This is a genomic window from Desulfovibrio sp. (assembly GCF_018379785.1).
Lineage (GTDB): Bacteria > Desulfobacterota > Desulfovibrionia > Desulfovibrionales > Desulfovibrionaceae > Desulfovibrio.
Genome location: NZ_JAGZUV010000010.1, coordinates 1 through 55,862, shown reverse-complemented (window position 1 = coordinate 55,862; position 55,862 = coordinate 1). Strand labels below are relative to the sequence as shown.

Sequence of the window (55,862 nt, the reverse complement as noted above, 5' to 3'; positions counted from 1 at the left end):
CAAGGACGGCGGCGACAGCGGCGCCGGGACGGAAAGCTGAACGGAAGGCCTATGCAAAACGTTGCGGAAGTGTTTGACGACAAAAGCGCCGCGCAGGAGGCTCTGGAGAATTTCGCGGCCCTGTTGGAGGACGCGGACTTCACGGCCGAGCTGGAGCTCATGGGCATCGGCCGCATGCAGTTCATGCGCCGCCGCCAGATGCTGGTGGAATGGCGCGGCCTGTACATGGCCCTCTGGCGTCTGGCCCTGTCCAGCTCCTTCCCGCAGGATGCGGAGCATATTTTCGCCACGTTTTTGCATGCCTACCGCGTTGCCCATCCGGACAAGCTCAGCGCCCGGATCGTGGAGCGCGCCCAACAGTACTGGGGCATGCTCCAGCCCAAGGGCGACACTGATTTCAGCGATGTGGCCCGGCATCTGGGTTCTTTTTCCGTACAGGACGAAAAGCAGGCCCGCAGTCTGACCCTCAGGCTGGTGCTGCATATTCGCAGGGCGTATAGAATTGTTTTTGACAGATTGATTTAGAGCCCGTTTTCAACAGCGGCTTTTGCCCCCTGGACTGCGTCAACGGCCGATTACGGGCCAGGGCTGTACCGTAAGAGTACTATCCCCGGCCCGTAATCGGCCGTTTTCTTGCCGGGGAACAAAATCCATCTGTTGGGAAAACGGGCTCTGCTCCCGGGAGATTCGTTCCCTTCCTCCAACGCTCGGAACTGACGCGACCTATGCAACTTGTACATTCCGTGGACGGCTTGGGTTCCCTGCCGGGCGCCGGCGTCACCATCGGCAACTTCGACGGCGTGCATAAAGGCCATCAGGCCCTGATCCGCCGCACTCTGGATGTCTGTCGCCAGGATGACCTGGCCTGCGTGCTGGTGACCTTCTGGCCGCACCCGCGTCTGGTCGTCTCCCCGCACAAGCCCCACGCCCCGCTGACCAGCCGTGAACGGCGGCTGGAACTGCTGGCGGGCCTGGGTGTGGAGCACGTGCTGGAGCTGCCTTTCACCCAGGAACTGGCCGCCCTGACGCCCGGGGAATTCGTGCGTCGTTATCTGCTGCCCATGCATTTGCGCCGTCTGGTGGTGGGCTATGATTTTTCCCTGGGCCGGGGCCGCAGCGGCCACGCCGAAGTGCTGCGAAGCCTGGGCGCGGACTGGGGCTTTGAGGTGGAACAGCTGCCGCCGGTCATTGTGGACGACGCGGTGGTCAGTTCCACCCGTCTGCGCGACCTGATCAGCCGGGGCGACGTCTGGCAGGCCGCGCGCCTGCTGGGGCGCTGCTACGGCTTTTCCGGCGAAGTGGTGCACGGCGAAGGGCGCGGCGGCGGTCTGGGTTTCCCCACAGCCAATCTGCTGCCGCCGGAAACCCTGTTGCCCGCCGAAGGCGTCTACGCCGCACGGGTGCGTCTGGATGAAACCTGGCATCAGGCCGTGACCAATGTGGGGCGTAAGCCCACTTTCGGGGGCCGGGACGTGACCGTGGAAAGTTTTCTGCTGGATACTTCGGCCAATCTGTACGGACGGCGCGTGCGCCTGGAGTTCGTGGCCCGGCTGCGCGGCGAGCGCCGTTTCGCCTCGGTGGAGGATCTTACCCGCCGGATCGGCGAGGACGTCGCCGAAGCCCGCCGGATTCTGGCTCGCGAAAGCGCCTGATGCGGGCGGCGGCAAGGAAGTGCGCATGATTCTCGCTGACGTGCATAATCACACCCTCATTTCCCACGGCGAGGCCTCGGCGGCGCAAATGCACGAGGCCGCGCGGCGTCTGGGGCTGGCTTGGTACGGCTTTTCCGAGCATTCGCCCCTGCCGCCCGGCTATGCCTGCCCGCTGTATCATGGCGACCTGGCCGGGGATTTTCCGGGCTATGTCGAAGAGGTGCTGGCCTTGCGGGCGCATTCCCCTCTTCCCGGAGCCCCGCGCGTGCTGCTGGGCATGGAGCTGGACTGGATTCCCTCGCGCATGCCCTATATGCGGGAGCTGGCCGCGCGCTGGCCCTTTGACTACGTGATCGGCGGCCTGCACTTTTTGGACATGCTGGCCGTGGGCTCACCCAAAAACTGGGGCCAGGGCGAGAGCGAGGAGGAACGGTGCAGGCGTTTCGCGGCCTATTACCGGGAGATGACGGCCATGGTCCGCAGCGGCCTGATGAATATCGTGGCCCACCCGGATTTCATCAAGGTGCGCTGCTGGGAGAGCTTCCAGGCCTGGCTGGCCGCGCCCGGCAGCCTGGACCTGATCCGCGAAACCCTGACCGCCATGCGCGAAACCGGCGTGGCCCTGGAAGTGTCCTCGGCGGGCCTGCGCAAGGATTTCGCCGAACCCTATCCGGCCCCGCCCGTCATGCGCCTTGCCGCCGAACTGGGCGTGAACATCAGCTTCGGCTCGGATGCCCATGCCACGGCGGACGTGGCCTTCGGCTTCGACCAACTGGCGGCGTATGCCCGTTCTTTCGGCTATGCCCAAAGCGTGATTTTTGTGGGCCGCAAGCCGCGTTTTCTGCCTTTTTGAGTCTGACGGGCGGCGCGCATGCCGTTCAGAAAGGATGAGCGTTGAAATGCTCTGACGTCAGGCATCCTTTCTCAGAGCCAGCGGCGCAGCGTGTCCCGCAGCAGGGCCAGGTCGATGGGCTTGGGCAGGTGTCCGTTCATTCCCGCGTTTCCGGCGGCCTGGATGTCTTCGGCAAAGACATTGGCGCTCATGGCGACAATGGGCACCCGGCGGGCGTCTTCCCGCTCCAGGGCGCGGATGGCCCTGGTGGCGTCGTGTCCGTTCATGACCGGCATCTGGATATCCATGAAAATCAGATCATAATAGCCTTCCGGTGAAGCTTTGAAGCGTTCCACGGCCTGCTGCCCGGTTTCGGCGCAGTCGATGGTCACGCCCATGGAGCCGATCAGTTCCAGGGCGATTTCCATATTCAGCGCATTGTCCTCCACCAGCAGAATGCGCCTGCCGTTGAAGTCGTCCGGCATGGCGAGCAAGGTCTGGTCCGCCTCCAGGCGTTCCGGCGGCTCGGGCTTTTCGGCCGGGGCTTCGTCGGTCCAGGCGCTCCCGTCCCGGCTGCGGCAGAGGGCCAGATCCACGGTAAAACGGCTGCCCTGGTTCAGTTCGCTTTCAATGGCAATGCTGCCGTGCATCATCCGCACCAGATTGCGCACAATGGGCATGCCAAGGCCCGTGCCCTGAATGCGGTGCACCCGCTCGTCGTCGGAGCGCGCGAAAGAGTCGAAAATCCGTTTCCGGAATTCCGGGCTTATGCCGAAACCATTGTCCTCGACCACAATGACAATGCGGCTCATGGACGGGTTGAGGGCCGGTTTTTCGCTGATGGAAAGGCTGATGCGGCCCTTGTCCGGCGTGTATTTGACGGCGTTGGTGAGCAGGTTGAGCAGGATCTGCTGGATGCGTTGCGCGTCGCCCGTCAGTTCCGGATGGACGACGTCCATGCGCAACTCGAATTCATGTTGCTTGCTGTCCAGCATGGGGCGGATCAGGTCCAGACTGTCGCGGATCAGGTCATTGAGATTAAAGGGCGCGTTGTTCAGCAGCAGCTTGCCGCTCTCAATTTTGGACATGTCCAGCACTTCGTTGATGATGCCCAGCAGCAGCCGCGAGGCCACGGAAATTTTGTCCAGGCAGTCCCGCACGCGCGCCGGGTCGCCGGCGTGCCGTTCGGCAATGGCCGCCATGCCGATGATGGCGTTCATGGGCGTGCGGATGTCGTGGGACATGGCCGAAAGAAAACTGCTTTTGGCCCGGCTGGCCTGTTCCGCGGCGGCCAGCGAGTCTCTGAGCAGGCGGCGCACGGCCTTTTCTTCCGTGATGTCGCTGAGGGAAATGACGTAATAGGCCCGGCCGCCCGCGTCACTGGTGGGCGTCACGGAAAATTTGACCCAGCGCTTTTCGCCGGTGGCGGGGTTGATGATGCGGCACTCCTCGTCGCGGGCTTCGCGGATGGCCCCGGCTTTGAAAGCCTCCCGCAGGCGCGAGCCGGGCTTGAAGATGCAATGTTTGAAAAGGGCGGCGGGATTTTCAAGACAGGCCCGCATGGGAATGCCGAGCACCCGCTCCAGATTTTCGAAAACGTATTCCATGCTCCGGCGGGAGGCGTTGTAGATCAGGAATACGCTGTCCGTGCTGTTGGAAAGCGTGTGGAACAGAAAGTCGCGGTAATGGCGCGCCTTGATTTTCAGGGCCATGGCGCGGTGGCGGCGGGTCAGGGAAAACATGACGAGCAGACCGGCCAGAATGAGCAGGCAGACGATGGCCACCAGCGCGTTGACGTAGTCGGCGGCCTGGTGCATGGCGTCCACCGGGACCATGGAAACCATGTCCCAGTTGTTCGTGGGAAAGATGGGCGTGTAATACAGATAGGTCTGGCGGCCCTGAACGTTCATAACCACACTGCCGCTCTTGCCCTCGTTCATGGCCTGCCGCAGCGCGGCGATCCGTTCCGGCTTGTTTTCCGGCGACGCGGCCAGGGCGGCGTAAAAATCGGTTTTGTTCCCCTGTTTCAGCGCGTCCGGCGAGGCGATCAGATATTCGCCGGTCCAGGCCGAAACCATAAAGGATAAGCCCTGGCCGTCAAAAAAGTCCATGGCGCTGGGCTGGGCGTATGTTTCGAGGGACAGGCTGCCGTAGACGGCGCCCCTGTGCCGTCCGTTGACGATAAGCGGTCGCCGCATGGTGACTTGGCGCTGTCCCCGGGCGTTCAGATAGGTGCGCGAGACAGAAATGTCCTTGACGAAATTATGCCATTCTTCGCCATTGTTGACGTCCACCGGACCGCCGTCGGCAAAATATCCCCTGCCCTGTTCATTCACCACCGCGACCTGACTGAAGGGACTGGTGGCCACGTAGCGCTGCATCAGGCCGATGGCCGCGACAGGCGTCACGGCGTCCGCCCCCAGCAGGCTCTCCTTGAAGGACTCAAGACTCTGGACGTCGCGGCGGACGGCGTTGGCGATGGCTTCCCCGCTGGCCTGGGTCAGGCTGCGGATGGTGCTTTCCGTGGCCCGCCACATGGCCTGATTGATGGCGTTCAGCAGAGCTATGACAATCACAAACAGCAGCAGGCCGATGCATGCGTTGCAGAGGGCGACCCCGTGGAGCGGATATTTTTTCAGAAACATCGGCTGTCCTTTCGGGCGTGGCGGCGCGCGCATTGACACGCCGCAGACTTGCTCCGGTGCGCGGACCGGAAACAGGCCGCGGTTAAACGACCCCCCCGGCCCGCATGGCGGGAAACGGACAGCGGCTTCTCTGGAAGAGATATCACCCGTGGACAGGATAAACGACATATATCCCAAAGCGCCGTGACGGACAATGTTCTTTTGCGTAAATAAAATAATATCGTTTTATTTACGTTGGTTATTAAAAAAGAGCCGCCGTGGCTCCACGGCGGCGCGGAAAAAAGCGATATACGAGGGGCGCCGTCGGCGGAAACCGGCGGAGGTGACGGAGAAGGGAAGCGCGGACGCTGCGACGGCAGGCCGGGGGTCAGATTTCGCTTTCGGGCGCGCGCGCAAGCATGTTGTCCAGGGCGCTGACGGCCTCGTCGGCATCCAGGCCCTGGCGCCGGGCCAGATGGGCCAGGTTCTCCACGGCGTCGCAGGGGCGCACGTAGAGCGGCTCCAGATCCCGGGGAAAGTAATCCCCGTGCCGGGCCAGCAGGCAGAGGGCAGCGATGTCCGGGCTGGTCAGGTCCGGCATCAGGATCGCATCCGGGGCTCCGGCCGGGCCTGAACCGGTCCGGAGCGGGGAGAAGAGCGCCGTGTTGCGGACCAGACCGCTGCCGCAGACATGTCCCGGCCGCGCGGCCAGGCGTTGCAGGGCTTCGGCGGGGGCGAGCAGTTCCACGGACTCCAGGGGCTGGGCCGGAATCTGCGGGCCGTAGGCCACAAAGGGCTGACAGTGCACCAGGTTGCGGCGGGCATGGGTCAGCACCCAGAGCGGCGTTCCGTAAAGCAGGCCGCGCCGGAGCACCGCGCTGGTGGCCAGGGCCTGCATATAGTCCAGCCCGGCCAGTTGGGCGTGCCCCGTGCGGCGCAGGGCCGCCGCCGTGGTCAGCACCAGGCGGATGCCGGTGAAGGAGCCGGGGCCGCGTACGCAGGCGATGCGCCGGAAGTCCGCCAAGCGCACTTCCAAGGCCGCGCAGATATCCCGCAGGGCCGGAGCCAGGATTTCCGTGGCCCGCTCTGAACGGTGCCACTGCTGGGCGCAGAGCAGAACTTCATTGTCCGTAACTGCGATCTGCAATACGCCCTCGGCGGCGTTGAGAATCAGCTCCAGGCCCGTGGAATGCGCGTTCATGGCGGCCTCCTGTTTAGCCGGCGCCCCCGGCGGACTTGATCAGACGCCAGACGTCGTTGAAGGTGGCCAGCAGCATCAGGGCGATGAGCAGGGCCAGGCCCGCGCGCATGGCGTATTCCTGCACCCTGCGGTTCACGGGCCGCCGGAAGATGATCTCCAGCAGGCAGAAGACCACCTGGCCGCCGTCCAGGATGGGAATGGGCAGCAGGTTCAGGATGCCCAGGTTGATGCTGATCAGAGCCGTGAGCGCCAGCAGGCCCGGCAGGCCCTCGTGCACCTGTTTGCCCACCATCTGGGCGATCATGATGGGCCCGCCCACCTGGTCCAGGGGCACCACCCGCTCGGCCAGCTTGACAAAGCTCAACCAGGTCAGGGAAACCATACGCCCGGTTTCGGTCGCGCCCGCCGAAGCCGCCTCCCAGAAGCTCTTCGGCTGCATATCCACGCTGTTGGCGGCGCGCACGCCGATGAGCCAGGCGGTTTCATTTTCGCCGAAAATGGTCTTGCGCGCGGCGCGTTCCGCCGTCATTTCCAGATGCAGGGTCTCGCCCTCGGCCGTGGTGACCTGACCCCGCGTGCCGTCGGCGGCGGGCGCGGTTTCCATGGCGGCGCCCGGAGCGGGCCGGAGCACTTCCAGTTGCATGGGTTTGCCGCCGCTGTGGGCGATGGCCTCGGACATGGCGTCCCAGCTCCCCACGGCCCGGCCGTCAATGCTCAGGATGCGGTCGCCGGCTTTGAGACCGGCCTTGGCCGCCGGGCTGTTTTCAAGCACCGCGCCCACATCGGGCAGCAGCACGGGCGTGCCCCAGCCGAAGGCCAGAATCCAGCAGAGCAGCCAGGCCAGCAGGATGTTGGCCGCCGGTCCGGCTGCCACCACCAGCAGACGCTGCCAGGCCGGGCGCAGGGCGAAACTTTCCTTCGGGCTGAAACCTTCCGGGATCTCGGACTCGTTGCTTTCGCCCACCAGGGCCACATAACCGCCCAGAGGCACCAGGGACAGGGCGTATTCGGTCTTGCCCATTTTGTGCTTGAGGATTTTGGGGCCGAAGCCCAGGGAAAATGTGGACACACCCATACCCAGACAACGGGCCACGGCAAAATGCCCCAGCTCGTGGAAAAAGATCAGGCCGCCCAGAACAATGATTACGGCAATAATGGTCATCAGCACGCAGATTCTCCGTGTCTAGAGCAGATTTGCTTTGAGAATTGACATTCTCAACGTTGAGGCGCGGGCACCTGCTTTCGCAGCCGCCGGAGCAAAGCAATTTTTCAAAGTTACTTTGCTCTATTGTCTGAGTGCAAAAATTTCGAGCATGGTCATGCTCTCGATTTTCGCGGGATCGTCAGCGAAAACCCTGGTTTTCCGCTGGCTCACGGCGGCCGCGCCGCCGCAACCCCCCAGGAGGGCGGGTCTGGTCTGAAAAATCAGACCCCATGTTGTCGCTGTCCGTAATGCCCGCTATGCGGGCTGACGGCCGGCGCCATGCGCCAGTTCACGGACCAGCGCGCGGCTGTGATGGTCGAGGCGTTCTATGCGCTCTACCAAGGTATGTACTTCACGTTCAAGCGCAAGGGAATCGGCCTCCGCCGGAGTGGCCACGGGCGGGCAGAACGGCCCCTGTCCCGGCGCGGTGGCCGCATGTGCCTCCAGAGCCGCGCCGATGAGCCGGGGAATGTCCGCGAAGCCGCAGTTCCCTTGCAGAAAAAGTTCCACGGCGGCCTCGTTGGCCGCGTTCATGACCACGCACAGCCCGCCCCGCCGGGCCAGGGCCTTGCGGGCCAGACCGAGACAGGGAAAGGCTTCCAGATCAGGCTCATGGAAGGAGAGCGGCCCGGCGGCCACTAGGTCCAGCGGCGGCACGCCCACGGGCGCGCAATGGGGCCAGAGCAGGCAGTGGGCGATAGCCATGCGCATGTCCGCCGGGCCCATCTGGGCCAGCATGGAACCGTCGGCCAGCTCCACCAGGGAATGGACCACGGACCGGGGATGCACCAGCACACGGATGCGTTCACTGGGCACGCCGTAGAGGTGGAAGGCTTCGGCCACTTCCAGGCCTTTGTTCATCAATGTGGCGGAATCAATGCTGATTTTCGCGCCCATCCGCCAGTTGGGATGTTTCAGGGCTTGCTCCACCGTAACCTGGCGCAGTTCCGCCGCGCTTTTGCCGCGAAAGGGACCGCCCGAGGCGGTGAGCACCAGGTTGGCGACCTCCTGGCCGCGTCCGGCCAGACATTGAAAAATGGCGTTGTGTTCCGAATCCACGGGCAGGATGACCGCGCCGGTGCGGGCGCAGATGTCGCGCACCAGACCACCGGCCAGGACCAGGGATTCCTTGTTGGCCAGACAGACGACCTTGCCCGCCAGAGCCGCCGCCAGGGTCCCGGCCAGCCCGGCCGCGCCCACCTGGGCAGAAAGCACGGTGGAAGCTTCGGACAGGGCCGCCAGTTGCGCATAGCCTTCGCGCCCTACCAGAATACGCGGTCTGTATCCGGCGGGCAGCAGTGTGGCGAGTTCCTCGGCAGCCGCTTCGTCCAGCACGGCGAGGAAGGGCGGGCGGTGACGTTGGGCCTGGGCCGCCAGGCGCTCCACATTGCGGGCGCAGGCCAGACCCCACACGCGAAAGAAGTCCGGTTTGGCCTCCACCACGGCCAGGGCGTTGCGCCCGATGGAGCCGGTGGCGCCCAGAATCACCAGGCCGCGCGGTTGTTCCCGCTGCCAGAGTTCAGGGGGCGGTCCCGAAATGTAGTCGATCGCCGGGCCGCCTTGGCCCGGCCAGAGTTCTGCCATCAGAGTGTCCGCATCAATACCGTCGTATCCGTTGTTTTGCCGCGTCCGGAAAAAAACAAAAAAATGGAAGCGCCCGGAAAACGATGAATTTTGTTTCCTGGCAAGGAGCAAGTCCAGCGCGGGCCAGGGATAGTATCCTTAGTATACAGACCTGGGTCGCGCTGGACTTGCGACGCGGCCAGGGGGCAAAAGACGCGTTTTCCGAGCGCTTCCGTCAGAAGAAAAAGAACCACTGATCCACCACCGCCACCATCGGCATCGCGAACAGGAAGCTGTCCGCGCGGTCCAGAATGCCGCCGTGGCCGGGCAGGATGGAGCCGGAATCCTTGACATGAACGGAACGTTTCAGCGCGGATTCGAACAGATCGCCCACCTGGGCAAAGGCATTGACCGCCACGCCCAGCAAGGCGAAGGAGAACCAGCCCACTTTGCCGTAAATTTCACCGTACACGGCGCAGAAGATCACGCAGGCCACCAGGCTGCCCACCGCGCCCTCGGAGCTTTTGTTGGGGCTCACGCGCGGCCAGAGCTTGTGGTGGCCGAAGCGCGTGCCCACGAAATAGGCGGCGGTGTCGGACACGGCCACGGCGGCCAGCACGAAGATCAGCTTGACCGTGGAAAGATAGGTGGCCGGAAGCAGCAGCAGGGGCACATAGGCCAGACCGGCCATGAAAATGCCGCTGGCGGAGAACGCGTTTTCCTCCTCCACCACGTCCCAGCGGAACAGAAAGGTCATGGCCGCCAGCACAAAGCCCGCTCCCAGGCAGACCAGGGCGTCCTGCGGGCGGTTCAGCCAGGTCAGACAGAGCATGCCCCAGCCCAGGGCGATGGCGCAGATCCGGCTGGGAATGCGGCCCGTGGGGCCCCAGAACAGCGAATAGAATTCCCAGAGGCCCAGAGCCGCGACCAGCAGGATCACAAAGAGCAGGGGCCAGCCCCGCAGCCAGAGCACCAGCAGCAGCGCGGCGGCCAGAACCAGGCCGGTGATGATGCGGCGGATATCGACGGCATGGTCAACGGACATCAATTTGCTCCTGTGTTTTGCCGAAACGGCGCGAACGCCCGGCATAGACGGCCAGCGCCTCGCGCAACTGGCCGGCGCCGAAGTCGGGCCAGGGCACGGGCGTGAAATACAGTTCGCTGTAGGCGCACTGGTACAGCAGATAATTGCTCAAGCGCTGCTCGCCGCTGGTGCGGATGAGCAGGTCCGGATCGGGCTGACCGGCGGTGTAGAGGCGCTGCGCCAGGCTCTCCTCGGTAACGTCCTCGGGCCGCGCGTTGTCGCGCAGAAAGGCCCGCACGGCACGCACCAGTTCGGCCCGGCCGCCGTAATTGAGCGCCAGGTTAAGCGTCATTTCCCGTCCGGCTTCAGTGCGGCCCATGGCGTGGCGCAGGGCCGTGCGCTGCGGCAGGGGCAGGCCGTCCAGATCGCCCAGCACATTGAGGGCGATGCCCTTTTCCTCCATCAGCGGCACCTCACGGCGCAGAAATTCCAGCAACAGGCTGAACAGGGCGCTGATTTCGGACCTGGGCCGGTTCCAGTTTTCGCTGGAAAAGGCGTAGAGAGTCAGATGACGGATGCCCAAACCACGGCATTCGGCGACCACGGTGCGCACGGCTTCGGCCCCGGCGCGATGCCCGGCCGAGCGCGGGAGCCCGCGCGCCTGGGCCCAGCGGCCGTTGCCGTCCATGATGATGGCGATATGCGCGGGCAGTTTTTCAAGTTCTTCTGTCATGAATGGCCTGTTTCACCGTAAGATTTGAGATTTTTTCGTCGCGGGCAAAAAAGACGAGCGGCGCGCCGACGTGGAGTGTAGCTGCCTACACGGCCGAGGCGCGCCGCGAAGTCTGACGCCGCCAGCGGCAAAAAAATCCAAATCTTACTAGATGTCCATGATTTCCTTTTCCTTGCCCGCGCACTTCTTGTCCACGTCGCCCACGAACTTGTCCGTGAGCTTCTGGACGTCGTCCACGGCCTTTTTCAACTCGTCCTCAGTAATTTCCTTGTCCTTTTCCAGCTTTTTCAGGCCGTCGTTGGCGTCGCGGCGCACGTTGCGCACGGCCACCTTGGCCTCTTCGCTGTACTTGCGGGCCACTTTGACGAGATCCTTGCGACGCTCCTCGGTGAGCGGCGGAATGACGATGCGGATGATCTTGCCGTCGTTGACCGGGGTAAGGCCCAGGTCGGACTTGAGGATGGCTTTTTCCACCGCCGCGATGCCGCCCTTGTCCCAGGGCTGGATGGTCAGGGTGCGGCTGTCGGGCACGGCCACGGAGGCCATCTGGCTGATGGGCGTGGGCGTGCCGTAGTAGTCGGCCTTGATGCCGTCCACCAGAGCGGTGGAGGCGCGGCCCGTGCGCAGTTTGGCGAAGTCGCGGTCCAGCGCGGCCAGAGCCTTTTCCATGCGGTCCTCAGCGTCCAGAAGGGTGCTGTCGATATCCATCAATTCCTACTCCTTGCGTGGATGAAAAGCTTGGGAAACCCCGCTTGGGTCTTTTTGTCCCTTGACCGGCATGGGCAAAAGACAACAAGCCGCATCACGCGGGCTTCCTCAATTCTCGCGTACGATAGTGCCCACGGCCTCGCCCAGCACGGCCCGGCGGATGTCCCCGCCGAACATGCGGCAGACGATGATGGGCACGTTATTGTCGCGCACCAGGGCAAAGGCCGTGGCGTCCATGACGCCCAGACGCCGCGAGAGCGTCTCGTCGTAACTGATGCTGTCGAACTTGACGGCGTCGGGGTGCGTGGCCGGATCCTTGTCATAGATGCCGTCCACTTTGGTGGCCTTGATGATGGCGTCGCACTTCAGTTCCATGCCGCGCAGGGCCGCCGTGGTGTCGGTGGTGAAATAGGGGTTGCCCGTGCCCGCGGCGCAGATCACCACCCGGCCTTTTTCCAGATGGCGCAGGGCGCGGCGGCGGATAAAGGACTCACAGACTTCCTGCATGGTGATGGCCGAAAGCACACGGGTGGGATAGCCTTGTTTTTCCAGCATGTCCTGCACGGCCAGGGCGTTGAGCACCGTGGCCAGCATGCCCATGTAGTCCGCCGAGGAACGCTCCATGCCTTTGGCCGAGCCGGAGAGCCCGCGAAAAATATTGCCGCCGCCGATGACCAGGGCCATCTCCACGCCCATCTCGAGCACGGTGCCGATTTCGCCGCAGATGGCGGCCACGGTTTCAGGGTCGATGCCGGTTTTGTGCTCGCCCGCCAGGGCTTCGCCGCTCAGTTTGAGCAGCACGCGCTTGTACTTGAGTGTGGGCATGGCTCCGCCTTGGTAAAAGCTGCTGAAAGGATACGCCTGCCGTCGGAAGGGGGACAAAGGGCGCGCCGGGCCGCCGCCGTGTAACGGAGATGTCATAGCAGAAAACGCGTCCGGCTCAAAGCCTTTTTGCGCGGGTTCCGCGCCCGGCGGCGATCAGGCCCGACCCGATTCGGGATGCCGGATCCGGCCCTGTGTGTCCGGGCTCGTTCAGGCGCGGTCGGCGGGCCTTGGGGGAAGGGAGAGATCGGGCAAGGGCCAGTCCTCCACCGTAAAGGGCAGACTTCGGGCCATTTCCGACAGGGCACGGCGGATGGCGCGTTCCCGCTGGGGCGAAAAGACCAGTTTGAGCAGGGCGGTACGCCGCTCCAGCACGGTGAAATAGGCGAGATTGTCGTAGGCTTCCAGCAGAAAGCGGAAGAGCGCGATATGTTCCGGCGTCAGGCGCAGCAGCAGGCGTGCGCTGCGGCGGGGCGGCGGCAGGGGAGGCCCGGCGCGCCGCCCCGCGCGGCCCATGCGGTACAGGGCCGGGGGCGGCATGTCCGGGCCGGGATCGTTGGGGCGGCCCGCGCCCATCAGTACCAGCCCAGCCAGCGGGCCAGAATCACCAGGCCGATGCCGAAGGCGATGGTCACAAAATAGTTCTTGCCCCACCAGGCCACCAGCAGGGAGGGCAGGGAAACCATCAGAAAGAGATTGGACGTGCCCGCGTTGAAACGCCCTTCGTAGAAGAAAACGTCCGGCCCAACCAGGGCGGCCATGACCGCCACGGGCACAAAGGACAGCCAGTGCCGGAGCAGGGCGGGCAGACAGTCGCCCTTGAGAAAGGTCACGGGCAGCACCTTGGGCAGCTGGGTTACCAGCACGCTGCCCAGAATGCAGAGCAGCAGCGCGCCGTGGGCGTCAATCCATGCGTTCATGGCCGGACCTCCGAAGGTTGGGCCGAAGGTTTGTCCGAATGTTCGGCTTGCGTTCCGGCGTTCTGTTCCGCTCCCGGATTCTCCAGGCCGGGGCCGCGCCGGGCGTAGAGCAGCAGCACGCCCAGGCTCGCGCCGAGAATGGTGGCCACGGCCACATTCCACTGGCTCATGCCCGCGGCCTTGAGGGCGATGGACAGGGCCGCGGTGAACAGGGCCACCAGCACGTGCAGGCGGCTCACGCACTGGGGCACCAGCAGGGCCAGAAACATGGCGGTGAGGGCGTAATCCAGGCCCAGGGGGCGCACGTCGTTGACCAGTTCGCCGCAGAAGGCGCCCACGGCGCAGCCGACCACCCAGGCCAGATGGGTGGTGCTGTTACAGAGATAAAGCGTGGTGAGAGAGAGCTTCCAGCCGCGTTGCAGGGCCGTGATATGCACGGCGAAAGTTTCGTCCGTAAGGCCCAGGCCCAGCAGAAAACGCTGCCAGCGGGGCAGGCGGGCCAGCCAGGGGGATTCGGCGGCGGACATCAGCAGATAACGCAGATTGACGATGAACACCGCCGCGATGACCGACAGGATGCCCGCGCCCGCGCCCCAGAGGCTGGCGAAGACGAACTGACCGGAGCCGGAAAACATCAGCACGGCCATGGCCACGGCCAGGGACGGGGGGATATTGTTTTTGACCGCCAGCACGCCGAAGGCGAAGCCCACGGGCACATAACCCAGCACAATGGGCAGGGCGCGCCGCAGGCCCTCCGCCACAGGGGAGACGGTGGAAGGACTCGACATAGGCGTAACCTCATCATAACATGGAAGTTACAAGGGCTACTCTTTTTGCCCCGGTCTGGCAAGCCAAGGAGGCCTCGCATGGACAGAACTCCCTTTGCCGTATTGCAGCGCGACGCCACGGGCTACCAGCGCTCCTGCGCATTGACGGCGGCGGCTGAGCTGGATTTTTTCACAGTTATTCTCCGCAACGGCAACCGGATGAACGCCGGAGATCTGGCGCGGGAATGCGATGTGGACGAGCGCGGCGCCACGGCGCTGCTGAACGCCCTGGCGGGCATGGGGTATCTGTGCAAAAGCGCCGGCGGCGCGTCGGCGGGTCCGGATCGGGGCGGCCCGGCGGCTTATGCCGTGGCCGAAGCCTACCGCGACGCGTTGGACAGCCGCCACCCTCTTTCCTATGTGCCCATGCTGCGGCATATGGCCAACGCCCAGCGAGGCTGGGCGGAACTGGCGCGTTCGGTGCGGGACGGCAAACCCCGGACCCGGCGGCCCAGCATTCTCGGCGAAGAGGAGGACGACCGTTCCTTTATCATGGGCATGAACTCTTTGGCCGTGCGTACGGCGGGCCCCATGATCAAGGCCCTGCACGAGGCCGGGGTGCTGAATTTCGGCGAAGGCCCGGCGCGGATCTTGGATGTGGGCGGCGCGTCCGGCACCTACACCCAGGCTTTTCTGGAACTTCTGCCCACGGCGACAGCCGTGATATTCGACCGCCCCGTGGGCATTGAGGCGGCGCGACAGCGTTTCGCGGGCACGCCTTTGGAGCGCCGGGTGGGCTTTCAGGCCGGAGACTTCTACAGCGACGCCCTGCCGTCGGGCTTTGATCTGGCCTGGATCAGCGCCATCATCCACCAGCACGGGCGGAAGCAAAGCCGCGCCCTGTACTGTAACGCCTTGCAGGCCCTGAAGCCCGGCGGCAGGGTGGCCGTGCGCGATTTCATCATGAACGCGGACGGAACCAGCCCGGCGGCCGGAACTTTGTTCGGCCTGAACATGCTGGTGCATTGCGCGGACGGCAGGGTGTATACCTTTGAGGAAGTGCGGGAGGATCTGCAGGCCGCCGGTTTCATTGCGGCGGAACTGGCCGTGCCCGCTGAAACCATGTCCGCCGTGGTCACCGCCGTGCGGCCCCGGATATAGTTTGAGAAATGAGGGCTGAGCCTAAACTCCGGGCTGGATCCGCCGATAAGAAAAGCGTAATGTCGTTTCTCGGGTTCCATGCGCGGGCTTGGGGCCGTTCCCGTCGTTAAGGATCAAGGCATGTCCGAAGCTCTGGAAAGCATCAGTCCCCGCCCTGTGGGGCCGTTGACGCCGTCGGCTCCCGCCGCCGGCCCTGACGGCGTGGGCGGGGATGGACGCGGCCGGGAGCGGAGTCCCTTTGTCCCGGCAAGCCGGGCGGGTTGGAACGACGGACAAGAGGGCGGCCCGGCGGGCCTGGCGGACAGCCTGAACCTGAGCCCCGAAGCCCAACAACAGTTGCGCGAGCTTAAACTGCGTGACGCCGAGGTACGCGCCCATGAGAGCGCGCACTTGGCGGCGGGCGGCGCGCATGTGAACGGCGGGGCCGGCTATACCTACCAGAAAGGGCCGGACGGGCGGCAGTACGCCATCGGCGGCCATGTTTCCATTGACGCCTCCTCCGTGCCGGGAGATCCGGAAGCCACCAGGGAAAAGGCGCAAGAGGTGCGCCGCGCGGCCCTGGCCCCGGGCGAGCCCTCCGGCCAGGACCGCCAGGTGGCGGCCCGCGCCGCTGCTCAGGAAGTCCGTGCCGCACGGGATGCCCGGAAAGAAGAGGATGACGGCGAAGGCCCGGCCGCATCCGGCCTGGTTGCCGCCGTGGATGAGCCCGCTTCCGCCGGAAGGACTGTTGCCGCTGACGCCGCCGTTTCCGCCGATGCCACGGATGCCGCCCGTGGCAGCACGTTGACCGGCACGGCGGCCCTTACTGGAGCGGATACGATTGATCCGGCCGCGCGCCGTCGCGCCGCCGGAGCCTATGCCGACATGTCCATGCGCGGCGTCATGCCCACGGCCCTGGCCCCCGGCGGCACGGGCGTTTCCCTGCAAGTCTAGTGCGGATTACCTTTGAAACGCCACACGTTTCAAAGGGGCCATTCCGGCAAAAAACGCGGTTGTCGCTGGTGTCGATCCCCGTATGGTTCCGTTGACGCCGCCGGGGACAGCCCTTTGGGCCGCCCTCGGCCGCTTTGCCGGAATCCGCGCCGCTTCGCGGCGCGTCTCACCGTATTCTGCGTTAGAGCATTTCAAAGTTAATTGTTTTAAGGGTAGTTGTAGTTACGCTGTGGCGGGCGTGAAGTTCAGCCCTGTATCAGTTTGGCGATTTCCTCGCGCAGAATGCGTGCCGCCGCACCGGCGGCGGCCTTTTCCACCTGCTGGTTGAAGCGGGGTTCCAGGGTATCCAGGCGACTTTCAAGCGCGTCCATGCGCGCCGACACGCTTTTGCCCAAGAGGCTGACGCTTTGCAGGCGTTCCTCCAGGGCCGCGTCCGTGACGCCCGAGGGCATGGCTTTCAGGGCCTGGCTCACCGAGGAGGCGATCAGGGCCGCGAAACGGTCGTGCAGGGGATTGCCCTCGCGCAGAAGGTCTTCCAGAGAGGCCGAGGGCGCGGCGGCCTTTTCCAGCGCCGCGACGCGGGCACGGGCTTCGGCCAGCTCGCTTTCACAACGCTGGAGGCGTTCGTCCAGGCGGGCGGCCTGTTCCGTCAACTCCGCCAGTTCCCGCAGCGCCGCCGGGCCGACAGGTCCGGAGGCGGCAATATCGGAAGACATGGCGTTCGGTTGTGCTGCAGCCACCGAATCGTCGAGGGCGTCCGCCGTTTGTGCTGCCTGATCCCCGGTCTGCACCGCAGCTTCGCTTTGCACAACCTCGGCTGGAGATTCGGCCTGGACTTCCTCCGTCGGAGTGGCGGCCTGTTCCATCCGCGAGCTTTCTTCCGAGGCGGGCATGAGCAAAAGATCTTCCATCTCCGGGGCATCAGCCGTTTTTCCGGCGTCAGCCACCACAGCGGGTTCGGCCTCGGGCCGTTCCGTTTCGTCGGAGGCAGCGGAAGGCGTCGCGGGTGAATCGGCTTCTTCCTGCATGGCGCTGCGCAGCAGCTCGTCCAGATCCAGCTCCGGTTCGGATTCCGGACGTTCCTCTTCCGCCGGACTCTCTTCCACGGCGGGGAGATCCGCCGCCTCCTCGGCTTGCGGCAGATTTTCCATGCTTGCGGCGGGGAATACCGGTTCCGGCACCAGCGCCCCGGTTTCCAGGGGCGGCCGGGCGGCGTCGGTTTTCCCCGCCTCTTCGGCGTCACCAGCAGCGGGGGCGGGCGGGATGTCCTGATCCGGAGACATGACCGCCAGCAGGGCGTCCAGATCTGTCTCAAGATCAGGAGCCGCTTCCGGCGCAACATCCTCCGGCATGTGATCCGCCGCTGCCGGGTGCGTGGCGGGTTGGGCTTGCGCGGGCTCCGCTGTTGCGGCGGCATTCTGTTCAGCGTCCGGACCGGCCGGCAAATTGTCCTGATCCACGCTCAGATTCGAGGCCGGAGATGCCGGAGCTTCCGGCGCGGAGGCGGGAGCCAGCAGCTTGTCCAGATCTATGCATGAATCGCATTCTCCGGAATCGGGTCGGTCAGTCGGCCGGGCCGACGCGGGCGCGTCGACCGAGGCCAGCAGGGCGTCCAAGTCCATTTCAAGATCAGGCTCTTTTTCCGGCGCGGGCTCGGACGCTGCCGGGGATGCGGCGGGTTGGCCCAGCGCGGATTCCGCCGTTGCGGGCTGAGCCTGCTCCGCATCCAGACCGGCCAGCAGGCTGTCCAGGTCCGCGGTCAAATCCGGATTCTCCCGGGCTTGCGGTGCGGGAGCGGATGCTTCGGCCGGAGCGGGAGCCTCGGCTGAAGCCAGCAGGGCGTCCAGATCGTCGGCGAAATTCGGTTCTTCCGCCTGCGGCGAGGCCGCGGCCAGGAGATCATGCACGTCCGGTTCCTGCGCGGGCTCCGAGTCGGGCTTCCGGGGCGCGGAACCGCTCATGGCGTTGAGCAGATCGTCCACGGCATTGTCCAGGTCCGCAGGCTCAGCGGCTTGCGCGGCGTCCTGTCCGCGCTCGTGGGGCTGCGGCGGAATGTCCAGGGTGTCGAGCAGCTTGTCCACCTCGCCCATGCCCGACATGTCGAGCTTCTCGTGGGGATCGACCTTGTGTTCCGGCGCGGAGGCCTGCGCGCCGGGAGGCGGTGACGCGGGCTGGTCGTCGCCGACTTCCATCTGGGCCAGAAGGGCGTCGATTTCCGCGTCTCCCTGCGAGGCCTGGCCGTCGTTGAGGCTCTGCATGTGCACGCTGATGTCTTCTTTGGTGCCTTCGGCCGGGGGGACAACAGCCGCCGGGGCCTCGCCTTTTTCTATCAGTTCGGTGAGGTCGATGATTTCTTCATCAGTCTCAGCAATTTTCTCGGCAACCATGCGAACCTCATGGGGTTGACGGAGCGGCGCGCGTGCGCCGGAGCGGGCGGACCGCCGCTCCACAGCGTTTCCGCCGGCATTGACGCCTGGAAAAACAGGCAGCGGCGACGCGACGTTATTTGTTGTTATCCGTGCGGCGCGGGCTGAAATGAAACTCCGCCCCGCTCTAATACAGAAACGGCAAAAAAATGTATCAGTTTATAGGCAAAGACGCAAATTCGTGGAGAAAACGGCCTGACCCCCCGGGCCGGAACAGGAGCGCGGAGGAAGAAATGCGGAAATAAAAATGCGCGGCCCCGAGAGACCGCGCATGCAGCATTGAAAAGGGGCCGGTCTACGGATGACACTTGGACTTGGCGCAGCCGGTGAGGTCCTTCTTCAGCTCGGGCTTTTCGGCCACGACCTTGGTGTGGCATTCCAGACAGGTCTGATGCTTGAGGCCGGTCTTGGTGTGGACCACATAGAAGAGACTCTTTTCGCCCTTCTTGGCGGTCAGGTCGTCATGACAGCCCGCGGTGGCGCACTTCTGGAAGGTTTCCTTGTCCTGCACCTTGTGGTGACAGGTCACGCACTCCACCTTCTGGTGCGGCGCGTGGGGGAACATCACCGTTTTTTTGGAGCCCTTGAACTCCAACGGCTTGTCGGGCACGGGCGGCTGGGCCGCCAGAGCGGGCAGGGCCAGGGCCAGAGTCAGGATACAGGCCAGAAACATAAATTTCTTCATGGCAGACTTCCTCCTTGACAAAAGCGGCACATGAGAATTGAGGCGAGCTTACGTTGCCGGGCATACTGTGTCAATGGGGCGCGCTGAAAACAGTTTTCAATGTGGCCGGGGGCTGGTTATTGCCGATGCCTGCGGGCGTAGCCGCGCGGGGTCAGCATATAGGGGCCGAGAACACGGCTTTCGCTGTTGCCGATGATCAGCAGAGAGAGCATGTCCGCCAGACGCGCGTCAAAGTCCGCCAGGGCATGCACCGAAACTTCCTGGCCGGGCCGGAAGGCCTTGCGCACCAGGCCCACGGGGCAGTCGGGCCGCCGGAGGCGCCGGGCTTCGGCCAGGGCCTGGTCCAGCTGATGCGGCCGTCCCTTGGAACGCGGGTTGTAGATGACGCAGACGAAATCCGCTTCCAGCGCCGCAGTGAGCCGCCGCTGGATGGTTTCCCAGGAAGTGAGCAGATCGCTCAGGCTGATGCAGGCGAAATCGTGGGTCAGAGGCGCGCCCAGCAGGGCAGCCGCCGCGCAGACCGCCGGTACGCCGGGCACCACGGTCAGGGGCACGCGTTCCAGCAGGCCGCGCGCCGCCAGGGTTTCCAGGGTCAGTCCGGCCAGGGCGTAGACGCCGGGGTCGCCGGAGCAGACCAGGGCCGTGGGCCGGCCGCTCAGAGCCGCGTCCACAGCGGCGGCGCAGCGTTCTTCCTCATGGCGCATGCCGGTGCTGATGACGGCTTTGCCGCGCAGCAGTTCCGGCGGCACCAAGTCCAGGTAAAGCTGGTAACCGGCGATGCAGGCGGCCTGATCCAGAACCGCGCGGGCCTGGGGCGTGAGACAGCGGGCGTCGCCCGGACCCAGGCCCACCACGTAAAGAGGTGCGTTGGTCATGACTGGTTTGGGGTTGGAGTTGCCGGGGGTGAGGCCAGGGCCACGGCCAGGGTCAGGCGTCCCTGGACAACGATTTTGGGAAGAAGCAGGCGGGCGCTGTGCCCGTCCGCCTGCGCGGTCAGCAGGGCCGCGGCTTCACAGACGCTGAACGGCGGCTGGCGGAAACGCCGTCCGGCGGCCTCGGAGGGAGTGGGCGTGGCGCAGCGGGCCAGCTCATCGGCCGGAAAAACGCGCAGGGGAATGTCCAGCCGGACGGCCGCTGCGCGCAGGGCGGGTTCGTCCGCTTTTTCCGTCACCGTGCTCAAGGCCGCCACGGCGCGCGTTTCCAGCTTCCGGGCACTGAAAATTTCCGTCAGCGCGGCCAGAGCCGCGTCCTCCGGGATGCCCCGGCGGCAGCCCAGGCCCACGTAGAGCCGGGGCACAGCTAGGCGCAACAGGCCGGGAGACGGAGGAAGATATCGCCAATGGGCGGCCAGCAGGGGCGGGATGTCCGCATCCGGAAGCGCGGGCGCGGGCGGCACGTCGTCTTCTTTGCCGGAAAGGAGCTCGAAAACGGGAGGCAGGGCGGCGGGCAGGGCCTGGCAGGGGTCCCAGAGGCGCGGACGCCGGCCCTCCAGCAAGGCGGCCTGGGCCCTGGGCAGCAGATCCCAGTCCAGAATGCGCAGGCCCGCGTCCCGGATCAGAAGGTCCAGGGCCGGGGGGGCGGCCGTATCCTGGTCTGAGGCTGTGGTGATCACCGGCGTGGCCCGGAGCAGGCGGGCCAGATGCCGGGCCAGATTATTGCCGCCGCCCCAGTGGCCGGAAAGCAGGCTGATGACGAAGCGCCCGGCCGGGTCCAGCACCATGACGGGCGGATCCTGGCTTTTATGCCGCAGCAGGGGGGCCAGCACGCGCACGGCAATGCCCGCGGCCCCCACAAAGACGTGCGCCGCATGGCGGCGGTATTCTTCGGCCAGAAAAGCGGCCAGGTCGTGAACAGGCCGAATGCCGTCCCCGGCCAGGCGGGCCGGGGCGCTGAGCTGGCAGGCCGCCACAATCCGGCCGCCAGGCGCGCGCCAGGGATCGGCGGCCAGCCGGGCGGCCAGCCGCCGGGCCAGGGGCAGCCCGCCTCTGCTCAGGACGTGGCAGGCCAGAGAAGGGGCCGCTTCCTTTCGGGAAGCGGCCCCTGAGGCTGCCGACGCCGGCGGCGCCTGGTTCAAAAAAGCACCTTGCGGGCCGCGTCCAGCGCGCGGTTGAAGTCGTCGTCGCTGTGGACGAAGGAAACCATGCCTGTTTCGAAGCCCGAGGGGGCCAGATAAATGCCCTGGGCCCGCATCTGCTTGTAGAAGCTGGTGAAAAGCTTTTGGTCGCAGGCCTGGGCCTGGACAAAGTTGGTGACCGGTTCCTCGCTGAAGAAGGGACAGAACATGGAAGCCAGGGTAGGCATCTGCACCGGTACGCCCTTGGCCCGCAGGATGTCCCGCAGGGCTTCGGCAAAAACGCGGGTACGGGCTTCCAGGGCGGCATAATCCAGGGTTTTGAGCTTGCGCAGGGTCGCCAGACCGGCGGCCATGGCCAGCGGATTGCCGGACAGGGTGCCCGCCTGATAGACCTCGCCCTGCGGGGCCACGTGTTCCATGAAGCGGCGCTTGCCGCCGAACGCGCCCACCGGCAGGCCGCCGCCGATGATCTTGCCGAAGGTGGTCAGGTCCGGATCAATGCTGAAGCGGGCCTGGGCTCCGCCGAAGGCCGCGCGGAAGCCGGTGATCACTTCGTCGAAGATCAGCAGGCTGCCGTATTGGTCGGCCAGGACGCGCAGGCCTTCCAGAAAGCCGGGCAGAGGCGGGACAAGGCCCATATTGGCGGCCACGGGTTCCACGATGATCGCGGCGATGTCCGCGCCGTGTCGGGCGAAGCATTCCCTGACCGCGTCCAGGTCGTTGTAGGGGGCCAGCAGGGTGTCGGCCACCACGGCCGGAGGCACGCCGGGCGTGCCGGGGATGGAGAAGGTCGCCACGCCGGAACCGGCGGCGGCCAGGAAAGGATCGGCATGGCCGTGGTAGCAGCCGATGAATTTGAGCACCTTGTGGCGCCTGGTCACGCCGCGCGCCAGGCGCAGAGCGCTCATGGTGGCTTCGGTGCCGGAATTGACCATGCGCACCATTTCCAGGCCGGGCATGGCGGCCACCACTTCGGCGGCCAGGGTCACTTCGTCCGGGCATGGCGCGCCGTAGCTGGTGCCGCGTCCCACGGCCTCGCGCAGGGCCGCCGTCACCGAGGGCTCGTCATGGCCCAGAATCATGGGCCCCCAGGACAGCACAAAGTCGATGTATTCCCGGCCGTCCACGTCCGTGAGGCGGCAGCCGTGGGCCTCGGCGATGAACAGGGGCAGGCTGTCCACATTGTGGCAGGCCCGCACCGGGCTGTTGACGCCGCCGGGGATCAGCGCGCAGGCTTTTTCAAACAACTGGCGGGAAAGATCGTCCATCTGCGGTTCTCCTTTGTACCCGGCGGCATGGCCGTCAGGCGAAATACGTCATGGAAATTTTTTTCAGTTCCCTGAGGCTGCGGAGGATGGCGTATTCCCTGAGCGGGCTGGTATGCAGCAGTTCATCCACCACCTTGAGGCATTCCTCCTCACTGCGGCCGTGCACCATGGTGTACAAGGTATAAGGCCAGTCAGGCACGGAACAGGGACGGTAATAGACGTGGGAGATATGGTCGTGAAGCGAGGCGATGCGCCCGCATTCGTCCACATCCGCCTCGTTCACCTTCCAGGCCACCATGGCGTTGTGCGTCCAGCCGGTTTTCTGATGCTTGATGCTGGCCCCGAAACGGCGGATGGCGCCGGAAGCCTTCAGGCGGGTCAGCAGTTCCAGCACTTCGGCTTCACTGACGCCCGCCTCGCGGGCGATGTCGGCATACGGGGCAAGCGTGTCCGGCAGATCGGCCTGGACGATGCGCAGGACGGCGCGTTCCGCTTCGCTGAATTGGTGGCTCATGGGCGGCCTCCGGTTCGGGTAATAAGGAAAGGCCGCGCCGCCGGACAAAGCGGCAGGCGCGGCCGGAACACACATCGTACGTTATAATCGCCGGAGGCCGTCAGCGCTTGAAGGAACGGGCGAACAGGTCCTGGATGGCGATGCGGCCGTTGTCTTCCAGGAAACGCGTGCCCGTGGCGGCAAAATGGGCGTGCTCGATGACCGGCTGTTCCACTTCGCTCCAGGCGTCTTTCTGCCAGATGAACCAGGTGCCGCGCGGCTGGTCGAAAACCAGCAGGGGTTTGTTGCAGATCTTGGCGAATTCCGCGCCCCAGCCCGTGCCGCCCTTGACCGTGTCGTCGGGCTGAATGGCGCCCACCACGATGATCTGGTCGCCGCTGCTGACCTGCCAGCAGATGGATTGCAGCACCTTGCGGAAAATGGGCGCGCGGGTGTACTCGCGGTTCATCAGCCTGGAAACGTAGGTCAGGCTGACGTCCTTGAGGGCCAGTTCCTCGGAGGTGAGCACGCGCACGCCTCGGCTGCGCTCGATCTGGTGGCCTTCAAAGCTGTAGTTCACTTCCTCGATGCCCCAGCTTTCCGCTAGGGCGCCGAAAAACTGTTCCGTTCCGGCAGCGCCGCCGCTGTAGAGAACACATTGATTGGGGTTAAGCATGCTTGCCTCCTCAAAAAGATATCTGACGCCGGACACAAGCGCGGATTCTCATTGAGGAGATTCGCTCCCAATGAGGCGGCAGCGTCAATGCGGACATCATGGCAGAATTTACGTCGCTCGGCAAGGCGGCTCGCCGGAGAAAAGCCCGCGGGCGGCCGGAATCTGTTTGTATTTCGTCCGTGGCCTTCACAGGGCTTCCTTATACAGCCGGGCGATGTCCCCGGGCGCGGCCTCGCGCGGATTGTTGGCCGGGCTGCCGCTGGCAAGGGCCTCCCGCACCATGATCCCGCACTGCGCGGCCAGTTCGGCCTCGCCAACGCGTTCACGCAGGCGCGGAATGCCCAGCGCCGCCGCCAGGCCGCGCAGCAGAGGCGGCAGCAGCCCGGCGGCGGCTGTGTCGTCAAGGCCCGCTGTTGCCGCACCCATAACCTGGGCCAGCCGGGCGTAGCGCCGCGGATTGCCGGAAAGGGAAAAGGCCGTGACCGTCTCCAGGAGCATGGCGTTGCTCAGGCCGTGCGGAATCCCGAATTTCGCGCCCAGGGGCCGGGCCATGCCGTGCACCAGGGCCACGGAGCTGTTGGCAAAGGCCAGACCCGCCTCCAGCGAGGCCAGCAGGCATTCGCGCCTGGCCTCGGCGTCGTCGGGCCGTTTCCAGGCCAGGGGCAGGAAGCGGGCCAGGCGCGCGGCGGCCCGCAGAGAGAGCGGCATGGTCATGTCCGTGGCTTTGCGGGACACATACGACTCAATGGCGTGGGTCAGGGCGTCCATGCCCGTGGCCGCCGTGAGAGCGGGCGGCATGCCGCGGGTCAGCAGGGGGTCGAGAACCGCGGCCGCCGGCACCAGGACGGCAGAGCCGATGAGCAGTTTTTCTTGCGTGGCGGCATCAATGATCACCGTGTTGCCGGAAACTTCGCTGCCTGAACCGGCGGTGGTGGGCAGGGCGAAAACCTGCGGTCCGGCTTTGGGGGATGCCCCCTTGCGGGCGTAATCCGCCGGGCTGCCGCCGTTGGCGTGCAGCAGGCTCACGGCCTTTGCCAGGTCCATGGGGCCGCCGCCCCCGCAGGCCACCAGGGCCGTGCAATTCTCGCGGCGGAACAGGGCCAGGGCGTCTTCCGCATGGCGGCTGGTGGGCTCGCCGCTGGTTTCGGCGTGGAGCGCGAAGGGCACGCCCGCCTCGCGCAGCGATCGCAGCACGGGTTCCACCGCGCCCGTGCGCAGCAGAACCGGCCCGGTAATCAGCAGAATTTTGCCGGAAATCCGGCTTTTGACCAGGGAGCCGATGCACGCGGCCTTGCCTTCGCCGAAGGCGAGCAGGCCGGGTGATTGAAAATCCCAAGAGTGCATTTGCTTTTTCCTCCGGAATTGCCTGCCGTGGCCGGCGCGGACGTGCCCGGAACCTTGCCGTGCAGGGCAAAGCCTGTCCGGCGAGCGGCAGGCCCGGTAACGGAAGGGCCGGGGCCTGCCACAGCAAACAGCAAGGCGCACTTCCGTGGTTCTGTGCCGTGAGAAGGCCGCGAGGCCGGGAAATGAAAAACGCCCCGGCGGACGAACCTGGCCGGGGCGTTTGCTGGAGACCCGTCGGAAAGCCCTAGTAACGGGGCTGACGCGGAGCTCTGGGTTTGGCTTCGTTGACGCGCAAGGTGCGGCCGCCAAAGCTGAAGTTATCCAGAGCTTCGATGGCGGCATCGGCTTCGCCGTCCTCCATCTCCACAAAACCGAAACCGCGGGCACGGCCGGTTTCCCTGTCGCTGACAAGTTTCACGGACAGGACGTTGCCGTATTCGGCAAAAAGATCCTGAACCTGTTCTTCATTGGCCGACCAGGGAAGGTTTCCGACATAAATGGACTTGGACATGAAACACCCTCTCAAAAAAAACAATCTTCCCGCGCATCCATCCAGCAAAACGTATTACCGGTACGCGGCCCTTGTGAAGACAAAAACATGCTTTGCGCTGCTTGTCAACGAAAGGGCATGAAAAAGTTGGTATTGCGCGTTTTTGCGCGTTTCGCGCGCCGGGGCTTTTGTCCGTAAAGGCCGGTAGCGCAAGCCTTCGCGCGAAATTTGGCGAAGCCTGGCGGAAAAATTGAGGAAAAGTCTAAAAGAGAGGGGAAAGGCCCGTATGGGGCTGTAGTACAGAGCAGCAAGACAAGCGCGGGCCGATATCGCAGTTTTCCTGTAGTGTTTGAGTGCTCAACTTACGTGTTTCGGCGCACTCTTGCCTCCTGACTTATTTCCACGGAAATCAGTCAGCTCCAGCCGTCCGGGCAACTGCGTTCGCGTTGCAGCCGATCGCGCGGTAGAACATTTAACGTATCAAATGCATTAGAGGATCAGCCCCGGCTTTCCGAGGGGGGCGGCGACCAGTCCGGCGCGATATCCTCAAACGAGGTATAGGGCGAGATGTACATGAGCTCCGCCACGCCCACCGGGCCGTTGCGCTGTTTGCCGATGATGATTTCCGCCACGCCCTGGGGCGGGCGCTCGGCGGGTTTCTGGAATTTGTAGACGTCGTCGCGGTAGACGAACATGATCACGTCCGCATCCTGTTCGATGGCCCCGGATTCACGCAGGTCCGAGAGCATGGGGCGTTTGTCGCCGCGTTCCTCCACCTTGCGGTTGAGCTGGGAGAGCGCCACTACCGGCACCTCCATTTCCTTGGCAAGGCCCTTGAGGGAGCGGGAAATGTCCGAAATTTCCAGTTCGCGCGAGTCCGTGCGGCGGCTGGTGCGCATGAGCTGGAGGTAGTCCACCACCACCAGGCCCAGGCCCTTTTCAGCCTTGAGACGGCGGGCGCGGGCGCGCAGTTCCAGGGTGGTCAGGGCGGGCGTGTCGTCGATGAAGATGGGCGCGCGGGCCACCACGTCGGCGGCGGTGTACAGGCGCTGCCAGTCGTCGTCGCTGAGCAGGGAGGGCCGCCGCAGCTTGGAGAGATCCACCTTGCCCCAGGCCGCCAGCATGCGCTGCATGAGCTGCTCCTTGCTCATTTCCAGCGAAAAGACGGCCACCGGCACGTTCTGGCGCACGGCCGCGTTGAGCGCCATGCACAGTGAAAAGGCCGTCTTGCCCATACTGGGGCGCGCGGCCACGATGATCAGGTCCGAGGCCTGGAGCCCGGCGGTGAGCTTGTCCAGACGCGTATAGCCCGTGGTCACGCCGGTGATCACGTCCTTGGCGTCGGCCAGCTTGGAAAGGTTTTCAAAAACCTTGTCCAGCAGATCCTTGGTGGGCGTGAAATCGCGGCCCGAGGTGCGCTGGGAGATGGAAAAGACCGCCTGCTCGGATTCGTCCAGCAGGGAGGCCACTTCGCGCGAGGCGTCGTAGCAGTTGCCGATGATGCCGGAACAGACTTCGATGAGCCCGCGTTGCAGGGCCTTGTCACGCACGATGGTGGCGTAATATTCGGCATTGGCCCCGGAAACCACGGCCTGGGCCAGATCGGCGAGATAGACCGCGCCCCCGGCGTCCTCCATCTCGTTGCGGCCTTTGAGATATTCGGCCGTGGAAATGAGATCAATGGGCGCGGACTTGCGGTAAAGTTCCAGAAAGGCGCGGAAAATAATGGTGTGGGCGGGCAGGTAAAAGTCTTCAGCGGTCAGCATGTCCACAATGCTGTGCATGAGCTGGGGCCGCAGCAACACGCCGCCCAGCACGGCCTGCTCGGCCTCGGCGCTGTGCGGGGGCACGCGACGCAGCAGATCGGCTTCCGCCGCCCGGGCGGCAGCGCCGGGCGAGGACGGGCCGCCGTGCCCGCCTTTGCCCTTTCCGCTAATGCCGGAAGACGAGCCGCCCCCGGCCTCGCGGCCGGGGGCGGTCATGCTGTCACGGGGAGAAGCCACGCCGCGCCTACTGGACGGCCTCGGCCTCTTCAACCAGAGTTTCGGAGGCGGTTTCCACAACGACTTCCTCTTCCTCGGGCTGGTGGTCGGAAATCACCTTCACCGGCACCACGGCGATGACGCTGGCGTGCAGGCGGATGCGCACCGGATGTTCGCCCAAGGTGCGGATCGGGGCGTCCATCAGGATGCGGCGGCGGTCCACATCCACACCCAGAGCGGCGAGAGCGTCGCCGATGATGGTGGAGGTCACCGAACCGTAAAGCTTGTCGTTTTCGCCCACATGCATGGGAATAATCACTTCCAGGGCTTCCAGGCGGGCCTGCACGCCCTGGGCGTCGGCACGCAGGGCATCCATGCGTGCCTGGAGCTTTTTACGCTCCTGTTCAAAGACTTTCAGATTGGCTTCACTGGCCACCATGGCCAAACCCTGCGGCAACAGAAAGTTGCGGCCGTAACCGGGCTTGACGTTGACCACATCGCCGAGATTGCCGAGATTTTCCACATCGGCGCGAAGTATCAGTTTCATGTGCGCCCCCCTTAGATCATGCTCTTTTTCTTGACGACGGAGTCGTGCGTGGCGGTGTAGATGAGCAGGGCCATCTGGCGGGCGCGTTTGATTTCGCGGGTCAGCAGGCGCTGGTGATGGGCGCAGGTGCCCGTGATGCGCCGGGCGATGATCTTGCCGCGCTCGGTGATGAAGTCGCGCAGGATGTCGGGGCGCTTGTAGTTCAGGGGCAGTTCCTTATCGGCGCAGAAACGGCAGAACTTGCGGCGCGGGGCAAATTTCTTTTTAAAGGCCATTTAGGCAACCTCCCCGGCCACTTCGTCGGCCAGCTTGACGGTCACGAATTTGAAGATGCCGTCGGTGATCCGGATATTGCGCTCCAGTTCGGCCACCAGCGCGGCCGGAGCGTCGTAGACCAGACGCACGTAATAGCCGCGCATCAGCTTGTGCACCGGATAGGCCAGATCACGCATGCCCCAGTGATCCACTTCCGTCATGACGCCCCCTTCGCGCTCGATAATCGCCACAAGGGCGTTCAGGATGCCCTCGCGGTTTTCGGCGGAAAGCTCCGGTGAAAGGAGCAGCAGGGTTTCGAATTTCCGCATGGTTGTTCTCCTTTTGGATTGGCAGCCCGCGCGCCCGGCGCGAGCAAGGAACACGCTGTATACAGGCGGCAAGGCGGGCTGTCAAGTCCGGCGGGCGGCGTACGGAAAGGCGGTGGAGGAGAGGGGGCGGTGCCGGGAAGGGGCCGCGGCGTCAGATCATCTGTTCGCCGCTTTTCTCCATCAGGATGCAGAAATCGTTATTGACCCAGTCCAGAATGGCGTGCACGCCCTCTTTGTCCACGGGTCGCCAGCGTTGGCTCAGCTCTTCTTCGGAGCATTCCCAGAGCTGCCTGAACTGGAGGCGCAGGGTCAGGCGGCGCAGAATGATGCTGTAGGCGCTTTCCACGCACTTGCAGACCGCCAGCACGCTGAAGTGCTTGTTGCCCGTCTTGTACAGGGAGACCAGCAGCATGACCTGCTTGCCGTCCATATTGTTGAATTCTTCAAGAAAATCAACTTGGTCCAGCTGCACTCTGGCGCCACCGGCGGAGATGTTGACCAGACGCAGCTGGGAGGGACAACCTTCGCGGTACATGAAATCCGGAGTGCCGAACTGAAGCTGATTTTCGGGGAGACGGCTGAAGGGCAGCCAGAGCCCGGCCGCCTTGACCATGCCGAGGCTGGGATAGACGCGTTCGTGTTTGCGCAACTCCCGCTGGATATACTGGGTGGGCATGCAGATGGAGATCTCGCAGGCCCTGGTTTCCTTGTTGATGTAATTGCTGATGATCCGGCTTTTGCACAAAAAACCGTAGCGGGCCGTGGACGAGGACAACTTGAGATCATTGACGATTACATTATAGGGCAGCTTGAAATAGATACTGCATTTTTCATTATTAAGAATATCGGGAAGAAAATTTTTACGGGATCTGAGCAGAATACGATTTTTTTTGACGGACTTGATGTAGCAGATCACATTTTCCAATTGTCGTTGCCGGTCCACGAAAAACAGGCTGACTCCCGCGTCGTGCTTGAACGCGGCGTGGATGACGGCATATGGGCGTGGCTGATGGGTTGCGGCTGTTTTGAAGAGATTTTTTATTGAGTCCCATATGGGCATTGCGTTCTTCCTCTTGCATGCGGCGTCCGTGCCCGAACCGGCCGACACTCCTTAATGGACGTGGGCCGTCATCAAAGAGACAATATGGACAGGCTGCCCCATTGTCAAACATCAGAGGGGATCTTCACGCCTTGTCGTCGATGCGGGGCAATGGTCAGCTGTAAACGCGAGGATTGGTGCTGCCCATCAGGCAGAGGATTTCATATGGAATGGTGTCCAGTTCGTCGGCCATTTCCTGGGCGCTGACCGGGCGCTGGCCCGGCGCGGTGGGGCCGCCCAGAATCCAGGCCGTATCGCCGGCCCGCACGTCCGGCAGGGAGGAAACGTCCGCCATCAGCATGCTCATGCAAACCCGTCCCACCTGCGGAACGCGGCGGCCGTTGATCAGCAGGTCGACGCGGTTGGAAAGGGCCCGGGCGAAGCCCGTGGCGTAGCCGGCGGCCACCACGGCCACGGTCATGGCCTGGGGCGCGGTAAAAATGCGCCCGTAGGAGACGCTTTGCCCGGTTTTGAGCCGCCGCACCCGCAAGACGGGCGAACTGACGCTCATAACCCATTCCAGACCCGTGCCGCGCGCCTCCCAGGCGGTGCCGGCAAAGGGGTTGCCGCCGTAAAGGGCCAGGCCGGGGCGGCAGGCCTCATAGCGGCTTTCGGGCAGGCCCAGAGCCCCCGCGGAATTGCCCAGGGAGCGGGCGAGATCCGGAAAGGCTTCGCGCAGGACGGCGCACATGCTCGCGAAGCGCTCAACCTGTGCCTGGGTATAGGCCGTCTCGTCGGGCATGTCGGCGCAGGCCAGGTGCGAAAGCGCCAGCACGGGCGCGAGGCGCGGAAAGCGGCGCAGACTTTCCAGGGCCGCGGGCAGTTCCTCGGCGGAAAAACCCAGGCGATTCATGCCGGTCTCACATTTGAGGGCCACCCGGAACGACCTGTCCGCCGGGCAGCAGGCCGCCGCTTTTTCGATGTCCTCAAAATCCGTGATCAGGGGGGTCAGATCATGGGCGGCGGCAGCCTGCCAATCCTCCCGGCTGATGGCTCCCATCAGCGGCACAATGACCTGGCCCAGCCCGGCCTCGCGCAATGCCACGCCTTCGCACACGGTGCCCACGGCGAAGCGCCGGGCCCCGGCCTCATCCAGAGCGCGGGCCACGGGCAGCAGACCGTGGCCGTAGGCGTCGGACTTGATGACCGGCATGATGGAGCCGGGTTCGCCCAGGCGCGCGAAGTTACGCCGCAGAGCGGCAAGGTCAATGTGGCAGCGGGACGGCGTAAAGGCACAGCAGCTCATGAAATGCTCCGGAACAGACAACTCTGCGAAGGCGATGGTCCAGAGAGACCGGGAGGGGCCCGCCCAAGTCGGGAAAGCCTCTAATGCCATGTGCCACTTGACACGTTGTGTTAAGCGGCAAGACGGCTTCGACGAAAACGCGGTTTTCAGCTTGCTCACGGCGGCTGGGCCGCCGCGGAATCCTACGGATTTCTGGTGGCTGATTTTTCAAATCAGACACCAGGGCTGAGCCTAGACAACTTTTAGAAAGGCAACATAGCAACATTGCCCGCGCGGCACAAGAAAAAGCGTGCCGCCTCGCGGCGTTGCGGCGGGAGGGCGGGGCAGAGGCCTGCCATCGCTGCATGGCGTGATGATCCAGCAAAAATAAACGACTTCCCTGGCAGCGCGCGGAACTCTTATTTTTACCGGATTCTCACGACACCAGCCAGCCGCCCGCGCTGCGCTTCGGCGGAGTAAAGGAGGCTTCGCTCAATGCTGCGGGGAGACTCCATGATTCGTATCAGGCCGTTACAATAACTTAATTATGTACACGTTGGCGGCTCCTAAGAGGAAGCCCGCCCGCGCCGGAGTCCGGCGGGCCTTGCAACGCGGCGCGCTTGCGGATAGGCTGCGCGCCATGTCTGAACCCGTTTTTACACTGCAACACACGGACGGCGCGGCCCGCGCCGGGCTGCTGCGCACGCCCCACGGCGTCATTCCCACGCCCGTCTTCATGCCCGTGGGCACAGTGGGCTCGGTCAAGGCCATTGCGCCCGACGATCTGGCGGCCATCGGCGCGCCCATCATTCTGGGCAATACCTATCATCTTTATCTGCGGCCCGGCGACGATCTGGTGGCCCGGCACGGCGGCCTGCACGGCTTCGCCTCCTGGCCTGGGGCCGTGCTTACGGACAGCGGCGGCTTTCAGGTCTTCAGCCTGAGCTCCCTGCGCAAAATCCGCGAAGAGGGCGTGGAGTTCCGTTCGCATCTGGACGGCTCGCGCCATTTGTTCACCCCGGAAAAAGTCATTTCCATCCAGCGCAATCTCAATTCCGACGTCATGATGGTGCTGGACGAATGTGTGCCCTACGGCGCGGATTACGCCTATACGGAAAGATCCCTGGCCCTGACCACGCGCTGGGCCGCGCGGGCCCGCGCGGCCTATCCGGCGGGCGCGGGCCCCAACCTGCTTTTCGGCATCACCCAGGGCGGCTTTTTCAAAGATCTGCGTCGCCGCTCGGTGGAGGATATCTGCGCACTGGATTTCGACGGCTTCGCCATCGGCGGCCTGTCCGTGGGCGAGGGCAAGGCAGAAATGTACGATCTGCTCTACCATACGGCCCCCCTGCTGCCGTCGCACAAGCCCCGCTACCTGATGGGCGTGGGCACGCCCCTGGACATCGCCCACGGCATCCATGCGGGCGTGGACATGTTCGACTGCGTGCTGCCCACGCGCAACGCCCGCAACGGCACGCTGTACACTTCGCTGGGCAAGGTGAACATCAAGCGCAAGGAATACGCCGAGGACGACGGCCCCCTGGATCCGGCCTGCGGCTGCTATACCTGCCGGACATTTTCGCGGGCCTATCTGCGCCATCTCTATGTGAGCAAGGAACTGCTCTCCTTCCGGCTCAATTCCCTGCACAACCTGACCTATTTTCTGAGTCTGGCGCGTGAGGCCCGGCAGGCCGTGCTGGAAAACCGCTTCGCGGCATTCCTGGCCGGGATAGAGTCCCTCTATCCCGAGGAGGCGGCCCGGGCCGCCGGAGTCTGAACCTGTTTTGCGGAAGACAGGAAACCGCCGGAATCCTCACGACAGGCAGTGAGAATTCCGGCGGTTTCGCGCGCGGAGGCTCCCCTCCGGAGGGAGGGGCGGCGCGCTCAGGCGGCCGGAGCCGCGGCCGTTCCGCGTCCCCGCCACATGGCGGCAAGGATCAGAGCCGCGCCGCTGAGCAATCCCAGGCACATGCAGATGAAGCTGGCGGTCTTCAGCCCGGTCTGGAGGCCGGGGGCCATGGTCAGAACATCCAGGCGCTCCAGATAGCACGGAATGGCTATGACCCGGCTGACCGCCACGATCAGCATGATGGTGCCCATGACAAGTTTGATCATGTTTTCCCGCACATAGGTGGTGCCGATAGCCCCCAGCTGCACGCCCAGCAGTGAGCCGCCCAAGATGATCAGCACCAGACGGATGTCGATCATGCCGTGCAGGGCCCAGTTGACGGAGCCGCAAAGACCCATGACAAAGGCGGTCACCAGTTCCGTGCCTGAGGCGATCAGGCCGGGCACGCCGAGCACATAGATCAGGCCGGGCACGCCGATGAAGCCGCCCACGGCGATGGTGGCCGCCAGCATGCCGGTGGCAAAGCCCACGGGCAGGGTGAACCAGAGGGAGATGCGCAGACCCGAGCGCCGGAAGGTAAGCATGGGCGGCAGATTGACGGCCTGGAGACGGCGGGCCAGAGCGGGCGTTCCGCCGCAGTCGCCGTCGCGCCGGTTGCAGCGCAGGGCGTCATACAGCACATAGCCGCCCACACTGAACAGCACCGCCACAAAGGCCAGGCTCACGTAGAGGTCCGAACCGGCCTGCCCCCAGCGTTCCAGGATATGCCGCTGGATGGCGATGCCGCACTGCACGCCCACCCCGGCCGAGGCGGCGATGACCAGCCCCATCTTGACGTCCACCTGCCCGTAGCGGAAGCGCTTCAGCGCGCCCACCAGGGCCTTGGGGAATTTATGGCACATATTGCTGGCCACGGCCACGGTGCCCGGCACACCCAGGCCCATCATGCCGGGAGTGAGAATGAAGGCTCCGCCCGAGCCGATGAAGCCGCTGACCAGGCCGCCGATAAAGCCGACAATGAAAAGAAAGCCCACGGTAACCAGATTCAGGTCGATGAATTTGGCGGAATCAAGCGCGAACAGGTCCATGATCTTCTCCCCGGTCCAAATGTCAGGCGTGCGCGGGAGTGCGCAGGGACAGAGCGGGTTCTTCCTCCTCGGGGCAGAGCGGTGCCGGAGCCGGGGTCGTATGCGCCGTCACGCCGAGCAGCCGCCAGAGGTTGGCCGCGAAGCTGCCGTGCACATAGGAAAAGAGCAGGGCGATGCCGATGGGGAGCGAGGCGCTGACGCCGCCCTGGGAACAGAAGGCGGCCAGAGCGTCCGCATAAAGGTAAAGCAGAACGTACAGGGCCGCGCTGGCGGCGCCGAAGAGCAGGGTTTTGCCGACGGTTGCGGCGTGTCCGGTGGTATGCATGATGCCCTCCTTTGGGGTATGGATGAAAGCGAAGCTGTTTCAGACCCTGACGCAATATACGGGTATGGAAAGCTGCCCGCGCAGGAGGATGCCGTCCCGCAGGGCGCAGATCACCATATCCACCCGGCCCATGTCCCGCACAACGTCGCTGACGGCGTCCATGCCGCCCGGCCGGATGTGGTGCCGGGCCGGAACGCCTTCGGCGGAAGCCCGACGCAGCCACGGCTCGGCGGCGGAATCCGCCCGCGAAATGAAGGCCTGGTCGGGCCGAGGGGTGAGGTTCAGCAGCACGAGGGCATCCCCGAGGCGCTGCGCCAGTCCCAGGGCGCTGGCGGCCAGTTCCCGGCTCCAGTGCTCATGCCTGGAAACGGCCAGCACCACTCTGGGATGACCGCTGCCGCGCGTGTACGCCTCGCGGGCCAGATCCGTTTCCCCGGCGTCCGCATAGGCCAGCGCCTCGCTCAGGTCGTCCATGCGCTCCCGCAGCCGGGCCATGCCTTTCAGGCTCAAGGGGGAAGGGATGTTTTTCACGCTCATGACAGTCATTCCGGGTTTGCAGTGTGGCGGGCCGCTGTATCGCCGCGCGTCTGTCTCCGGCATATCAAAGAGCGTGCCAGTCCGAATTTTTTGTATCAATTTGTTATTCCATGAGAAATTTTTCAGGGTCGGGCGGACGGCTTGGCGGTGGCGTTGCGGAATGTAACGCGGCGGGCGGGCTTGCTTCGGATAATGATTTGAAAATATTAACATATTTTATATGTTGAATATTGCAACGGCTGTTCCGGGGTGTAACGCCGTGGCGGCGGCCAGGGCGTGGAGCCATGCGCCCCGGTTTTCGGGACCACCGGATTTCGCGGCCTGGGGAACGGCCATCCCGGCCGTGCATCCCGGCGGTTTTGGCAGGATCGTTGCAAGTTGCATCCGGCGGGGGCACGGCGTTCGGCGCGGATGCGCCGTCCGACGACCCGGGCCGCACCGGCTCGCAGGGGGTATACGGCATGAAGGGCATGAAGCGGCGCTTGCGCTCATTCGGCAGAAGCATACGTCACAAGGTGCTGCTGGGCATTGTGCTTTCTCTGGTGGGCGTGGGGACGCTGGGGGCGGTTTCCTATTATTACCTGCGGCAGCTGGAGGAAACTCTGGCCCTGGCCGAAGGCGTGGACGACCTGCAGAGCGACGTGCTGGAAATCCGGCGCAGTGAAAAAAACTACCTGCTGTACGGCCTCGGCGCGGACAGGGTGGAAAGTCTGCGCTATGTGGACCAGGCCATCAGCCGTGCCCGTGGACTTTTGCGCAGGAAGCCGGGGGCGGAGCTGCCCGGCGGCACTCTGGGCTCCGGCCGGGCGCGGCTGACCGGGCTGCTCGTCCGGATGGAGGCCTACCGCGACGGTTTTCGGGCGCTCGGCTCTCCCCATGATCCGCGGGCAGAGAATGTGCGCATGCTGGGCAAGGAGCTGGTTGCCGATACCCAGTTGCTCGTGGGACGGCTGCGCGGGCATATTCTTGAGATCGTTTCCGCGCTGCGGCGGCAGCTGGTCTTCTCCACAGCCGCGCTGCTGGGTGTGGGGCTTTTCCTGGCCTGGCTGATGGGGCGGCGCATTCTGCACGCCCTGGGGCTGATCGAGAAGGCCACCACCAGGGTCGTGAAGGGCGATTTCTCCCCTCTGCCTCTGGAGGGGGCCGAGGCGGAAAGCCGCCATGTGCTGGAGGCGCTCAATCATATGATTTGTGAACTGGAGAGCCGCCAGAACCAGCTCGTGCAGGAAAAAAAGCTGGCTTCCCTGGGGGTGCTCACCGCAGGCATCGCCCATCAGCTGAACAATCCGCTGAACAATATTTTCACGTCCTGCCAGTTGCTGCGCGAGAGCGGCGCGCACGCCGGCGACGCCGGATTCCCGGAGGAAATGCTGCGCAACATCCATCAGGAGGTGCTTCGCGCCCGCGACATTGTGCGCGGTCTGCTGGATTTCGCGCGCCAGTCCGACTTCAGCCTGAAGCCCGTATCCCTGGCGGACGTGGTGGGGCGCGCCGTGGCCCTGGTGGCCGGTGAAACCCCGCCCGGCCTGCGCATCGACGTCGATGTGCCGCCCGATCTCGTGCTGCCCGCCGACGGCCGCCGTTTGCAGGAGGTCTGCATCAATCTGCTGCTCAATGCCATCCAGGCCGTCAGCCGCCTGCCCGGACGGATTTCCGTAACGGCCCGGCGCGACGAGCTCGCCGCCCAGGCCGTGCTGCGCGTGCGCGACAGCGGTGACGGCATCCCCGAGGCCGGCCTGGGGCGCATTTTCGATCCCTTTTTCACGCTCAAGGGCGTGGGCAAGGGCACGGGCCTGGGGCTTTCCGTGGCTTTCGGGATCATCCGCAGGCACGGCGGCACGATCAGCGTGGAAAGCAGGGAAGGCGAAGGCAGCTGTTTCACCGTCCGACTGCCGTTGGGCGCGCACAAGGGGGAATAAAGATGAACGGAGCCGCGGCGAAAATTCTGGTGGTGGACGACGAGGCCATTGCCCGCGCCAATCTTGCCCGCGTTCTGGCCCATGACGGGCATGAGACGGCCCAGGCCGGGGGCGGGAGCATTGCGCTGGAGATGCTGGAGCATGGGGAATACGATCTGGTCCTCACGGATCTGATCATGCCGGACATGGGCGGGCTGGAGCTGCTGGAGCGCGTCCGCGCGCGCTTTCCCGGCACTGAAGTGATCGTGGTCACCGGCTATCCCATGGTGGAAACCGCCGTGGAGGCCATGCGCAAGGGCGCATATCATTATCTGGCCAAGCCCTACCAGCTGGACGAGGCGCGCCTGCTCGTGGCCAGGGCGTTGGAAAAACGCCGTCTGTATCTGGAAGTGGCCCGGATGCGCTCCTTGCTGGAAAAGCGCGAGGGGCCGCTGCTGCTGGGCGATGCTCCGGTCATGCGCGAGCTCAAGCGGACCATCGCCCGGGTGGCCCCCTCGGACGCCTCGGTACTCATCCTGGGCGATACGGGCACGGGCAAGGAGCTGGCCGCCCGTTCCATCCACGCCCTGAGCCGCCGGGCCGGGGGACGTTTTCTGGCCGTGAACTGCGGGGCCTTGCAGGAAGAACTGCTGGAAAGCGAGCTCTTCGGTCACGAGCAGGGGGCCTTTTCCGGGGCTGTGCGCCGTAAACCGGGGCTTTTCGAGGCGGCTTGCGGCGGCACGCTCTTTCTGGACGAACTGGGGGAAATGTCGCCCGCCATGCAGGTCAAGCTGCTGCGCGCCCTGCAGGAACGCGTCATCCGCCGGGTGGGCGGCACGCGGGATATTGAGGTGGACGTGCGCGTGCTGGCCGCCACCAATCGCAATCTGCGGCTGGAAGTGTCCAGGGGAAATTTCCGCGAAGATCTCTACTATCGGCTGGCGGTGATCACCCTGCGCATGCCCGCCCTGGCGGAACGGCGGGAGGACATTCCCCTGCTGGCGCATTTTTTTCTGGAGACGGGCGCGCGGCGCGCGGGCCTGCCCGTGCCGGAGCTTTCGCCCCAGGCCCTGCGCGTTCTGGAAGACTATCTTTTTCCCGGCAATGTGCGGGAGCTGTGCAATCTCATGGAGCGGGCGGCGGTGCTCAGCGACGGGCAGCGGATCACCCCGGCGCACCTGCCGGAGGAACTCGGCGGGGAACTGCTGCCCGCTGCCGAAGCCGGGCCGGAGGCGGGAGAACGGCCGGAAAGCCTGGAGGAAAATGAAAAGCGGCATATCCTCCGGGTTCTGGACTATGCGGACGGCAACCGGACCAGAGCCGCACAGATTCTCGGCATCAACCGGGTTTCGCTCTGGCGCAAGCTCAGCCGTTACGGACTGTAGCCTCCGGGAAGGGAGACAGCGGGAAAGGCCGTGGGGGGATCAGGCGGCTTCGGCCCCGGCCTCGCGGCGTTCGCGGCGGCGCACCAGGAAAAAGACCAGGAAGGAACCGGCCAGCTTGGACAGGCTCATGATGCCGATGGACCAGGGCGTCGCCAGGCCGAGGAACAGCAGGAAGACCAGGCTGTCCAGGGGCGCGCCCAGCAGGCTTGAAATCAGGATGCGCTGGGAAAAAGGCTTGCGCGTGAAGGTGAACAGGGCCCAGTCGCCCAGTTCGCCGACGGCGAAGGCCACCGCGCTGGCCACCGCCAACTGGGGCGTGGCCATATACCAGCTCACCACGCAGCCCGCCAGCATGGCCCAGAGAATGTGATGCCCCACGCGGCGCTGGGCGAAATCGCGCACTACAAAGACAAAACCCACGATCAGCGACGCCGGCGGCCAGAGGTCGCCGTTGGGCAGCTGAACGAGCGGGGTCACGGCAAAAGCGTAATTAACGCCCACAATCAGAGCTATGTAGGTAAACAGCGAGAACATGGTGCGCAGCCTATGCGGAGCTCCGCGCGCCGTCAAGAGCGAGCGGCGCGTCATATGGACAAGGGACGGGGCAAGGAATACACTTAATGAGTGCGGAAAAACAGGGGCGTTACGTTGCCGCTGAGGGGAACGCGGCCTTTCCAGACCGGAATTCACCCCGTCCGGCAGCGGGTTTTGGTCGTTGCTGCGGCACGCTCCGTGGGGCCGTTTTCCGTATCCGACGCTGTCGCCGCTCTTTCCGCGAGACATGGCCGCCGGATCGCCGCAGGGCATCATAAAGAGGGCGTCGTCTTGGAAAGATTCAGCGCATGGTTGAGGGCACACGGTTGGACGCTGCTTGTTCTCCTGTTTCTGCCGCTTGCGGGCATGGCCCTTTTCCCTTTCGCGCATTCCTTGCTCAGTTCCGGCAAAACGCCGCCGGTCGCCATGAACGACGACGCCCAGCTCATTTTGTTTGTGACGGGGAGCTGCGGACTGCTGCTGATGGGCTTTCTTCTTCTGGCGCACAGCCGGAACCGGAATGCCAGGCTCCGCCAGGAAAGCATGGAGCGGAGCCTGGAATACCAAAAGCTGATCACTGAATCCACCAGGGGGCTGTACGAAAGCATCTATGAGGTGGATGTCACCCGCAACAGGGCGGACAGCGAGGAAACCCGGCACTATTTCGAGCAACTGGGCATCCCCGGCGACACACCTTTCGGCGAGGCTCTGCGGCATATCGCGGCCCGGCAGATCCGGGAGGAGGACCGCCGGGGCTATCTGGCCACCTTTTCTCCGGACAGGGTTCTGCGGGCCTACCACGAGGGCGTGCGCAGCCTGCGCTGTGAATTCATGATCTCCGAGGACGGCAAGAATTATTACTGGCTGCGCATCATAGCGCGCATCTTTGTTCTGCCCTTCGACCAGTCCGTGCGGATGATCGTCTACCGGCAGAATATCGACAAGGAGAAGCATCACTGGAAGGCATACCAGTATCAGCAGATACTTATGGAGGCCGCCAAGGGTCTGTATGAAAACATCTATGAGATGGATATGACCCACAATTGCGCCGCCAACGAGGAAACCCGCGCCTATTTCGAAAGCCTGGGATTGCCGGGTGATGCCCCCTACGAACGTTTTTTGCATCATGTGGCTGAAAAGCAGATCAAGGCCGAGCACCGGCAGCAGTATCTGGACGCCTTCTTGCCGGACAATGTGCTTGCGGCCCACGCCAACGGCACGGATAGCCGGGTCTGCGAAGTCATGCTTTCCACTGATGACGGCGAGGCGTATTACTGGTTGCGCATCACGGCCCGCATCTTTTTCTGGGATGAAGACAACTCCGTACGGATTTTTTCTTTCCGCCAGAACATCGACGAGGAAAAAAGGCGGGAAAGCCGGCTCTCCGCCCAGGCCCGGCTGGACCCGCTGACCGGCCTGTACAACAAGGCGGCCACGGAACAGCACATCAGCGAGACTCTGGCCGCATGCAAGACCGAAGACCGCCGCTTCGCCTTTTTCATTCTGGATATTGACGACTTCAAACGGGTCAATGACGATTTCGGACACGCCGTGGGCGATATGGTCATCCGCGAATTTGCCCTGGAATTGAAGCGGCAGTTCAGAGACACGGACATTGCGGGCCGTATCGGCGGCGACGAGTTTGCGGCCTTTCTGCCCGTGCCCGGCAGGGCCTGGGCGGAGCGGAAGGCATGCAAGCTGGGCGCGGCCCTGCGCAAGAGCTTTATGTCGGAGACCTACGCCTTCAGTATTACCGCCAGCATCGGCATCGCCTTGGCTCCGAGGGACGGCAAGAACTTCGCCGCCTTGTACAGAAACGCCGATGCCGCCCTGTATCAGGCCAAAAAGCGGGGCAAAAACGGTTTCACCGTTTACGCCGGAGCCTGAACAGCCCCTCGCCGCCGCGCTCCCGGCCTTGACCCCGGCCGTGGGATATGGGAGATGAAGCGCATATGGAAGGCGTGCCGGGCTTGTCCGCGTCCGTCTCCTTGCCGTGCCGGTCATATGCCGGGCGGCGTCTTTCTCAGAGCAAAGTAATTTTCAAAATTACTTTGCTCCGGCGGCTGCGAAAGCGGACGCCCGCGCCTGAAACCAAGGCGGGACCGCGTTCCCGCCGCAAGCTGAGGGCAGCGTCAACTTTGAGAATGTCAATTCTCAAAGTCAATCTGCTCTGGTCTGTTTGCGCGCCGCTTCGCGTCGGCGCGACCACGATATCTAACGGCGGCCCCGCGCGGTCCGCGACCCGCCGGGGAGAAGATAATGACGGATCATACCTATCGTTGCGGCTGGGTGGCGCTCATGGGCCCGCCCAATGCCGGAAAATCCACGCTGTTGAACGCTCTGCTGGGCCAGAAAGTGACCATCGTCACGCCCAAACCCCAGACTACGCGCAATCAGATTGTGGGCATTCTCACCGACGAGGCGGCCCAGGTCATCTTCATGGATACGCCGGGCCTGACCCAGGTGCGCGGCCGCCTGAGCAAAACCATGATCCAGGCGGTCTGGCAGAGCCTCGGCCAGGCGGACGTGATCATGCCCATCCTGGACTCCCACCTCTACATCCGGCACCCGGAATTTCTGGACCGGGATCTGGCCCCGGTGGCCGAAGCCCTGGCCAGCGACGAGCGGCCCATGATCGTGGTGGCCAACAAGGTGGACCTGTTCAGCGACAAAAGCCGGATGCTGCCCCTGCTGACCCGCCTGCATGAAATGTGGCCCAGGGCCGAAATCTTCCCGACTTCGGCCCTGCACAAGGACGGCCTGCCGGAACTGAGGGCCCTGATCCGCTCCAAGCTGCCCGAGGGGCCAGCGCAGTTCCCCGAGGACCAGATTTCCACCGCCTCCCTGCGTTTCATGGCCGCCGAGATCATCCGCGAAAAACTCTTTCTGCATTTGCGCCAGGAAGTGCCCTATGCCGTGGCCGTGGACGTGGAAAGCTGGGAAGAGGACGAAGCGCGCGGCCAGACCGTGATCCACGCCGTGATTTACGTGGCCCGCCCCATGCACAAGGCCATGGTCATCGGGCGGGCGGGCGCCGCCATCAAGCAGATCGGCAGCGAGGCCCGCAAGGACATTCAGGAACTGGTGGGCGGCAAGGTGCACCTGGAACTCTGGGTCAAGGTGCGCGAGCACTGGACGGAAGATCCGTCCTTTCTGCGCGACCTGGGCCTTATGGCGGAGTAGCGGCATGAATACCGACGTATTGCGCGAGCGTTATGCGCGTGTTCTGGAGCGGCTGGACGCGGCCTGCGCGGCCGCGGGCCGAGGGCGGGACGACGTGGTCCTGATCGCGGTGTCCAAGCTGCATCCGGCCGCTGACGTGGCCGCTGTGGCCCGTGCCGGGCAGTTGGATTTCGGCGAGAATTACGTGCAGGAGGCCCTGCAGAAACGCGAGGAACTGGCGGGCGAGCCCGCCTGCCGGAACGTGCGCTGGCATATGATCGGGCACGTTCAGAGCCGCAAGGCCGCCCAGGTGGCCGGTGCCTTCGCCCTGATCCATACCCTGGATTCACGCAAGCTGGCCGACGGCCTGGAACGGCGTCTGGCCGTTCTGGAAGCGCGCCAGCCGGTGCTCATGGAAGTCAACGTGGCCGCCGAGCCGCAGAAATCCGGCATCATGGCTGAAGATCTGCCCGCTCTGGCCGATTATATAGTGGAGAGCTGCCCGCATCTGGAACTGCGCGGCCTGATGTGTCTGCCGCCGGTCTTCGACGCGGGCGAAGCGGCACGGCCGCACTTCGCGCGTCTGCGCGTCCTGTGCGAGGAATTGCGCGCGCGTCTGGGCCTGCCTCTGCCCGAGCTTTCCATGGGCATGAGCGGGGATTTTGAGGCGGCGGTGGCCGAAGGCGCCACCCTGGTGCGCATCGGCACGGATATTTTCGGGCCGCGCCCGCCCAGGACATAGATGTTTGGCATAAAGCCTGCATGATTCAGACCGCCCCGGTCCTGAGCCGTCAGGCCGGTTTCAACCCGTCCGGAGTAAGTATATATGGCAGCCAAGGATAGCGGCAGGGAAGCCCCGGCCCTGCCGGAAGGGCAGGCCGAAAAGCCCAAGAAGAAATCCAAAGCCAAGCGCCTCGTCATTCTTTTGGCGATTCTGCTGATGACCCTCAGCGGCGCGGGCCTTGGCGCGTACTGGTGGCTGTATCTGCGCACGCCCGGCAGCAGCGCGGCCCACGCGCCGGCTCCGGCCAAGACGGAAGCCCCCGCTCCCCCGGCGGCAACAGGCGGCGCCTCGGCGCCGGTTTCGTCCGCGCCCGCGTCCGGAACCCCTGCCTCCGGCCCGGCCGGAAACGCGGCCGATGCGCCGCGCATCGAGCGCCAGAGCGATCTGCCCCGCAGCGCGGGTCTGGTTCTGCCTCTGCCGCCCATCACGGTTAACCTGTCGGACCCCGGCGGGCGGCGTTACCTCAAGCTGGGCATGGAAGTGGAAGTCAACGCCGACGTGTCGGAGGCGCTCAAGACCCAGAACGCGCGCATCCGCGACGCCGTCATCATGTTGCTGGCGGGCAAGAGTTTCGCGGACATTGCCACGCCCGACGGCAAGGTGTTGCTTAAGGCCGAAGTGGCGGCGCGGCTCAATCAGATTCTGGGCGCGCAACGCGTGATCCGGGTCTATTTTACGGATTTTGTGGTGGAATAAGCCCGCGCCGGTGCTTGTTCCGCGAGCGTATTTTGCGCTTGGACGTCTCGCGTAACGGCGAAATGAATTTGCCTTGCGATACGTTCGCGGCGCGGATTTTTCGCGAGAATCCGCACAGAGCGTTTGGATATTTTCAATGTCAGAGCGCTCTAAGCCGCTCCGGCGGGGCCGCAAACGCGGACTCTCGCGACGGAGCTGATAACGAGGTACGTCATGTCGCAGGACGATCAGGAAGCCTTGGCCGCGCAGTGGGCGGCACAGCTTGAGGAAGAAGAAGCCGGCCAGCCCGGCGGGGATGCCGGAGCGCCGGAGGCTGAGGCCGGGGACGCCGGAGCGGCCGCCGGGGATCAGGAGCGTTCGCCCGTGGACGACGAGACTCTGGCCGCGCAGTGGGCCGAAGCCCTGGCCGAGGATGAGGAAGACAAAAGCGGTCCGTCCACTTTCGGCGGCGCGGGCGCGGGAGGCGGCGGCCAGACCACGGACGCCCACTTCAAGGATATGACCGAGATGTCCCGCCAGCCCAGGGACAATAAGCTCAAACGCGAGCTGGATTTCATCCTGGACATTCCGCTGGACGTCTCGGCGGAGCTGGGCCGTACCCGCCTGCTGATCAACGAACTGCTCCAGCTGGGTCAGGGCTCGGTGGTGGAGCTGAACAAGCTGGCTGGTGAGCCGCTGGAAGTCTATGTCAACGGCAAACTGGTGGCGCGCGGCGAGGCCGTGGTCATCAACGAGAAATTCGGCGTGCGCCTGACCGACATCATCAGTCCCATTGAGCGGGTGAAGCAGCTTGGCTAGCCGGTATGTGTCAGTGGCGGTCGCCGCGGCTGCCCCGGGCCTTTCGGGCCAGGCGGTGCGCGGCGTGGTGGACGGCGCCACAGCGGTTCCGCAGCCCATGAGCCTGGAGGACGCGGTCCGGACCGCCGGGGAGCATGTGCTGCGCGGTCTGGAGCAGGCGGGCCGGATCATGGGCCAGGCCGTGGAGCGCGCGACGGATCATGCCGCGAATCTTGCCGCGAATCAGGCCGCTGCGGGCGGTCACGTCTCCAGCCTCGGCCAGACCTCGTTCAGTTGGGGCGGCTATCTGCAGGCCGTGGGCATTCTTTTTCTGTTGCTGGCCGTGCTCTGGCTGTTGGTCTGGCTGGTGCGGCGCTACGGGCGGTTCAATTTTCTGCCGCGTCCGGGAGCCCTGCCGCGCGGCGCGCTGGTCATGGAGGCCCAGATGCCGCTGGGACCGCGCAAAGGACTTATGGTGGTACGTTTCTTGAATAGAAGGTTGCTGCTGGGGGTTACGGACCAGCAGATCACCCTTCTGACGGAGGAAGACGCGCACCATGAGCCGCACGACGCAGATTTTCACGAGATCATGGAGGAAGCCCGGCGCGGCGGGCCTGCTGGCGGCAAGCCTGCTGATCCTGCTGCCTGACTTGGCTTTCGCGGCGCAGGATCTCAGCCTACCCGCCATGTCGCTCACGCTGTCCGGCGGCGCGCCGGAACCGGCGAAAGTCTCGGTGCTGCTGGAAATCCTCTTTCTGCTCACCGTGCTCTCCGTGGCCCCGGCCATCATGCTCACGGTCACCAGCTTCACCCGCATCATCATCGTCTTCAGCTTTCTGCGCCAGGCCATGGGCGTGCAGCAGCTGCCGCCCACCCAGATCCTTGCCAGCCTCGCCATTTTTATGACGGTGGTCATCATGTTTCCGGTGGGCAAGCAGATCAACGATCAGGCCCTGCAACCCTATCTTAACGAGCAGATCGACTATAAAGTGGCGCTGGACCGAGCCCAGGCCCCGTTGCGCGCCTTCATGTTCAAGCACACCCGCGAGAAGGATCTCTCGGTCTTCTATGCCATCACCCAGATGGAACTGCCCAAGAACAAGGAAGAAGTGCCCACCATGCTGCTGGCCGCGGCCTACGTGATCAGCGAGCTCAAAACGGCCTTCACCATCGGATTTCTGATCTATATTCCCTTTCTTGTGCTGGATATGGTCATTTCCAGCGTACTGCTGGCCATGGGCATGATGATGCTGCCGCCCATGATGGTTTCCATGCCCTTCAAGCTCCTGCTCTTTGTGATGGTGGACGGCTGGAATTTGCTGGTGGGCTCGCTGGTCAACAGTTTTCTGCTTTAATTTCCGCTCCCGAGGAGGGCAGCCAGATGTCTCCTGATTTCGTCATCGGTTTCGGCCGCCAGGCCATTGAACTCTGTCTGATGATGGCCCTGCCCATGCTGGGCGTGGGCCTGGGCGTGGGCGTGGTGGTCAGCGTGATCCAGGCGGCCACCCAGATTCAGGAAATGACCCTGACCTTCATCCCCAAAATCGTCTGCATGTTCATTGCCCTGCTGCTGGCTCTGCCCTGGCTCATGGAGCGGATGATCACCTTCACCCGCGACGTGTTCATCAACATCCCCACTTATGTGAGATAATTCGGGCGGGTGCGCGGCGGCGTCTATCCGGGCAGGCTTACGGACGCGTGTTCAGGATCTGTTGCAGCCGCTCCGCACTGATCCGCTCCACAGGCAAAATCGGCTGCGGATCGGCGTCATGGGGAGCGAGGTCTTTTGTATACCAGGCAACGTCGTGCCATGTGCCGCCTTTGAAACCGGCCTTGCGCTGGATTGTGAGCGTCTGGAAGCCCAGAGAGGCGTGCAGCCGCTCACTTTTGCGGTTGGGAAGCGTGACCAGGGCATATGCCGTTCTGACGCCCTGCAAAAGCAGAATGTCCAGCAGCATGCGGTACAACCGCGCGCCGATGCCCCGCGAGGTCGCGGCGGGATCAAGATACACGGATAGCTCCGCGTTCCACTGATAGGCCTCGCGCTCCGCCTGCCTGTGGGCGTAAGCGTAGCCGAGCGTTCCGCCGTCTTCCTCACAGATCAGATATGGATATTGCGCTGAAACAGCGCCGATACGTGCAGCGAATTCGTCCCTTGAAGGCAGGGCGTACTCAAAGGTCACCGGAGTGTCGATGTATTGCGCGTAAATGCGCAGCAGGGCCGCGCTGTCTCGGGGCCGCGCCCGGCGGACGTTCATGCTTGCTCCCTGTTGGCGGTCTTGACGTCAGAGCCTTTTCACATCGAGATGCGCATCTGCGTTATCAGCGGAGCGAATCGGCGCCCACGGATGGCGCAGCCGATCGTGGCGCTTTTCCTGCACTCCAGGCTGTTTTTTATGATGGCGGGCGGCTGAAATTCGTTTACGGTCCGCCGGTGAAAAGCCGTCCTTCACTGTGGCCTGACCAGCACTACTTCCAACCGTATATGCTGATCAACTCCTTTGTGGAGGCGGCGGCCGCAACGCGGACCGGGATAACAGACAGGTCCGGAGCTGTGGCTGAGGTGTCCGGCCCGTGCCGCAACCGCTGTTTCAGAAGGACCCGGCTTCGGAAAGGAGGTGCAAAGCAATTCCGCTTTGAAGTTAGCCCGCCAATTTCAGCAAGCCCAAGAATGCCTGGTTATCATGCAATGGAGCTATCTTAATGGATATCCTTATGTTGTGTCATCCACCAAAATCCACAAAGGTCGTTGGCAGACCGTTGGCAGGTTTTGGTATGCCAGGCCTGTTGATTACGGCTTTTCTCAAGGCCGGGCAGTGCAATCCGCTGCCTTGAGAAACTGAGAGAGCTAGCCCCTCCCCTCCCCGCAATAATCTTGAAATCCCTTGAGAGCCAATGGGATTTCAAGATTATGTCGGCAACAGCCAGTCCGACCGTACCAAAAAACACCACACTGGAGATGATCGGATGAAGCTGATTGACATATTTATGCGGCGTGTGAACGGTAGAGGCAAGGTCCAAAAGCGCTCGGACAGCGGCGGACTGTTCCTGTACCTCACGCCCACGGGCAAGCAGTCCCGGCGGCAGGCAAAAGAGCCTGCGACGGAAGCGGCCCGCAATTCCTTTGAAGAGATCGTGCGGGGATGACGCGCCAAAGCATTCGCCGCAGTGGGCTCGCGCCTACAAGCAAGCGGTCATCCGCATTATGAGAAACCTCTTCGCTTACATCGGCAAGCGCCTTATCAACGCCACCACGCCGAAAAAACTGCTTGCCGTTCTCCGGCGCGCGAGAGAACGGGGCACATTGAGCGTTGCTCATGAGGCCCTGCGCCATATCGGACGGATTTTCCGTTACGCCGTCATCGCCGGCAGGGTCCCACCGCCGTCCTGGCAAGACTTCCCGTGCCTGCGGGGCGGGATATCTCTATGTTCCGGGCCGGCGCTTTTTCCTGAATTCATCTGATTGCCTGCCCTGGCCCAGCCTGTGCAACCTGTGGACGTATACTCCGGTATAGTATAGATTCATATAGTGGCTTGTTCCCTTTATGCCGTTCACGTTCGGTCATGGTGACGGCATATGCAACAGGTCGCAGGCCCGGGTTCGTCCGTTTTTTCATACGCCTTTGCTCCGGACTGGCGGGGACGCCCGGCGCGAATGCTTTCCCGCGAACAAGGTGGCAAGCGATGAAACCAGTCCATATCTCCGAACGGATCGACTTACCGACCCTGTACCTTTTGCTGACCGGACGCGAATTTTTTCCGAACGCCTCCGGCAACGCCATCAACAGTATTTATATTGCGGACAGTCACGGCGACACGCTCTGGGTGAGCAGCGGCTGCGAACAGCTCTGGGGCTATACCGCTCAGGAGTTGTATGGGAAAAACGTCGTTGATCTGGAAAGGAAAGGCGTCTGGAAACCTTCCGGGGTCCGGAAAGTCCTGGAAGCCCGCAAGCGCGTCGCAGTCGCGCAGGAAACCGCTGTCGGGCGGCACCTGCATATCGTCGGAACGCCCATCTTTGACGGCAAGGGCAACCTCAACAGGGTCGTCAACAGCGCTATGGACGTCAGCCGACGCGACAGGCAGGCCGGGGAAGGACAGGATTTTTTCTTCCAGAGCGAGGCGATGCGCGAGGTCAACAGGTTGATCGACAGGGTCGCCCCCCTGGACGTCAGCGTGCTGGTGACCGGTGAATCGGGCACGGGCAAGGATATTGTCGCGCGTCGGATACACAGGCTGCGCAGTCCGGATAAAGCCTTCGTCAAGGTGGATTGCGGAGCCATCTCCACCAATCTGTTGGAATCGGAACTGTTTGGATACGAGCCGGGTGCCTTCTCCGGGGCGGAGCGGAGCGGGAAAAAAGGCCTTGTGGAAGCCGCCGGGGACGGTACCCTCTTTCTGGACGAGATCGGCGAAATCCCCCTTTCCCTGCAAAGCAAATTTCTGCGCCTCGTCCAGGACAAAACCTACCTGAAGGTAGGGGGCTTCAAGGAACGCCGGCTGAACGCCCGCATCATTGCCGCAACCCATCGCGACTTGGCGAAAATGGTGGAAGACAAGGAGTTTCGGCTGGACCTGTACTTCCGGCTGACCACGCTGCCCATCCACCTGCCGCCCCTACGGACGCGCAGGAGCGACATCCCGGCTCTTGTAGACTATGTCCGCGCCCGCTTCGAGAGGCGTTTCGGCTATTCCCGGCAATTCAACGCGCGGGCTCTCGCCTGTTTGGCGAACTATCCCTGGCCCGGCAACATCCGTGAACTGGAAAACATCGTGGAACGCATGCTGCTGACAGCCGAGACAAACACTATCGATGCCTGCGACCTGCCCGGCGCCATCAGCGGGGAGAGCTACGAGAAAGGCGTGGACCTCGGCGGCGTGATGCCGCTCAAGGACTGCCTGCGCCTGACAGAGGAAAACCTTCTCCAGATGGCCTGGAGGAAATACAGAACCACAACAGGCGTCGCCAGGGCCCTGGGCATAGACCAGTCCACGGCCAGCCGCAAGCTCCGTAAAATTGGGGGGCCTATGCGCTAGCGCATAGTCTGTCCGCCCCCGGTATGCCGCATTGCATACCGGACTCATTCCATCCGCCCTTCCGGCGCAAAGACCACTCTCCGTAATTACGCTCCATTCAAAGGCTCACGACCAGGTGCCGCGCGACGCATGCCCTTGGCATGCGTTTTGCGATTATGGAAAACGTTTGCCGCAGATGAAGGCGATCCACGCCTGAAATCCGGCAAGCGCCTGTTTCCATGAACGGCTCCGCATGGAGCGAATTGCCGTACCCCGAAAGGAGGCTTTGAGCATGAAAGAAAAAACCGTAAAGGTAGCCGTCATCCAGGCCGCCCCCTGCATGTTTGACACTCCCGGCACCATAAAAAAGGCCTGTGAACTGATTGAAAAGGCCGCAGCCAACGGCGTGAAGCTGATGCTTTTCCCGGAAGCCTTCATAGGCGGTTACCCCAAGGGCATGCACCTGGGGGTGCGGGTGGGCATACGCACTCCTGAAGGACGCAAGGATTTTCGCAGATATTATGAAAACGCCATCTGCATCCCGGGCCCGGAAACCGACGCCCTGGCCGCGGCGGCCGCCAAGGCCGGAGCGTATGTGGTCAGCGGCGTCATCGAACGGGAGGAAAACACCTCCACCCTTTACTGCACCGCGCTCTTCATCGGTCCCGACGGCAAGGTTCTGGGCAAACACCGCAAGCTCGTCCCAACGGCCGCCGAACGGCTGATCTGGGGCAGCGGCGACGGCAGCACCCTGCCGGTTTTCACAACGCCTTTCGGCAAGATCGGCGCGGTGATATGCTGGGAAAACTACATGCCGCTCCTACGGGCCGCCATGTACGGCAAGGGACTGGACATCTACCTCGCCCCTACCTTTGACGCCCGCGAGAGCTGGCAGATATCCATGCGCCACATCGCCCTGGAAAGTCATTGCTTTGTGATGACCTGCAATCAGTTCCTGCCCAAGAGCGCTTTCCCCACCGACCTGCTGTGTTACGACGAACTGGCCGGACAGCCGGATATTCTGCATCGCGGCGGCAGCGCCGTCATCAACCCCTTCGGCGAATACCTCGGCGGCCCTATCTGGGATGAGGAAGGTATTGCCTACGCGGAACTCGACATGGGGCAGATCCGGGAAGCCAAGTTCGATTTCGACGTGACCGGTCACTACACGCGCCCCGACGTCATGCGTCTGTTCGTAAGCGAGCGGGAACAGTCCTCGTTCAACTACGAAAACATGCCCGACTGTGTTTTTTTCGAAGAAGAATGTGAAGAGGAATAAGCAACCCTGCCGGCAAGGGCGTTTCCTTCGGCCTTGCCGGCATTGTTCGCAACGCCGCCATTGCTGGATGCACCGGCCGCTGCGGCGGGCATGCCGGCGCCGGTCCGGCCGGATGCGCGCAACCTCGGGGCAGGAGCACGCCGTCGGAAACGCCCTGAGTTTTTCGCGTCTCCGGATAACCGAGTGCAAGGAGGGATAGATATGGATCCGCAAAAACTTCCATATCCTCGCTGGATAATGCTGTTGCTGGGTTTTTTCATCAATGCGGCCGTGGGCATGACCACCTACGCCTGGAGCCTGTTCATCGCCCCGCTTCAGCAGGAATTCGGCTGGAACCGCACCGCCATCGCGCTGGCCTTTTCCATCTGCTGTCTTTGCTACGGCGCGGCCAGCTTCGTGGCCGGGCGCCTGACGGACCGTTACGGTCCCAAGATGGTGGTTTTCTTCGGAGGACTGCTCTTGGGATGCGGCTTCTTTCTGACGGGCTACATTCAGGAAAAATGGCAGCTGTACCTCACCTATGGCCTTATGTCCGGCTGCGGCGCGGGCCTGATTTATCTGCCGCCTGTGGGACTCGCCCCCAAATGGTGGCCCGACCGCAAGGCGTTGGCCACGGGCGTCATCGTTCTGGGATTGGGCGTCGGTTCTTCGCTGATGGCCCCGGTCTCCAACTGGATTATCGAAAACCTCAGCTGGCGCTATGTATTCCGTTATTGCGGCGTCATTATGGCCCTTATCTCCTGCCTGCCGGGGCTTCTGCTCACCGCCCCGCCAGCCGGCTGGACGCCTCGCGGCCGGCCGGACGCCGAGTTGGGCGGAGCAGGCGGCGAACCGGCACGATATCGGGATTACACGTATGAAGAGAGTATTCGCAGCAGACAGTTCTGGCTGCTGTATCTGACGTACTTCTTCACTGCTTCGGCGGGTCTTCTGGTCACGGGGCACATTGCGGCCTTCGGCACGGACTGCGGCCTCACTCCGGTGTTTGCCGCGGGTGCCGTCATGGCGCTGACCATAACCAACGCGGCCACACGGGTCGGTTCCGGATACTTTGCCGACCGTTTCGGCAGCAAACGCTATTTCACCATCATCTCCCTGATCCAGGGGGTCGCGCTCGGCGCGTTGTACTACACCGGCTCTAATCCGGCGCTGCTGTGGCTGACGGCGGCCATCATCGGCTGGAACTACGGAGCCATCTTCACCCTGTTTCCGGCCCTGTGCGCGCAATTTTTCGGTTCCCGCGCACAAAACTCCAATTACGGCCTGCTCTTCACCGCATGGGGTATCGCTGGCTTTTTCGGCCCCTTCTCCGGCGGCTTTCTCAGGGATATGACGGGCACATATATCACGCCCTTCATGATGGCCGCGGCCCTCGGCTTCCTGGCCTTGGTCCTGGTGCTCATAAACCGGCCGCCAGCCCAAAAAGAGGCGTAGCCTGGGGCGCTTCACCGAAAGAAGGCCGAGACGCTTGGGGCGGAGAGGCGCTTGGGGCGCAGGATACGTATCTTTCCGTATTTTCATTGCCGCCCGGCATAGCTATGCTTCTGCCAGAGCATTGCAACTTTGAAAGGCTCCGACGCCGTACACTGTGCGGCGCGCCACGAGGTGTGGATTCAGCCGAATCGACCGAAGGCGGTCCGGCGGCCGTCCTCGTCGGCGACACCGGAGCCATACGGGGATCGACAGTTGCGATAATCACGTTTTTCGGCTGAATGAGCCTTCGGAAAAAGCGAAGAGTTTCAAGGCAATTTGCTCTATGCCCGCTGGAATCCGGGAACTCCTCCCCGGCATTTTCCGGTCATCCCGCATCTGTCGGAAAGCGGGCCACATGAGCGCGGCAGGCGGCATGGCGAGGCGGCGGGCAAACAGATCCGCGTCAGCCTCGACCTGTACGCCAAGCTTTTTAATGTCTACGCGGCCTTGAGTTGGGGGACGCTAAAAAGAAAGCGTCGCGCTTTGAAGATTCCATTGCGAAGTATCTTTCCGACGTCCTGGAAGAGATGCAGGGCATTGCGGAGGGCTGCGGACGCCGTATTTTTTGAACAGTTTGACCAGCCGGGGGATGCCGGCCACCGTGCCGAATTCGCCGCGCGACATGAAGGACGGCGAGGGTCTGTTGAATCCGCCAAGCCACAGCGACTGGGCGTCAACGTCTACTCCGAGGTTAACGGCAATCTTTTTACCGGCAGGGAGATTGAGCTTACCCATGATTTCCTCCTGAGTTGTGCGTTATGGACGGCAACACGCTGCTGCCCGGCCGCCGGACCTTACTCTTCTTCCAATATGGCAATTTGTTAGCGTGCCGGACGACTTCAGAAAAGACGGAAACATACGTAATTCGCAAAACCACGCCGCCGGGCGGCGGTTCGCCACAGCGCCGTCAGACGGCAAACGCACTGAAGGTCTTATCTGAATGGGGTCGATATGATCAGAATACGCTCTATAAATAATTTCTAGATAGAATTTAGAAAGAATATACACTTTATATTGAGTAAAAAATAAAAGGAGGCCACTGTACAGGCCTCCTTTTTTAGTGTTTATTGGTACCGGTGTTTGTTTGAAAAAGGGTTTTTGAGCTGATTTTATTTCAGCTCTATAGTTTTTTGTCTCCCTGCCGAACTACACTACAGAGACCCGAGAGCGTGCCGCCGCGGCAAGGCCCAGCAGCACGGCTCCGGCCTGGGCCACGTTGAGGGAATCAAAAGGCCGGGCCAGCGGAATGCGCAGCATATGCGCGCAGCGTTTGGCCACGCCGGGCCGCAGGCCCTTGTCCTCATTGCCGAGCACCAGCACTGCGGGGAGGCGCATGCCGTCCGCAAAGGCGTCCAGGCTGTTGGGGCCGGGCGCGCCGCCCGCGCCGTAAATGGTCAGGCCCGCTTCCTCGGCGCTGTCCAGGGCGTGGGCCAGGTTGGTCACCTGGGCCACGGGCAGATGCTCCAGGGCCCCGGCGGCGGCCCGCCGGGCTGCGGGGCCCAGGTAGGCGCTGTTGTGCCGGGGCAGCAGCAGGCCCGCTCCGCCCAGGGCGTAGAGCGTGCGGCAGAGCGTGCCCACATTGCCGGGATCCTGCACCTGGTCCAGGGCCAGCAGCAGCGGCAGGGGCGCGTCGGGCACGGCGGCCAGCAATTCTTCCAGTCCGCGGAAGCCGGTAACGGCCAGGCGGGCCACCACCCCCTGGTGGGCCACGGCGTCACGCCCCTGGCGTGGGCCCCGGCAAAGGCGGTCCAGTGCCGCGCCGTCCACCAGGCTGAAGCGCACGCCGTTTTGACGGCAGAGGTTCTGCACCTCCCGCGCTTCAGGGCCGTGCAGGCCCTTTTTGCAGAAAACAAGGTCAACGCGCTGGGGCTCGGAGGCGAGCAGTTCCAGCACGGGTTTCAGCCCCGGCAAGAGCGGGGCGTCGTCGGAGTGATCATTCATGGCGTCTCCGGCGGGAGAATTTGACGGCCGCTGACGGGCGGCCAGGGTTGGAAGGGACGCCGCGAGGCGCGGCGCGCATTCCGGCCTGTGTACGCATCTTCCCGGTTGAAGGCAAGCCGGGCGGTAAACGGGAGTGAATATATGGCACAACATACAACAGGTTTTCGCGCGCCGGGGGCGTTCTGGCTGCTGGTCGCGGCTTTCTGCCTGCTGCTGGCGGGCGGCTGCGCCACGCGCCAGGGCAAAGGGCCGGAGGTTTCCACCCCGTCCCTCATGCTGCCCGACGACGAAAGCGCTTCCCCTTTAACCCGGACTGAACTGGCGGCCCTCAAGTCCACAGGGCAGATCGACAAGAACGTGCCTGCCGACGCCATGCCGGACGTGGCCCGCCAATACAAATATTTCCTGCGTAAAGGCCGCAACACCATGAGCGTGTTTTCCAAGCGCTCCGAACAGTATCTGGCTTATGCCCGCAAGGTTTTCCGCTCGCGGGGCATGCCCGACGAGCTGGCCTATCTGGCTATTGTGGAAAGCGGCTACCGGGCTGACGCCAAATCTCCGGCGGGTGCCGCCGGGGCCTGGCAATTCATGCCCTATACCGGCATGAAATACGGCTTGAATCAGGACTGGTGGATGGACGAGCGCCTGGACCCCTACAAGGCCACGGAGGCCGCCGCCGATTATCTGCAGAAACTCCACGGCGATTTCGGGGACTGGCCCACGGCCATCGCGGCCTACAATGCCGGTGAAGGCAAGATGAGCCGCGCCAAGCAGGGCACCGGCGGCCGTGACTTCTTTGAGGTCAAGGCCCGCAACCACAAGCTGGACGACAAGGCCCAGTTGCGGGAAGAAACCAAACAATACGTGCCCCGATTTTTGGCCGTGGCAAAAATTATGCGCAACCTGCCTCAACTGGGTTTTGAACCCATTCATCCGGACAAGGCCCCCGGCGTGCTGCGCTTCACGGCCCGGCCCGGCACGGATCTGATGGCTTTTTCCAGCGCCTGCCGTTTGAGCTGGGAAGAGTTTCGCGACTACAACCCGCACCACAAGCGGCCCATCACCTCCACGGAGCGTGCTTCTTTCGTCTACGTCCCGGCCCGGTACGAACGGGAGGCCACGGCTTTTCTGCGCTCGCCCCAGGCCAATGCCTACGCGGACTGGCGTCCGGTCAAGGTGGCCACCTCGGCGGACTCCTGGGACAAGATCAGCCGCCGCTGCAATGTGCCCGTGGCCCGTTTGAAAGCGGCCAATCCAGGCAATGACCGGCTCCGGGCCGGGGAAATGGTGCTGGTGCCCCGTTCAGTGAACATGTCGGCCACGGCTGTGGCCGCCCTGGACTCGAGAGACGCCAGAGGTTCCGGGGAGGCGCGGCAGGGCAAAAAAGAGCGCCTGAAACCCGGCGGCGACCGCCGCGCCCCGGCGCGCGCCACGGAAGTGGCCGTCGGCGGCAGCCATAAGCTGCAAGCCGACGAAACCCTCTATGCCGTGGCCCGCAAATACAATGTGAGCCTCAAGGATTTGCAGGATTGCAATCAGATCGACAATCCCAACAAGGTCCGCGCGGGCTGCGTCCTGCGCATTCCTGGCAAGGCCGTGGCCCAGGCCGCGCCGTCTTCCGGCGGCTCCAGCGGCCGCGTGGGCAAGCCCGGCCGCAAGGCCACCTATACGGTGCAGGCCAAGGACAGTCTCTGGAATATAGCGCGCAAACACAATGTCAGCGTGGACGATCTCAAACGCTGGAACAATGTGGACGAGAAAAGCCTGCGGGCCGGAGCCAAACTGGTAGTGAACCTGGACTAGCTATCCGAGCCCGCGAGCCCTTTCCGTGCGCGGTTTTTCGGGGCTTTTCGGGTTGCCGAACGACTTTTTTGCAAAAAGTCGTTGACAGATGAGGGGCGGATGGATATCTTCCACTTCCCGCGACTGAACAACACCTTTGGGCCTTTTGGAGCCCCGGCGAAAAAACTTCGCCGGAACGAAAAAAAGTTGTTGACACGGTCAAGGGTATGGTGCATAAATCTGCACCGCGCCGCCGAGAAGGGCGGCAGGGGGCGGAGGCCCTCGGGTGGTTCATTGAC

General features: G+C 63.7%; 56 protein-coding genes (1 of these 56 running past the window's edge). 23 read left to right on the top strand and 33 right to left on the bottom strand.

The features are described 5' to 3' along the window. The 4 genes from KH208_RS03470 to KH208_RS03455 all read left to right on the top strand — a co-directional run. Positions 1–40, top strand: the end of a protein-coding gene (locus KH208_RS03470; protein WP_291433851.1) for a DEAD/DEAH box helicase. 1,586 nt of this gene lie to the left of the window's left edge; the window shows 40 of its 1,626 coding nt (coding positions 1,587–1,626); its start codon lies off the left edge, out of view; it ends in the stop codon at positions 38–40. 11 nt (positions 41–51) lie between these two features. Further along, positions 52–525: a hypothetical protein gene (locus KH208_RS03465; protein WP_291433849.1), complete on the top strand. Its 474-nt coding sequence runs from the start codon at positions 52–54 to the stop codon at positions 523–525. A gap of 200 nt (positions 526–725) precedes the next feature. Beyond that, positions 726–1,652: a bifunctional riboflavin kinase/FAD synthetase gene (locus KH208_RS03460; RefSeq protein ID WP_291433847.1), complete on the top strand. Its 927-nt coding sequence runs from the start codon at positions 726–728 to the stop codon at positions 1,650–1,652. A 25-nt stretch (positions 1,653–1,677) separates the two neighbouring features. After that, complete coding sequence (locus KH208_RS03455) at positions 1,678–2,505, top strand: histidinol-phosphatase (RefSeq protein WP_291433844.1); 828 nt, start codon at positions 1,678–1,680, stop codon at positions 2,503–2,505. A 71-nt stretch (positions 2,506–2,576) separates the two neighbouring features. On the opposite strand, the gene KH208_RS03450 is transcribed toward KH208_RS03455, so the two are convergent. The 11 genes from KH208_RS03450 to KH208_RS03400 all read right to left on the bottom strand — a co-directional run bounded on the left by KH208_RS03450 (position 2,577) and on the right by KH208_RS03400 (position 14,071). After that, positions 2,577–5,129 carry an ATP-binding protein gene (locus KH208_RS03450; protein ID WP_291433842.1) on the bottom strand — a complete coding sequence of 851 codons (2,553 nt, stop codon included), beginning with the start codon at positions 5,127–5,129 and terminating at the stop codon, positions 2,577–2,579. 367 nt (positions 5,130–5,496) lie between these two features. After that, complete coding sequence (gene tsaB / locus KH208_RS03445; RefSeq protein ID WP_291433840.1) at positions 5,497–6,309, bottom strand: tRNA (adenosine(37)-N6)-threonylcarbamoyltransferase complex dimerization subunit type 1 TsaB; 813 nt, start codon at positions 6,307–6,309, stop codon at positions 5,497–5,499. Between the two features lie 13 nt (positions 6,310–6,322). Beyond that, a complete protein-coding gene (gene rseP, locus KH208_RS03440) occupies positions 6,323–7,477 on the bottom strand; it encodes an RIP metalloprotease RseP (RefSeq protein ID WP_291433838.1) in 1,155 nt (384 codons plus the stop codon). Between the two features lie 291 nt (positions 7,478–7,768). Beyond that, the gene (dxr, locus tag KH208_RS03435; RefSeq protein WP_291433836.1) at positions 7,769–9,097 is read right to left on the bottom strand and encodes a 1-deoxy-D-xylulose-5-phosphate reductoisomerase; all 1,329 of its coding nucleotides are present in this window, start codon (positions 9,095–9,097) and stop codon (positions 7,769–7,771) included. Between the two features lie 214 nt (positions 9,098–9,311). Further along, positions 9,312–10,121 carry a phosphatidate cytidylyltransferase gene (locus KH208_RS03430; RefSeq protein WP_291433834.1) on the bottom strand — a complete coding sequence of 270 codons (810 nt, stop codon included), beginning with the start codon at positions 10,119–10,121 and terminating at the stop codon, positions 9,312–9,314. Next, positions 10,111–10,833, bottom strand: a complete 723-nt coding sequence (gene uppS / locus KH208_RS03425) for a polyprenyl diphosphate synthase (protein ID WP_291433832.1) — start codon at positions 10,831–10,833, stop codon at positions 10,111–10,113. The genes KH208_RS03430 and uppS overlap by 11 nt, the downstream gene beginning before the upstream one ends. Before the next feature lie 147 nt (positions 10,834–10,980). Next, positions 10,981–11,541 (bottom strand): ribosome recycling factor, encoded by a 561-nt coding sequence (gene frr / locus KH208_RS03420; protein ID WP_291433830.1) that lies wholly within the window; start codon positions 11,539–11,541, stop codon positions 10,981–10,983. 108 nt (positions 11,542–11,649) lie between these two features. After that, positions 11,650–12,366, bottom strand: coding sequence for a UMP kinase (pyrH, locus tag KH208_RS03415; protein WP_062253479.1), 717 nt, complete (start codon positions 12,364–12,366; stop codon positions 11,650–11,652). Between the two features lie 207 nt (positions 12,367–12,573). Then, on the bottom strand, positions 12,574–12,939 hold the full coding sequence (locus KH208_RS03410) for a DUF4911 domain-containing protein (RefSeq protein ID WP_291433827.1): 366 nt from the start codon (positions 12,937–12,939) through the stop codon (positions 12,574–12,576). After that, positions 12,939–13,283: an AzlD domain-containing protein gene (locus KH208_RS03405; RefSeq protein ID WP_291433825.1), complete on the bottom strand. Its 345-nt coding sequence runs from the start codon at positions 13,281–13,283 to the stop codon at positions 12,939–12,941. Before KH208_RS03405 ends, KH208_RS03410 begins: the two co-directional genes overlap by 1 nt. After that, entirely contained in the window at positions 13,280–14,071 is a 792-nt protein-coding gene (locus KH208_RS03400) for an AzlC family ABC transporter permease (RefSeq protein ID WP_291433824.1), read from the bottom strand. The genes KH208_RS03405 and KH208_RS03400 overlap by 4 nt, the downstream gene beginning before the upstream one ends. A 78-nt stretch (positions 14,072–14,149) precedes the next feature. On the opposite strand from KH208_RS03400, the gene KH208_RS03395 reads away from it, so the two are divergent. After that, the gene (locus KH208_RS03395; RefSeq protein ID WP_291433823.1) at positions 14,150–15,211 is read left to right on the top strand and encodes a methyltransferase; all 1,062 of its coding nucleotides are present in this window, start codon (positions 14,150–14,152) and stop codon (positions 15,209–15,211) included. Between the two features lie 120 nt (positions 15,212–15,331). After that, on the top strand, positions 15,332–16,144 hold the full coding sequence (locus tag KH208_RS03390; RefSeq protein ID WP_291433821.1) for a putative metalloprotease CJM1_0395 family protein: 813 nt from the start codon (positions 15,332–15,334) through the stop codon (positions 16,142–16,144). A 245-nt stretch (positions 16,145–16,389) separates the two neighbouring features. Here the strand turns inward: KH208_RS03390 and KH208_RS03385 are convergent, their stop codons facing one another. The 15 genes from KH208_RS03385 to alr form a co-directional block, all read right to left on the bottom strand. Next, a complete protein-coding gene (locus tag KH208_RS03385) occupies positions 16,390–18,531 on the bottom strand; it encodes a hypothetical protein (protein ID WP_291433820.1) in 2,142 nt (713 codons plus the stop codon). A gap of 334 nt (positions 18,532–18,865) precedes the next feature. Beyond that, a complete protein-coding gene (locus tag KH208_RS03380; RefSeq protein ID WP_291433819.1) occupies positions 18,866–19,255 on the bottom strand; it encodes a cytochrome c3 family protein in 390 nt (129 codons plus the stop codon). A gap of 116 nt (positions 19,256–19,371) precedes the next feature. Further along, positions 19,372–20,130: a precorrin-3B C(17)-methyltransferase gene (gene cobJ, locus KH208_RS03375; protein ID WP_291433818.1), complete on the bottom strand. Its 759-nt coding sequence runs from the start codon at positions 20,128–20,130 to the stop codon at positions 19,372–19,374. After that, a complete protein-coding gene (locus KH208_RS03370) occupies positions 20,127–21,329 on the bottom strand; it encodes a cobalamin biosynthesis protein (RefSeq protein WP_291433816.1) in 1,203 nt (400 codons plus the stop codon). Before KH208_RS03370 ends, cobJ begins: the two co-directional genes overlap by 4 nt. Then, a complete protein-coding gene (hemL, locus tag KH208_RS03365) occupies positions 21,326–22,597 on the bottom strand; it encodes a glutamate-1-semialdehyde 2,1-aminomutase (protein ID WP_291433814.1) in 1,272 nt (423 codons plus the stop codon). Before hemL ends, KH208_RS03370 begins: the two co-directional genes overlap by 4 nt. Before the next feature lie 34 nt (positions 22,598–22,631). Then, a complete protein-coding gene (locus KH208_RS03360) occupies positions 22,632–23,111 on the bottom strand; it encodes a siroheme decarboxylase subunit beta (RefSeq protein ID WP_291433812.1) in 480 nt (159 codons plus the stop codon). A 100-nt stretch (positions 23,112–23,211) separates the two neighbouring features. Continuing rightward, entirely contained in the window at positions 23,212–23,766 is a 555-nt protein-coding gene (locus tag KH208_RS03355) for a hypothetical protein (protein WP_291433810.1), read from the bottom strand. A 186-nt stretch (positions 23,767–23,952) separates the two neighbouring features. Beyond that, complete coding sequence (locus KH208_RS03350) at positions 23,953–25,110, bottom strand: iron-containing alcohol dehydrogenase (protein ID WP_291433809.1); 1,158 nt, start codon at positions 25,108–25,110, stop codon at positions 23,953–23,955. 244 nt (positions 25,111–25,354) lie between these two features. Continuing rightward, positions 25,355–25,621, bottom strand: a complete 267-nt coding sequence (locus KH208_RS03345) for an RNA-binding protein (protein WP_008683552.1) — start codon at positions 25,619–25,621, stop codon at positions 25,355–25,357. A 476-nt stretch (positions 25,622–26,097) separates the two neighbouring features. After that, positions 26,098–27,603 (bottom strand): replicative DNA helicase, encoded by a 1,506-nt coding sequence (gene dnaB, locus KH208_RS03340; protein WP_291433808.1) that lies wholly within the window; start codon positions 27,601–27,603, stop codon positions 26,098–26,100. A gap of 7 nt (positions 27,604–27,610) precedes the next feature. Beyond that, the gene (rplI, locus tag KH208_RS03335) at positions 27,611–28,129 is read right to left on the bottom strand and encodes a 50S ribosomal protein L9 (protein ID WP_291433806.1); all 519 of its coding nucleotides are present in this window, start codon (positions 28,127–28,129) and stop codon (positions 27,611–27,613) included. Between the two features lie 11 nt (positions 28,130–28,140). Next, positions 28,141–28,404, bottom strand: a complete 264-nt coding sequence (gene rpsR / locus KH208_RS03330; protein WP_008683560.1) for a 30S ribosomal protein S18 — start codon at positions 28,402–28,404, stop codon at positions 28,141–28,143. Then, positions 28,405–28,713, bottom strand: coding sequence for a 30S ribosomal protein S6 (gene rpsF / locus KH208_RS03325; RefSeq protein WP_008683562.1), 309 nt, complete (start codon positions 28,711–28,713; stop codon positions 28,405–28,407). It abuts the gene before it with no gap. A gap of 151 nt (positions 28,714–28,864) precedes the next feature. Further along, positions 28,865–29,773 carry a hypothetical protein gene (locus KH208_RS03320; RefSeq protein WP_291433801.1) on the bottom strand — a complete coding sequence of 303 codons (909 nt, stop codon included), beginning with the start codon at positions 29,771–29,773 and terminating at the stop codon, positions 28,865–28,867. A gap of 154 nt (positions 29,774–29,927) precedes the next feature. Beyond that, entirely contained in the window at positions 29,928–31,058 is a 1,131-nt protein-coding gene (gene alr, locus KH208_RS03315) for an alanine racemase (protein ID WP_291433799.1), read from the bottom strand. Between the two features lie 619 nt (positions 31,059–31,677). Between alr and tgt the strand changes: the two genes are divergently transcribed. Continuing rightward, a complete protein-coding gene (gene tgt / locus KH208_RS03310; protein ID WP_291433798.1) occupies positions 31,678–32,814 on the top strand; it encodes a tRNA guanosine(34) transglycosylase Tgt in 1,137 nt (378 codons plus the stop codon). A gap of 107 nt (positions 32,815–32,921) precedes the next feature. Here the strand turns inward: tgt and KH208_RS03305 are convergent, their stop codons facing one another. Genes KH208_RS03305 through KH208_RS03295 form a run of 3 tightly spaced genes read right to left on the bottom strand, consistent with a single transcriptional unit; the run spans position 32,922 to position 34,836 of the window. Beyond that, a complete protein-coding gene (locus KH208_RS03305) occupies positions 32,922–33,974 on the bottom strand; it encodes a sulfite exporter TauE/SafE family protein (protein WP_291433796.1) in 1,053 nt (350 codons plus the stop codon). A 22-nt stretch (positions 33,975–33,996) separates the two neighbouring features. Continuing rightward, positions 33,997–34,299, bottom strand: a complete 303-nt coding sequence (locus tag KH208_RS03300; protein ID WP_291433794.1) for a hypothetical protein — start codon at positions 34,297–34,299, stop codon at positions 33,997–33,999. A 39-nt stretch (positions 34,300–34,338) separates the two neighbouring features. Continuing rightward, positions 34,339–34,836, bottom strand: a complete 498-nt coding sequence (locus KH208_RS03295; protein ID WP_291433792.1) for a hypothetical protein — start codon at positions 34,834–34,836, stop codon at positions 34,339–34,341. Between the two features lie 461 nt (positions 34,837–35,297). On the opposite strand from KH208_RS03295, the gene KH208_RS03290 reads away from it, so the two are divergent. Together KH208_RS03290 and KH208_RS03285 are read left to right on the top strand one after the other, a co-directional pair. Further along, positions 35,298–36,755, top strand: a complete 1,458-nt coding sequence (locus tag KH208_RS03290; RefSeq protein ID WP_291433880.1) for a HAMP domain-containing sensor histidine kinase — start codon at positions 35,298–35,300, stop codon at positions 36,753–36,755. Positions 36,756–36,757: 2 nt separating this feature from the next. Further along, entirely contained in the window at positions 36,758–38,119 is a 1,362-nt protein-coding gene (locus tag KH208_RS03285) for a sigma-54 dependent transcriptional regulator (protein WP_291433790.1), read from the top strand. Positions 38,120–38,158: 39 nt separating this feature from the next. On the opposite strand, the gene KH208_RS03280 is transcribed toward KH208_RS03285, so the two are convergent. Continuing rightward, positions 38,159–38,653, bottom strand: a complete 495-nt coding sequence (locus KH208_RS03280) for a VUT family protein (RefSeq protein ID WP_009303936.1) — start codon at positions 38,651–38,653, stop codon at positions 38,159–38,161. 366 nt (positions 38,654–39,019) lie between these two features. Here KH208_RS03280 and KH208_RS03275 point away from each other — a divergent pair, with 366 nt between their 5' ends. The 8 genes from KH208_RS03275 to fliQ all read left to right on the top strand — a co-directional run bounded on the left by KH208_RS03275 (position 39,020) and on the right by fliQ (position 45,723). Further along, a complete protein-coding gene (locus tag KH208_RS03275) occupies positions 39,020–40,540 on the top strand; it encodes a diguanylate cyclase (RefSeq protein WP_291433787.1) in 1,521 nt (506 codons plus the stop codon). Between the two features lie 372 nt (positions 40,541–40,912). Continuing rightward, positions 40,913–41,836: a GTPase Era gene (gene era, locus KH208_RS03270; RefSeq protein ID WP_291433785.1), complete on the top strand. Its 924-nt coding sequence runs from the start codon at positions 40,913–40,915 to the stop codon at positions 41,834–41,836. 4 nt (positions 41,837–41,840) lie between these two features. Further along, positions 41,841–42,557, top strand: coding sequence for a YggS family pyridoxal phosphate-dependent enzyme (locus tag KH208_RS03265; RefSeq protein WP_291433783.1), 717 nt, complete (start codon positions 41,841–41,843; stop codon positions 42,555–42,557). An 84-nt stretch (positions 42,558–42,641) separates the two neighbouring features. After that, positions 42,642–43,295 carry a flagellar basal body-associated protein FliL gene (gene fliL / locus KH208_RS03260; protein ID WP_291433781.1) on the top strand — a complete coding sequence of 218 codons (654 nt, stop codon included), beginning with the start codon at positions 42,642–42,644 and terminating at the stop codon, positions 43,293–43,295. A gap of 213 nt (positions 43,296–43,508) precedes the next feature. Beyond that, positions 43,509–44,093: a flagellar motor switch protein FliN gene (gene fliN, locus KH208_RS03255; RefSeq protein WP_062251244.1), complete on the top strand. Its 585-nt coding sequence runs from the start codon at positions 43,509–43,511 to the stop codon at positions 44,091–44,093. A gap of 7 nt (positions 44,094–44,100) precedes the next feature. Next, entirely contained in the window at positions 44,101–44,721 is a 621-nt protein-coding gene (gene fliO, locus KH208_RS03250; RefSeq protein ID WP_367114936.1) for a flagellar biosynthetic protein FliO, read from the top strand. Next, positions 44,630–45,427, top strand: coding sequence for a flagellar type III secretion system pore protein FliP (fliP, locus tag KH208_RS03245; protein ID WP_291433778.1), 798 nt, complete (start codon positions 44,630–44,632; stop codon positions 45,425–45,427). Before fliO ends, fliP begins: the two co-directional genes overlap by 92 nt. Before the next feature lie 26 nt (positions 45,428–45,453). After that, positions 45,454–45,723 (top strand): flagellar biosynthesis protein FliQ, encoded by a 270-nt coding sequence (gene fliQ, locus KH208_RS03240; RefSeq protein ID WP_008683600.1) that lies wholly within the window; start codon positions 45,454–45,456, stop codon positions 45,721–45,723. A gap of 37 nt (positions 45,724–45,760) precedes the next feature. On the opposite strand, the gene KH208_RS03235 is transcribed toward fliQ, so the two are convergent. After that, positions 45,761–46,330: a GNAT family N-acetyltransferase gene (locus KH208_RS03235; protein ID WP_291433776.1), complete on the bottom strand. Its 570-nt coding sequence runs from the start codon at positions 46,328–46,330 to the stop codon at positions 45,761–45,763. Positions 46,331–46,967: 637 nt separating this feature from the next. Between KH208_RS03235 and KH208_RS03230 the strand changes: the two genes are divergently transcribed. From KH208_RS03230 to KH208_RS03215, 4 genes are all read left to right on the top strand, one after another. Further along, positions 46,968–47,219 (top strand): hypothetical protein, encoded by a 252-nt coding sequence (locus KH208_RS03230; protein WP_291433774.1) that lies wholly within the window; start codon positions 46,968–46,970, stop codon positions 47,217–47,219. Between the two features lie 537 nt (positions 47,220–47,756). Further along, positions 47,757–49,109, top strand: coding sequence for a sigma 54-interacting transcriptional regulator (locus KH208_RS03225; protein ID WP_291433773.1), 1,353 nt, complete (start codon positions 47,757–47,759; stop codon positions 49,107–49,109). 271 nt (positions 49,110–49,380) lie between these two features. Then, positions 49,381–50,367 carry a carbon-nitrogen hydrolase family protein gene (locus tag KH208_RS03220; RefSeq protein ID WP_291433772.1) on the top strand — a complete coding sequence of 329 codons (987 nt, stop codon included), beginning with the start codon at positions 49,381–49,383 and terminating at the stop codon, positions 50,365–50,367. A 201-nt stretch (positions 50,368–50,568) separates the two neighbouring features. Further along, the gene (locus KH208_RS03215; RefSeq protein ID WP_291433770.1) at positions 50,569–51,801 is read left to right on the top strand and encodes an OFA family MFS transporter; all 1,233 of its coding nucleotides are present in this window, start codon (positions 50,569–50,571) and stop codon (positions 51,799–51,801) included. Positions 51,802–52,302: 501 nt separating this feature from the next. Here the strand turns inward: KH208_RS03215 and KH208_RS03210 are convergent. After that, entirely contained in the window at positions 52,303–52,575 is a 273-nt protein-coding gene (locus tag KH208_RS03210) for a hypothetical protein (protein ID WP_291433768.1), read from the bottom strand. A 23-nt stretch (positions 52,576–52,598) separates the two neighbouring features. Here KH208_RS03210 and KH208_RS03205 point away from each other — a divergent pair, with 23 nt between their 5' ends. After that, positions 52,599–52,817, top strand: a complete 219-nt coding sequence (locus tag KH208_RS03205) for a hypothetical protein (RefSeq protein WP_291433767.1) — start codon at positions 52,599–52,601, stop codon at positions 52,815–52,817. Positions 52,818–52,986: 169 nt separating this feature from the next. On the opposite strand, the gene KH208_RS03200 is transcribed toward KH208_RS03205, so the two are convergent. Then, on the bottom strand, positions 52,987–53,781 hold the full coding sequence (locus KH208_RS03200; RefSeq protein WP_291433766.1) for an RNA methyltransferase: 795 nt from the start codon (positions 53,779–53,781) through the stop codon (positions 52,987–52,989). Positions 53,782–53,922: 141 nt separating this feature from the next. Here KH208_RS03200 and KH208_RS03195 point away from each other — a divergent pair, with 141 nt between their 5' ends. Continuing rightward, positions 53,923–55,584 (top strand): lytic transglycosylase domain-containing protein, encoded by a 1,662-nt coding sequence (locus KH208_RS03195; RefSeq protein ID WP_291433765.1) that lies wholly within the window; start codon positions 53,923–53,925, stop codon positions 55,582–55,584. The last annotated feature ends 278 nt before the right edge of the window (positions 55,585–55,862 follow it).

Coding starts and splice junctions, on each gene's coding strand:
- KH208_RS03360 (WP_291433812.1), bottom strand. CDS start 23,111: ATGAGCCACCAATTCAGCGAAGCGGAACGCGCCGTCCTGCGCATCGTC.
- KH208_RS03235 (WP_291433776.1), bottom strand. CDS start 46,330: ATGAACGTCCGCCGGGCGCGGCCCCGAGACAGCGCGGCCCTGCTGCGC.
- rpsF (WP_008683562.1), bottom strand. CDS start 28,713: ATGCGGAAATTCGAAACCCTGCTGCTCCTTTCACCGGAGCTTTCCGCC.
- KH208_RS03265 (WP_291433783.1), top strand. CDS start 41,841: ATGAATACCGACGTATTGCGCGAGCGTTATGCGCGTGTTCTGGAGCGG.
- KH208_RS03455 (WP_291433844.1), top strand. CDS start 1,678: ATGATTCTCGCTGACGTGCATAATCACACCCTCATTTCCCACGGCGAG.
- KH208_RS03410 (WP_291433827.1), bottom strand. CDS start 12,939: ATGGGCGCGGGCCGCCCCAACGATCCCGGCCCGGACATGCCGCCCCCG.
- rplI (WP_291433806.1), bottom strand. CDS start 28,129: ATGAAACTGATACTTCGCGCCGATGTGGAAAATCTCGGCAATCTCGGC.
- KH208_RS03355 (WP_291433810.1), bottom strand. CDS start 23,766: ATGCTTAACCCCAATCAATGTGTTCTCTACAGCGGCGGCGCTGCCGGA.
- KH208_RS03225 (WP_291433773.1), top strand. CDS start 47,757: ATGAAACCAGTCCATATCTCCGAACGGATCGACTTACCGACCCTGTAC.
- KH208_RS03220 (WP_291433772.1), top strand. CDS start 49,381: ATGAAAGAAAAAACCGTAAAGGTAGCCGTCATCCAGGCCGCCCCCTGC.
- KH208_RS03390 (WP_291433821.1), top strand. CDS start 15,332: ATGTCCGAAGCTCTGGAAAGCATCAGTCCCCGCCCTGTGGGGCCGTTG.
- fliP (WP_291433778.1), top strand. CDS start 44,630: ATGAGCCGCACGACGCAGATTTTCACGAGATCATGGAGGAAGCCCGGC.
- KH208_RS03195 (WP_291433765.1), top strand. CDS start 53,923: ATGGCACAACATACAACAGGTTTTCGCGCGCCGGGGGCGTTCTGGCTG.
- KH208_RS03300 (WP_291433794.1), bottom strand. CDS start 34,299: ATGCATACCACCGGACACGCCGCAACCGTCGGCAAAACCCTGCTCTTC.
- KH208_RS03295 (WP_291433792.1), bottom strand. CDS start 34,836: ATGAGCGTGAAAAACATCCCTTCCCCCTTGAGCCTGAAAGGCATGGCC.
- frr (WP_291433830.1), bottom strand. CDS start 11,541: ATGGATATCGACAGCACCCTTCTGGACGCTGAGGACCGCATGGAAAAG.
- KH208_RS03290 (WP_291433880.1), top strand. CDS start 35,298: ATGAAGGGCATGAAGCGGCGCTTGCGCTCATTCGGCAGAAGCATACGT.
- KH208_RS03405 (WP_291433825.1), bottom strand. CDS start 13,283: ATGAACGCATGGATTGACGCCCACGGCGCGCTGCTGCTCTGCATTCTG.
- KH208_RS03215 (WP_291433770.1), top strand. CDS start 50,569: ATGGATCCGCAAAAACTTCCATATCCTCGCTGGATAATGCTGTTGCTG.
- KH208_RS03350 (WP_291433809.1), bottom strand. CDS start 25,110: ATGCACTCTTGGGATTTTCAATCACCCGGCCTGCTCGCCTTCGGCGAA.
- KH208_RS03460 (WP_291433847.1), top strand. CDS start 726: ATGCAACTTGTACATTCCGTGGACGGCTTGGGTTCCCTGCCGGGCGCC.
- fliL (WP_291433781.1), top strand. CDS start 42,642: ATGGCAGCCAAGGATAGCGGCAGGGAAGCCCCGGCCCTGCCGGAAGGG.
- rpsR (WP_008683560.1), bottom strand. CDS start 28,404: ATGGCCTTTAAAAAGAAATTTGCCCCGCGCCGCAAGTTCTGCCGTTTC.
- KH208_RS03385 (WP_291433820.1), bottom strand. CDS start 18,531: ATGGTTGCCGAGAAAATTGCTGAGACTGATGAAGAAATCATCGACCTC.
- fliQ (WP_008683600.1), top strand. CDS start 45,454: ATGTCTCCTGATTTCGTCATCGGTTTCGGCCGCCAGGCCATTGAACTC.
- hemL (WP_291433814.1), bottom strand. CDS start 22,597: ATGGACGATCTTTCCCGCCAGTTGTTTGAAAAAGCCTGCGCGCTGATC.
- era (WP_291433785.1), top strand. CDS start 40,913: ATGACGGATCATACCTATCGTTGCGGCTGGGTGGCGCTCATGGGCCCG.
- uppS (WP_291433832.1), bottom strand. CDS start 10,833: ATGACAGAAGAACTTGAAAAACTGCCCGCGCATATCGCCATCATCATG.
- KH208_RS03305 (WP_291433796.1), bottom strand. CDS start 33,974: ATGGACCTGTTCGCGCTTGATTCCGCCAAATTCATCGACCTGAATCTG.
- alr (WP_291433799.1), bottom strand. CDS start 31,058: ATGAGCTGCTGTGCCTTTACGCCGTCCCGCTGCCACATTGACCTTGCC.
- KH208_RS03275 (WP_291433787.1), top strand. CDS start 39,020: ATGGCCCTTTTCCCTTTCGCGCATTCCTTGCTCAGTTCCGGCAAAACG.
- KH208_RS03205 (WP_291433767.1), top strand. CDS start 52,599: ATGGACGGCAACACGCTGCTGCCCGGCCGCCGGACCTTACTCTTCTTC.
- KH208_RS03430 (WP_291433834.1), bottom strand. CDS start 10,121: ATGTCCGTTGACCATGCCGTCGATATCCGCCGCATCATCACCGGCCTG.
- KH208_RS03450 (WP_291433842.1), bottom strand. CDS start 5,129: ATGTTTCTGAAAAAATATCCGCTCCACGGGGTCGCCCTCTGCAACGCA.
- KH208_RS03285 (WP_291433790.1), top strand. CDS start 36,758: ATGAACGGAGCCGCGGCGAAAATTCTGGTGGTGGACGACGAGGCCATT.
- cobJ (WP_291433818.1), bottom strand. CDS start 20,130: ATGACCAACGCACCTCTTTACGTGGTGGGCCTGGGTCCGGGCGACGCC.
- KH208_RS03465 (WP_291433849.1), top strand. CDS start 52: ATGCAAAACGTTGCGGAAGTGTTTGACGACAAAAGCGCCGCGCAGGAG.
- dxr (WP_291433836.1), bottom strand. CDS start 9,097: ATGGCAGAACTCTGGCCGGGCCAAGGCGGCCCGGCGATCGACTACATT.
- pyrH (WP_062253479.1), bottom strand. CDS start 12,366: ATGCCCACACTCAAGTACAAGCGCGTGCTGCTCAAACTGAGCGGCGAA.
- KH208_RS03395 (WP_291433823.1), top strand. CDS start 14,150: ATGGACAGAACTCCCTTTGCCGTATTGCAGCGCGACGCCACGGGCTAC.
- tsaB (WP_291433840.1), bottom strand. CDS start 6,309: ATGAACGCGCATTCCACGGGCCTGGAGCTGATTCTCAACGCCGCCGAG.
- KH208_RS03200 (WP_291433766.1), bottom strand. CDS start 53,781: ATGAATGATCACTCCGACGACGCCCCGCTCTTGCCGGGGCTGAAACCC.
- KH208_RS03380 (WP_291433819.1), bottom strand. CDS start 19,255: ATGAAGAAATTTATGTTTCTGGCCTGTATCCTGACTCTGGCCCTGGCC.
- fliN (WP_062251244.1), top strand. CDS start 43,509: ATGTCGCAGGACGATCAGGAAGCCTTGGCCGCGCAGTGGGCGGCACAG.
- KH208_RS03210 (WP_291433768.1), bottom strand. CDS start 52,575: ATGGGTAAGCTCAATCTCCCTGCCGGTAAAAAGATTGCCGTTAACCTC.
- KH208_RS03320 (WP_291433801.1), bottom strand. CDS start 29,773: ATGCCCATATGGGACTCAATAAAAAATCTCTTCAAAACAGCCGCAACC.
- KH208_RS03280 (WP_009303936.1), bottom strand. CDS start 38,653: ATGTTCTCGCTGTTTACCTACATAGCTCTGATTGTGGGCGTTAATTAC.
- KH208_RS03230 (WP_291433774.1), top strand. CDS start 46,968: ATGGGATTTCAAGATTATGTCGGCAACAGCCAGTCCGACCGTACCAAA.
- tgt (WP_291433798.1), top strand. CDS start 31,678: ATGTCTGAACCCGTTTTTACACTGCAACACACGGACGGCGCGGCCCGC.
- KH208_RS03345 (WP_008683552.1), bottom strand. CDS start 25,621: ATGTCCAAGTCCATTTATGTCGGAAACCTTCCCTGGTCGGCCAATGAA.
- KH208_RS03400 (WP_291433824.1), bottom strand. CDS start 14,071: ATGTCGAGTCCTTCCACCGTCTCCCCTGTGGCGGAGGGCCTGCGGCGC.